This is a genomic window from Mesorhizobium sp. LNJC391B00 (assembly GCF_000502535.1).
GTDB lineage: Bacteria > Pseudomonadota > Alphaproteobacteria > Rhizobiales > Rhizobiaceae > Mesorhizobium.
Genome location: NZ_AYWI01000010.1, coordinates 165,157 through 215,199, shown reverse-complemented (window position 1 = coordinate 215,199; position 50,043 = coordinate 165,157). Strand labels below are relative to the sequence as shown.

General features: G+C 63.1%; 52 protein-coding genes and 2 pseudogenes (1 of these 54 only partly in view). 24 read left to right on the top strand and 30 right to left on the bottom strand.

The genetic code is table 11. From position 1 onward, the window contains the following. The coding region (locus X750_RS141685; protein ID WP_031243313.1) for a helix-turn-helix domain-containing protein at positions 1-398 on the bottom strand (398 nt) is incomplete at its 3' end. Positions 399-758: 360 nt separating this feature from the next. Here X750_RS141685 and X750_RS141690 point away from each other — a divergent pair. The 10 genes from X750_RS141690 to X750_RS141735 all read left to right on the top strand — a co-directional run bounded on the left by X750_RS141690 (position 759) and on the right by X750_RS141735 (position 10,503). Next, positions 759-1,025: an acylphosphatase gene (locus X750_RS141690; RefSeq protein ID WP_023671216.1), complete on the top strand. Its 267-nt coding sequence runs from the start codon at positions 759-761 to the stop codon at positions 1,023-1,025. Positions 1,026-1,181: 156 nt separating this feature from the next. Beyond that, a complete protein-coding gene (locus X750_RS141695) occupies positions 1,182-1,835 on the top strand; it encodes a Rieske 2Fe-2S domain-containing protein (RefSeq protein WP_023748293.1) in 654 nt (217 codons plus the stop codon). Beyond that, positions 1,832-2,677, top strand: coding sequence for an aromatic ring-hydroxylating dioxygenase subunit alpha (locus X750_RS141700; protein ID WP_023739725.1), 846 nt, complete (start codon positions 1,832-1,834; stop codon positions 2,675-2,677). Before X750_RS141695 ends, X750_RS141700 begins: the two co-directional genes overlap by 4 nt. After that, positions 2,674-3,339, top strand: a complete 666-nt coding sequence (locus X750_RS141705; protein WP_023748292.1) for a glutathione S-transferase family protein — start codon at positions 2,674-2,676, stop codon at positions 3,337-3,339. Before X750_RS141700 ends, X750_RS141705 begins: the two co-directional genes overlap by 4 nt. Next, entirely contained in the window at positions 3,336-4,715 is a 1,380-nt protein-coding gene (locus tag X750_RS141710; protein ID WP_023748291.1) for an amidohydrolase, read from the top strand. The genes X750_RS141705 and X750_RS141710 overlap by 4 nt, the downstream gene beginning before the upstream one ends. A 26-nt stretch (positions 4,716-4,741) precedes the next feature. After that, positions 4,742-5,839 (top strand): BMP family ABC transporter substrate-binding protein, encoded by a 1,098-nt coding sequence (locus X750_RS141715; RefSeq protein ID WP_196813867.1) that lies wholly within the window; start codon positions 4,742-4,744, stop codon positions 5,837-5,839. 3 nt (positions 5,840-5,842) lie between these two features. Further along, positions 5,843-7,366 (top strand): ABC transporter ATP-binding protein, encoded by a 1,524-nt coding sequence (locus X750_RS141720; protein ID WP_023699370.1) that lies wholly within the window; start codon positions 5,843-5,845, stop codon positions 7,364-7,366. Continuing rightward, on the top strand, positions 7,363-8,463 hold the full coding sequence (locus X750_RS141725; RefSeq protein WP_023748290.1) for an ABC transporter permease: 1,101 nt from the start codon (positions 7,363-7,365) through the stop codon (positions 8,461-8,463). Before X750_RS141720 ends, X750_RS141725 begins: the two co-directional genes overlap by 4 nt. After that, positions 8,460-9,371 (top strand): ABC transporter permease, encoded by a 912-nt coding sequence (locus X750_RS141730; RefSeq protein ID WP_023700481.1) that lies wholly within the window; start codon positions 8,460-8,462, stop codon positions 9,369-9,371. The genes X750_RS141725 and X750_RS141730 overlap by 4 nt, the downstream gene beginning before the upstream one ends. 658 nt (positions 9,372-10,029) lie before the next feature. Continuing rightward, complete coding sequence (locus X750_RS141735) at positions 10,030-10,503, top strand: hypothetical protein (RefSeq protein WP_245271902.1); 474 nt, start codon at positions 10,030-10,032, stop codon at positions 10,501-10,503. Between the two features lie 355 nt (positions 10,504-10,858). Here the strand turns inward: X750_RS141735 and X750_RS1000000166525 are convergent, their stop codons facing one another. Both X750_RS1000000166525 and X750_RS141745 read right to left on the bottom strand, forming a co-directional pair. Next, on the bottom strand, positions 10,859-11,041 hold the full coding sequence (locus X750_RS1000000166525; protein ID WP_198021004.1) for a hypothetical protein: 183 nt from the start codon (positions 11,039-11,041) through the stop codon (positions 10,859-10,861). 218 nt (positions 11,042-11,259) lie between these two features. Continuing rightward, positions 11,260-12,363 carry a LacI family DNA-binding transcriptional regulator gene (locus X750_RS141745; protein WP_023832680.1) on the bottom strand — a complete coding sequence of 368 codons (1,104 nt, stop codon included), beginning with the start codon at positions 12,361-12,363 and terminating at the stop codon, positions 11,260-11,262. A gap of 580 nt (positions 12,364-12,943) precedes the next feature. On the opposite strand from X750_RS141745, the gene X750_RS141750 reads away from it, so the two are divergent. The 3 genes from X750_RS141750 to X750_RS141760 all read left to right on the top strand — a co-directional run bounded on the left by X750_RS141750 (position 12,944) and on the right by X750_RS141760 (position 16,599). Continuing rightward, complete coding sequence (locus X750_RS141750) at positions 12,944-13,906, top strand: sugar-binding protein (protein WP_023672352.1); 963 nt, start codon at positions 12,944-12,946, stop codon at positions 13,904-13,906. A 122-nt stretch (positions 13,907-14,028) separates the two neighbouring features. Continuing rightward, entirely contained in the window at positions 14,029-15,567 is a 1,539-nt protein-coding gene (locus X750_RS141755; protein ID WP_023748287.1) for a sugar ABC transporter ATP-binding protein, read from the top strand. A 45-nt stretch (positions 15,568-15,612) separates the two neighbouring features. Beyond that, the gene (locus X750_RS141760) at positions 15,613-16,599 is read left to right on the top strand and encodes an ABC transporter permease (protein ID WP_023684050.1); all 987 of its coding nucleotides are present in this window, start codon (positions 15,613-15,615) and stop codon (positions 16,597-16,599) included. Positions 16,600-16,601: 2 nt separating this feature from the next. Here X750_RS141760 and phnN read toward each other — a convergent pair whose 3' ends face one another. From phnN to X750_RS141800, 10 genes and pseudogenes are all read right to left on the bottom strand, one after another. After that, on the bottom strand, positions 16,602-17,231 hold the full coding sequence (phnN, locus tag X750_RS141765) for a phosphonate metabolism protein/1,5-bisphosphokinase (PRPP-forming) PhnN (protein WP_023744939.1): 630 nt from the start codon (positions 17,229-17,231) through the stop codon (positions 16,602-16,604). Next, positions 17,228-18,382, bottom strand: a complete 1,155-nt coding sequence (locus tag X750_RS141770; RefSeq protein WP_023748286.1) for an alpha-D-ribose 1-methylphosphonate 5-triphosphate diphosphatase — start codon at positions 18,380-18,382, stop codon at positions 17,228-17,230. The genes phnN and X750_RS141770 overlap by 4 nt, the downstream gene beginning before the upstream one ends. Positions 18,383-18,417: 35 nt before the next feature. Then, positions 18,418-19,125, bottom strand: coding sequence for a DUF1045 domain-containing protein (locus X750_RS141775; protein ID WP_023739734.1), 708 nt, complete (start codon positions 19,123-19,125; stop codon positions 18,418-18,420). Between the two features lie 137 nt (positions 19,126-19,262). Then, on the bottom strand, positions 19,263-20,075 hold the full coding sequence (iolB, locus tag X750_RS141780; RefSeq protein ID WP_023694643.1) for a 5-deoxy-glucuronate isomerase: 813 nt from the start codon (positions 20,073-20,075) through the stop codon (positions 19,263-19,265). A 189-nt stretch (positions 20,076-20,264) separates the two neighbouring features. Further along, positions 20,265-20,513, bottom strand: a complete 249-nt coding sequence (locus tag X750_RS141785; RefSeq protein WP_023694642.1) for a hypothetical protein — start codon at positions 20,511-20,513, stop codon at positions 20,265-20,267. 9 nt (positions 20,514-20,522) lie between these two features. Continuing rightward, complete coding sequence (iolE, locus tag X750_RS141790; RefSeq protein WP_023748285.1) at positions 20,523-21,440, bottom strand: myo-inosose-2 dehydratase; 918 nt, start codon at positions 21,438-21,440, stop codon at positions 20,523-20,525. 145 nt (positions 21,441-21,585) lie between these two features. Next, positions 21,586-23,437 (bottom strand): annotated as a pseudogene (gene iolD, locus X750_RS01000000163275) (3D-(3,5/4)-trihydroxycyclohexane-1,2-dione acylhydrolase (decyclizing)). A gap of 33 nt (positions 23,438-23,470) precedes the next feature. Then, the gene (gene iolC, locus X750_RS141795; protein ID WP_023748284.1) at positions 23,471-25,405 is read right to left on the bottom strand and encodes a 5-dehydro-2-deoxygluconokinase; all 1,935 of its coding nucleotides are present in this window, start codon (positions 25,403-25,405) and stop codon (positions 23,471-23,473) included. A gap of 249 nt (positions 25,406-25,654) precedes the next feature. Beyond that, positions 25,655-25,990, bottom strand: coding sequence for a hypothetical protein (locus X750_RS01000000163270; protein WP_023744934.1), 336 nt, complete (start codon positions 25,988-25,990; stop codon positions 25,655-25,657). A 233-nt stretch (positions 25,991-26,223) separates the two neighbouring features. Further along, positions 26,224-27,069, bottom strand: coding sequence for a MurR/RpiR family transcriptional regulator (locus X750_RS141800; protein ID WP_023748283.1), 846 nt, complete (start codon positions 27,067-27,069; stop codon positions 26,224-26,226). Between the two features lie 213 nt (positions 27,070-27,282). On the opposite strand from X750_RS141800, the gene X750_RS141805 reads away from it, so the two are divergent. Then, positions 27,283-28,392: a Gfo/Idh/MocA family oxidoreductase gene (locus tag X750_RS141805; RefSeq protein WP_023748282.1), complete on the top strand. Its 1,110-nt coding sequence runs from the start codon at positions 27,283-27,285 to the stop codon at positions 28,390-28,392. Between the two features lie 8 nt (positions 28,393-28,400). Here the strand turns inward: X750_RS141805 and X750_RS141810 are convergent, their stop codons facing one another. After that, the gene (locus X750_RS141810) at positions 28,401-29,099 is read right to left on the bottom strand and encodes a YafY family protein (RefSeq protein WP_023672341.1); all 699 of its coding nucleotides are present in this window, start codon (positions 29,097-29,099) and stop codon (positions 28,401-28,403) included. Between the two features lie 126 nt (positions 29,100-29,225). On the opposite strand from X750_RS141810, the gene X750_RS141815 reads away from it, so the two are divergent. After that, positions 29,226-29,861, top strand: coding sequence for a LysE family translocator (locus X750_RS141815; protein ID WP_023748281.1), 636 nt, complete (start codon positions 29,226-29,228; stop codon positions 29,859-29,861). Between the two features lie 115 nt (positions 29,862-29,976). Here the strand turns inward: X750_RS141815 and X750_RS141820 are convergent, their stop codons facing one another. From X750_RS141820 to X750_RS141865, 11 genes and pseudogenes are all read right to left on the bottom strand, one after another. After that, the gene (locus X750_RS141820) at positions 29,977-30,492 is read right to left on the bottom strand and encodes an SRPBCC domain-containing protein (protein WP_023748280.1); all 516 of its coding nucleotides are present in this window, start codon (positions 30,490-30,492) and stop codon (positions 29,977-29,979) included. Beyond that, the gene (locus X750_RS141825; protein WP_023672338.1) at positions 30,470-30,829 is read right to left on the bottom strand and encodes a helix-turn-helix domain-containing protein; all 360 of its coding nucleotides are present in this window, start codon (positions 30,827-30,829) and stop codon (positions 30,470-30,472) included. The genes X750_RS141820 and X750_RS141825 overlap by 23 nt, the downstream gene beginning before the upstream one ends. A gap of 75 nt (positions 30,830-30,904) precedes the next feature. Continuing rightward, entirely contained in the window at positions 30,905-31,996 is a 1,092-nt protein-coding gene (locus X750_RS141830) for a 3-deoxy-7-phosphoheptulonate synthase (RefSeq protein WP_023695981.1), read from the bottom strand. Positions 31,997-32,470: 474 nt separating this feature from the next. Next, the gene (locus X750_RS141835) at positions 32,471-32,893 is read right to left on the bottom strand and encodes a type II toxin-antitoxin system VapC family toxin (RefSeq protein WP_023703750.1); all 423 of its coding nucleotides are present in this window, start codon (positions 32,891-32,893) and stop codon (positions 32,471-32,473) included. Then, a pseudogene (locus X750_RS01000000163265) lies at positions 32,890-33,129 on the bottom strand (type II toxin-antitoxin system Phd/YefM family antitoxin); the annotation flags it as partial. The gene X750_RS141835 and the pseudogene X750_RS01000000163265, both read right to left, overlap by 4 nt. A gap of 87 nt (positions 33,130-33,216) precedes the next feature. Further along, the gene (locus X750_RS141840; RefSeq protein ID WP_023703751.1) at positions 33,217-34,011 is read right to left on the bottom strand and encodes an SDR family oxidoreductase; all 795 of its coding nucleotides are present in this window, start codon (positions 34,009-34,011) and stop codon (positions 33,217-33,219) included. Between the two features lie 30 nt (positions 34,012-34,041). Further along, on the bottom strand, positions 34,042-35,037 hold the full coding sequence (gene iolG / locus X750_RS141845; RefSeq protein ID WP_023703752.1) for an inositol 2-dehydrogenase: 996 nt from the start codon (positions 35,035-35,037) through the stop codon (positions 34,042-34,044). A gap of 113 nt (positions 35,038-35,150) precedes the next feature. After that, positions 35,151-35,933, bottom strand: a complete 783-nt coding sequence (locus X750_RS141850; RefSeq protein ID WP_027049093.1) for an ATP-binding cassette domain-containing protein — start codon at positions 35,931-35,933, stop codon at positions 35,151-35,153. 2 nt (positions 35,934-35,935) lie between these two features. After that, positions 35,936-37,012, bottom strand: a complete 1,077-nt coding sequence (locus tag X750_RS141855; RefSeq protein WP_023703753.1) for an ABC transporter permease — start codon at positions 37,010-37,012, stop codon at positions 35,936-35,938. A 161-nt stretch (positions 37,013-37,173) separates the two neighbouring features. Continuing rightward, positions 37,174-38,115 carry a sugar ABC transporter substrate-binding protein gene (locus tag X750_RS141860; RefSeq protein ID WP_023684065.1) on the bottom strand — a complete coding sequence of 314 codons (942 nt, stop codon included), beginning with the start codon at positions 38,113-38,115 and terminating at the stop codon, positions 37,174-37,176. Positions 38,116-38,488: 373 nt separating this feature from the next. Next, positions 38,489-39,520 (bottom strand): LacI family DNA-binding transcriptional regulator, encoded by a 1,032-nt coding sequence (locus X750_RS141865; RefSeq protein ID WP_023695982.1) that lies wholly within the window; start codon positions 39,518-39,520, stop codon positions 38,489-38,491. 174 nt (positions 39,521-39,694) lie between these two features. On the opposite strand from X750_RS141865, the gene X750_RS141870 reads away from it, so the two are divergent. The 3 genes from X750_RS141870 (at position 39,695) to X750_RS141880 (ending at position 42,431) form a co-directional block, all read left to right on the top strand. Then, entirely contained in the window at positions 39,695-40,798 is a 1,104-nt protein-coding gene (locus X750_RS141870) for a fatty acid desaturase family protein (protein ID WP_023748279.1), read from the top strand. 84 nt (positions 40,799-40,882) lie between these two features. Then, positions 40,883-41,197 carry a MocE family 2Fe-2S type ferredoxin gene (locus tag X750_RS141875; protein ID WP_023672328.1) on the top strand — a complete coding sequence of 105 codons (315 nt, stop codon included), beginning with the start codon at positions 40,883-40,885 and terminating at the stop codon, positions 41,195-41,197. Between the two features lie 4 nt (positions 41,198-41,201). After that, positions 41,202-42,431, top strand: coding sequence for an FAD-dependent oxidoreductase (locus X750_RS141880; RefSeq protein ID WP_031201364.1), 1,230 nt, complete (start codon positions 41,202-41,204; stop codon positions 42,429-42,431). A gap of 132 nt (positions 42,432-42,563) precedes the next feature. Here the strand turns inward: X750_RS141880 and X750_RS141885 are convergent, their stop codons facing one another. From X750_RS141885 to hslV, 5 genes are all read right to left on the bottom strand, one after another. Further along, the gene (locus X750_RS141885) at positions 42,564-43,520 is read right to left on the bottom strand and encodes a DUF1402 family protein (protein ID WP_023732726.1); all 957 of its coding nucleotides are present in this window, start codon (positions 43,518-43,520) and stop codon (positions 42,564-42,566) included. Between the two features lie 323 nt (positions 43,521-43,843). Then, positions 43,844-45,157 (bottom strand): ATP-dependent protease ATPase subunit HslU, encoded by a 1,314-nt coding sequence (gene hslU, locus X750_RS141890; RefSeq protein WP_023703756.1) that lies wholly within the window; start codon positions 45,155-45,157, stop codon positions 43,844-43,846. Positions 45,158-45,161: 4 nt separating this feature from the next. Then, entirely contained in the window at positions 45,162-45,761 is a 600-nt protein-coding gene (locus tag X750_RS141895) for a DUF2585 domain-containing protein (protein ID WP_023695986.1), read from the bottom strand. 4 nt (positions 45,762-45,765) lie between these two features. Then, the gene (locus tag X750_RS141900) at positions 45,766-46,293 is read right to left on the bottom strand and encodes a GNAT family N-acetyltransferase (RefSeq protein WP_023703757.1); all 528 of its coding nucleotides are present in this window, start codon (positions 46,291-46,293) and stop codon (positions 45,766-45,768) included. Further along, positions 46,283-46,834 (bottom strand): ATP-dependent protease subunit HslV, encoded by a 552-nt coding sequence (hslV, locus tag X750_RS141905; RefSeq protein ID WP_023672322.1) that lies wholly within the window; start codon positions 46,832-46,834, stop codon positions 46,283-46,285. Before hslV ends, X750_RS141900 begins: the two co-directional genes overlap by 11 nt. 256 nt (positions 46,835-47,090) lie before the next feature. Here hslV and hisB point away from each other — a divergent pair, with 256 nt between their 5' ends. The 6 genes in view from hisB to X750_RS141935 are tightly spaced (at most 4 nt apart) and all read left to right on the top strand, a layout consistent with a single transcriptional unit that may run on beyond the window. After that, positions 47,091-47,690, top strand: a complete 600-nt coding sequence (gene hisB, locus X750_RS141910; protein WP_023724184.1) for an imidazoleglycerol-phosphate dehydratase HisB — start codon at positions 47,091-47,093, stop codon at positions 47,688-47,690. A 4-nt stretch (positions 47,691-47,694) separates the two neighbouring features. Beyond that, positions 47,695-48,171, top strand: coding sequence for a DUF2628 domain-containing protein (locus X750_RS141915; protein WP_023703758.1), 477 nt, complete (start codon positions 47,695-47,697; stop codon positions 48,169-48,171). A 1-nt stretch (position 48,172) separates the two neighbouring features. Further along, entirely contained in the window at positions 48,173-48,823 is a 651-nt protein-coding gene (hisH, locus tag X750_RS141920) for an imidazole glycerol phosphate synthase subunit HisH (protein ID WP_023703759.1), read from the top strand. Position 48,824: 1 nt separating this feature from the next. After that, positions 48,825-49,115 carry a DUF1330 domain-containing protein gene (locus X750_RS141925; RefSeq protein WP_023703760.1) on the top strand — a complete coding sequence of 97 codons (291 nt, stop codon included), beginning with the start codon at positions 48,825-48,827 and terminating at the stop codon, positions 49,113-49,115. Between the two features lie 3 nt (positions 49,116-49,118). Further along, a complete protein-coding gene (hisA, locus tag X750_RS141930; RefSeq protein WP_023703761.1) occupies positions 49,119-49,865 on the top strand; it encodes a 1-(5-phosphoribosyl)-5-[(5-phosphoribosylamino)methylideneamino]imidazole-4-carboxamide isomerase in 747 nt (248 codons plus the stop codon). Beyond that, positions 49,862-50,043, top strand: partial view of an arginase family protein gene (locus tag X750_RS141935; RefSeq protein ID WP_023681410.1) — the beginning only. 655 nt of this gene lie beyond the right edge of the window; 182 of the gene's 837 nt are visible here — the first part of the coding sequence; it begins with the start codon at positions 49,862-49,864; its stop codon lies off the right edge, out of view. Before hisA ends, X750_RS141935 begins: the two co-directional genes overlap by 4 nt.

Sequence of the window (50,043 nt, the reverse complement as noted above, 5' to 3'; positions counted from 1 at the left end):
GGCCGATAGCCGTTTGAAAGTGGTGTTCCCATCGCCCTGTTGCGCCTTCGCTTGCGGCGCTCGACCAGGCCATGGCGGTCGAGAACCGCATGCACCGTCGAGATCGCAGGCCGGTGAACGTCAGGATACAGCCGGGCCAACCGTTCGCGTATCTTTGGCGCACCCCAGGTCGGCTTGTCTTGCTTGAGGCGCACAATCAGCTTCTCGATTTGAAACGGAAGCTGATTGGCGTGGCGGTAGGGTCGGCGTGATCGATCCGTCAGCCCCTCAAGGCCNCTGTCATTGTAGCGTGTGAGGATCTTGTAGCCGGTCTTGCGCGAGATATCGAACTCACGGCAAAGCACCGCCATCTTCTCGCCGTCCAGCAGCCGGGCAATGAACTTCAGCCGCTCTTCCATGACGTTACACTCCTTCCAAGGCACCTTGCTCTCCTTGCAAAGGGCCGAAAGTGTAACCCATGTCTCCGGAATGAACTGTCACCCATCTCTCGGGAAGGGCAGATGTATTACAATAGCTCAGATAACCCTAAAGCCCGTCACGCTGAACGGATTCATGCGACGCGCTTGAAGTCTTTGTTTTAATGCATGTCGTTGTCCCAGGACCGCGGCTCACTTCTGGGCGACATGCATGAGTGCCCGGGTCTAGGCACGGGCGATCAGTCGATATTCGGTGTTATTGGCGCGTCGATTACCACTTCCGCCCGTTCAGTCAGACGCTATGCTGCTGACCGTGACACCAAGGCGCGCGTTCCGTTCGTGATGAAGCAAAGTCAACACCGCTTGCATGAGCGGATGACCATTCGCGGCCACCTCGAACCCGCGTCCTTCGTGCCCTGGATCATGCGCCATGCGGCCAAGCTCGGTCTCGCGCACCACATCGCTCATGCAAGCACCGATCGCATCGAACTCGATATTGCCGGTGCGGCGGAGCTGATCGACATGATGGAGATGGGATGTTCGCTTGGGCCCATTGAGGTCTGGGTCGAGACGATCGACCGCGCGCCTGTCGAGCAAAAAAACATATAGCTTTGCGTGTGGTTACCTCGGTTTGCACTTAATTTAACCAATATTGCAATTGCGAAATAATTATGCATACGTCAGCCGCATCGAGCGGTTCGCCAACTCCTTGCGCCGGCATCTCTCTGGTCGGGAAACAGTAGTATCAGTACGGAAAGTAAGGTCATGCTGTCCGACAAGACGGACACCTGGGTGCCGGTCGCCCTTACCCAGGATCTGCCAACAGGACAGGTAATGCCGGCGCGGACGCCCGCCGGTCCCATTGCCCTCTGGCGAAGCCAATCGGGGCGCTTGGCGGCATCGGCGGATCGCTGTCCGCATCGCGGTATGCGCCTCTCCCATGGCTTCGTGCGCGGCGAGGCGCTCTCCTGCATCTATCACGGCTGGACCTATTCGCAGGCCGGTCAGTGTCTGCGCATTCCAGCCCATCCCAGCCTCACGCCGCCGGAGACGATTCGCGTCACGACCCGGTTGGTCGAAGAGGCCGGCGGGATCATCTGGGTCGCTGATGGAGAGCCTGACGGCAAGCCACCCCTTTTTGAGGGTTACGTCCCGCTCCGTTCATTGACGGCCCGTGCCGGACATTCGGCGCTCTCGGTCGCTGCCGGTACGAAGGCCACCGTTGAAGGATACGTCTGGCAGGCGCCCGGCGCGCCGGCAATTCGCCTGCTGCCTATCCCGCAGGAAGCCGGCGAGACGCTGATCCACGTCCTTGTTCCAGCCGATTGCGATGCGTCCGAGCGCATCGCCGCCTCGCGAGCCGCCGAGAGCCTTCGGCGCGTGGCCGAAGGGATCGAGGCGAAAGGGACTGTGCCATGATCAACGATGCGATGCGCGACGAATGGTATCCGGTCGGGCTTTTCAGCCGGCTCGACCGCGAAGGACGCGAGACCACCCTGATGGGCGAGCCGATCAAGATTGCGCTCGACGCCAATGGCGCGGCGAAAGTGACAGGCGAAAACGGGCGCGTGCTGCCGGTTTCGGTGCGCTATGGCCATATCTGGTCGTCGCTCGGCGAACCGAAGAAACCGGTCTTCCCGATTCCCGAAGCAGACCAGCCCGGGCGCCGCTTCGTCGATGTCGGCGTGGTGCGGGTGCGCTGCTCGCCGCTCCGCGCCGTCGAGAACTTCCTCGACATCGCACACTTCCCCTTCGTCCATACCGACATCCTCGGCTCGGAGCCGCATACCGAGGTCGAAAACTACAAGGTCGAGATCCGCGAGGAGGAGGACGAGGTCTGGGCGACCCAGGTGAAGTTCTACCAGCCGCAGGCGGCGAAATCCGCGAGCGGAGGTATCACGACGGAATACATGTACCGCGTGCCGGCTCCGACCTGCTCAGTCCTCTACAAGACCTGCCCGCCGCGCCCGGGCGAATGGGATGTCATTACGCTATTCGTCCAGCCGCTTGCCGAGGATCTCTGCGACGTCTGGCCATGGATGGCGCTTTTCGATGACGAGACACCACTGACCGATCTCATCCATTTCCAGCAGACGATTTTCCTGCAGGACCGCTCGATCCTCGAAAACCAGATCCCGCGTCTTCTGCCGCTCGATCCCGGCATGGAAATCCCGACGCGCGCCGACCTGACCTCGGTCGCCTATCGCCGCTGGCTGAAGCGCCACGATTATACCTACGGCGCGCAATTGGTGGCACAATGAGGCTTTACGACTACGTCCTCTCCCCAAGTTGCTACAAGGTGCGCCTGATGGCGACGCTGTCAGGTGTGAAGCTCGAAATCCGCCCGGTCGACTTCCATCCCGGCGCCGAGCATCGTGGCCCCGAGCTTATGGCGCTTAATCCGGGAGGCTCCATCCCGATCCTTGAAGACGGCGACCTGATCCTGACCGAGTCTTCCGCCATGCTTGGCTATCTCGCCGCGAAGGCAGCACCGGCCTGGCTCGGCAGCGGCGCCCCCGATGAGACGGCGCGCATCCAGCAATGGCTTTCCTTCTCGCACAGGCTGACCGCCAACCTCGGCGGCGCGCGCCTGCATGAGATGCTGCTGCGCCCCGGTGACATCGGTGCGCTTCAGGCCAATGGCATAGCGGCACTACGTGAGCTGGAAGCCGGCCTCTTCGAACGCAAAATGCGTGGCGACCGGTTTCTCGCTTCCGACCGGCCGACGATTGCCGACATTGCTTGCTTTCCCTATGTCGCGCTCGCGCCCGACGGCGGCGTTTCCCTCGATCCGTATCCCACGATCCGGCTCTGGTCGCGAGCGCTCCGCAGCCTCGACAATTTCATCGAGATGCCCGGTATCCACCGGCTGCACGAGTTGAAGCCCGAAACCGCGACCCATGCTGGACGAGGCGTGAGGTGACCGGCTATCTCCTGAAGAATTGCGCAGCGGTCATCACCGACGAGGGCAGGGGTCCGAGCGTCCGGCGCAATGTCGATGTGCTGACGAATGGCCCGCAGATCGAGGCAATCGGGCAAGGGCTGCACAGAAGCGAGTTGCCGGCCGGTACTATCGTGCAGGACGCCGACGGCTGGTTCGTCTATCCCGGCCTCGTCAACACGCACCATCACTTCTTTCAGTGCTTTGTGCGCAACCGTGCCGAACTCGACTGGACGAAGCTGTCGGTCATCGAATGGCTCGACCGGATCTATCCGATCTTCTCCCGGCTCAACGAGGATTGTTTCTACCACGCCTCGATCACGGCGATGGCAGAGATGATAAAGCACGGTTGCACGACGACCTTCGACCACCAGTACAATTTTCCGCGCCATGCCGGAAAACGGCTCATCGACCGGCAGTTCGAAGCGGCCGATCTTCTCGGCATGCGTTTCCATGCCGGCCGCGGCGGCAACACGCTGCCAAAATCGGAAGGCTCGACCATTCCAGACGAGATGCTGGAGACCACGGACGAATTCATTGCCGACTGCGCACGCCTCATCGACACTTATCACGACACCAGTCCCTTCAGCATGCGTCAGGTCGTGGTCGCTCCCTGCCAGCCGGTCAACTGCTACCGCGAGACCTTCGTGGAATCGGTTTCGCTGGCGCGTGATCGCGGGGTGCGGATGCACACCCATGTCGGCGAGGGCGAAAGCCCGATCATCGAGGCCCGCCATGGCATGCGTACGGTGGACTATCTCGAGGACCTCGGATTTGCCGGCCGAGACACTTTCTATGCCCATTGCTGGGAGCTGACGCATGACGAACTGCGGCTGATGGCGGCGAGCGGCACCGGTGTCTCGCATTGCCCGGAGCCGGTCTATCTGGTGGGTGCGGAGGTGACTGATATTCCCGCCATGTCCGCCTTTGGCCTGCGCGTCGGTCTCGGCTGCGACGGTGCTGCCTCGAACGACAACTCCAACCTCATGCACTGCATCCATTCCGCCTACATGCTGCAATGCCTGGCGGCCTCGACGCGCGCTCATCCCGTGCCTGCGCCGGTCGATTTCCTCGGCTATGCGACAACGGGCGGGGCCGCGCTTCTGGGCCGCAATGACATCGGCCGACTGTCGCCCGGCATGGGCGCCGACCTCTTCGCGATCGACACGCGCCGCATGGATTATGTCGGCACGCGCCACGATCCATTGAGCCTGATCGCCAAGGTCGGTATCGGCATGCCCACCGACATGACCATGATCAACGGCCGCATCGTCTGGGAGAAGGGTGCGTTTACCGGGCTGAACGAGGCCCGGCTTGCTGCGGACGCGGAAGCCGCCTTTGCCGCGGTGGAATTCTAACAACTTAAGACAGGGGAACTGACATGCTGAACTATCTGACCCGCAGAACTCTGATGAAGGGCCTTGCCGCGACAGGGCTTGCCGGCGCGCTTGGCAGCCGTCCCGCCTTTGCGGCCGACGAGCCGCTCGGTATCACGCTCGTGCTCCCGTCGCCGGTCGGCGATGTCGGCTGGGGCCATGCGCTCGCCGCCGGCCTCGAGCCGGTCAAGGCCGCCTACGGCGACAAGGTGAAGATCACCGTCATCGAGAACATCGCCGAAGGGCCGGACGCCGACCGGATCATGAACAAGACCGTCGCCGACGGTAACAAGTTCCTGATCGCCGGCTCATTCGGCTACCAGAATGGTGCACTACAGATCGCCCGCCGCGATCCTGGGGTCACCGTGCTGCATGCCTCCGGCTTCCAGACCGCGCCGAATTTCTCGCCCTTCGCGGCGAAGTATTTCCAGGGCACTTACCTGCTCGGCATAGCCGCCGCAGCTCTTTCCAAGACCGGCAAGCTCGGCTCCGTCTCGGCCTTCGCCATTCCGGAGCTGATCACCTCGATCAACGCATTCACGCTCGGCGCACAGACTGTAAATCCCGATGTCGAGGTATCGGTCGTCTGGGTGAACTCCTGGTTCGACCCGGCCAAGGAACAGGAAGCCGCCAAGGCGCTGATGGCACAGAACTGCGACGTGATCTTCTCGAACGCGCAGGACACACCCTCCGTGATCTCGGCCTGCGAGGAGGCTGGCGTCTATGCGTTCAACCTCAATTCGTCGATGAAGAAATATGCACCGAAGAAATATCTCGGCTGCATCGCGACGGACTGGTCGCCCTTCTTCAAGGCTTCCGTGGATGCCCATCTCGCCGGAACTTTCAAGGGCGCCAACACCTTCCTCGGCGTCGCGGAAAAGGTGGTGGAGGTCGTGGACTGGAACTCAGATATCCCAGCCGACACGATGACGAAGATCAAGGAAGTGGCGGCGAGGATCGCCGACGGCAGCTTCTCGCCCTTCACAGGTCCAATCACCAAGGCCGACGGCAGCGAAGCCGCCGCCGCCGGTGCGACGATAGCGGATCCCGAGATCGTCGCGATGGACTGGCACGTCAAGGGTGTCACCACACCACTGCCGAAGTAAGTCATGACCCCGCCCCTTCTGTCGCTCCGCGGCATCTCGAAGAGCTACGGCCAGATCCGGGCTAACGAAGCCATCGATCTGGACGTGGCGCCCCAATCGATCCATGCGATCCTCGGGGAGAATGGGGCGGGCAAATCGACGCTGATGAAGCTCATCTATGGCGTTGAACAGCCGGACGAAGGCACCGTCGTCTGGAACGGAGAGCCTCTGCGCCTTGCCTCGCCGGCTGAGGCACGGCGCAGGGGCATCGGCATGGTCTTTCAGCATTTCTCGCTGTTCGAGACGCTGACTGTCGTCGAGAACATCCAGCTCGTCGTCCCCGGCGGCAAGGCGGAGCTGGCCGGGCGCATCCGCAGCCTCGGCCAGGATTTTGGCCTTGAAGTAGATCCTCTCGCCGATGTGCACGCGCTCTCGGTCGGCGAACGGCAGCGGGTGGAGATCATCCGCTGCCTGATGACGGACCCGAAGCTGCTCATTCTCGACGAGCCGACCTCGGTCTTGCCGCCGCAGGCGGTGAAGAAGCTGTTCGACACGCTCAGGCGCCTTCGCGACCGCGGCGTGTCCATCCTGTTCATCTCCCACAAACTGGAGGAAATTCGCACGATCTGTGACCAGGCGACGGTCTTGCGTGGAGGGCGCGTTATCGGCACCGTCGACCCGCGCGACTATGATGCGCACGACCTCGCCCGGATGATGATCGGCCGCGACATGCCCGAGGTGATGCCCGCGTTGGCCATGCCCGAGGGGGAGAAGCGGCTGGAAATAATCGACATGGACTACACGCCGGACGACCCCTTTGCCACGCCGCTCTCCGGCATCAGCCTCACGGTACGATCAGGCGAGATCCTTGGCATAGCCGGAATATCGGGCAATGGCCAAGGCGAGCTTGCCGCGCTCATCTCGGGCGAAGCGATGCTGCTGAAGGAACAACGCGACCGGATCTACATGATGGGCCGCGACGTAGGCACACTCGATGCGGCCGCGCGCAGGAGATTTGGCTTCGCCTTCGTGCCCGAAGACCGGCTGGGACGCGGCGCGGTCCCTGAAATGTCGCTCGTGCTCAACACCGTTCTTACCGCCCATCCTTTCGATCTCGTGAGGCGCGGCCTCATCAACAGCGCCGGAGCGACGGCTTTCACCAGCGAATGCATCCGTCGGTACGACGTCCGCGCCTCCGGCCCGGATGCCGAAGCGGGCTCGCTGTCCGGCGGCAACTTGCAGAAATTCATCGTCGGTCGCGAGATGATGCTGTCGCCAAAACTGCTTTTCGTGGCGCAGCCAACCTGGGGTGTAGACATTGGCGCTGCATCCGCCATCAGAAGGCGGCTCATCGCGTTGCGCAACCTGGGCGTGGCGATCCTCGTAATTTCCGAGGAACTCGAGGAACTTTTCGAACTCTGCGATTTCATCCAGGTGCTCCATCATGGAATGCTGAGTCCGCCTCTGGTCACGCGGGACACGCGCCCCGAAGACATCGGCAGATACATGATCGGAGCACATGCCTCGCCAGAGAAGGTTCCTGCATGAGCGTTTGGGCCGCGCCGTTCCTCCCCGCGCTCGTCCGCCGGGAGCATGCCTCGCTCGTCGCGGCCATGCTGGCCCCGGCTGTCGCGCTTGGCATGGCGATCATCCTCAATCTGGGCCTTTATGTGCTGATAGGCCGAGATCCGGCGGCCGTCCTGTACGCGATGCTTCTCGAGCCGTTCCTCTCCTGGGCATCGTTTGCGGAGGTGCTGCTGAAGGCGGGGCCCCTTCTCCTCATTGCTCAGGGGCTGGCGATCGGTTTCCGCGCAAAAGTGTTCAACATCGGCGCGGAGGGCCAGTTTATCCTGGGCGCTATTTTCGCCTCGGCGATCCCCGTCTGGTTTCCGCAGGCGACCGGGCAGTGGATCTGGCCGCTGATGCTGCTTCTCGGTGCCCTCGGCGGTGCACTTTGGGCATCTATCACCGCCTTCTGGCGCGTCAGGCTCAATGCGAACGAGATCCTGGTCTCCCTGATGCTGAGCCTCGTTGCGGCGCAAGTCCTCAACTACTTGCTGCTCGGCCCATGGAAGGACCCGGCCGGCTTCAATTTCCCACAATCCGTCATGTTTCAGAACGACGCGATGGTGCCGACCCTGATCACCGGTACCCGCGTCAACGTCTCGCTGCTCATCACACTTGCGCTCTCGCTGGTGGCCTGGGTTTTCATGCAGCGAAGCTTCGTGGGGTATAAGCTCAAGGTCGGCGGCCTTGCCCCGCGCGCGGCCGGTTACGCCGGCTTCAGCGAAGGGCGTGCGATTTGGCTGTCGCTTCTGATCGGTGGCATGGCGGCGGGACTGGCAGGCGCGGCGGAAGTCGCGGGTCCGCTCGGCCAGCTGCAGCGCTCGATCTCGACCGGCTACGGTTATGCGGCCATCATTGTCGCCTATCTCGGCGGCTTGCATCCAGTCGGCATCATCTTTTCCGCGCTCTTCATGGCTGTCCTCTATATCGGCGGCGACAATGCGATGGTGTCGGCAAACCTGCCGATCGCCGCCGTCCGCGTCTTCCAAGGCAGCTTGCTGCTCGCCTATCTCGGCGCTGTGGCCTTCGTGCGCTACCGCATCGAGTGGCGCCGCCCCCATCACCTGAGCCAGCCATGAACGCCGTCGAGTTCATTATTTCGGGCATGCTCGCAGCGGCAACCCCCTTTCTCCTTGCCGCACTCGGCGAGTTGGTGGTCGAGCGCGCCGGTGTTCTTAACCTCGGCGTAGAGGGCCTGATGGCCCTCGGCGCGGTGCTCGCGTTCATCGTCGTCTACCACGGCGGTGGACACCTGCTGGGGTTCGTTGCCGCCGGCCTCGGTAGCGCCGTACTGTCCCTCGTCTTTGCAGTGCTGGCACTCGGATTCCGGGCAAACCAGGTCGCGACAGGCCTTGCGATCGGCATTCTCGGCCAAGGCCTTTCGGCGCTGTTCGGCAAAAGCTACGAGAGCTTGACGGTGAAGGGGCTCCCGAAACTTGCCTTTCCCGGCCTCTCGGAAATCCCGGTAGTCGGCAGGCTGTTTGTCCAGGACATCGTCGTATGGCTTTCCCTTGCCGTGACGTTTGCGATCTGGGCGATGTTTGCCTATACGAGAGTCGGCCTTGTCGTGAGGGCAATCGGCGAGAATCCCAAGGCAGCCCATGCCATCGGCTATCCGGTCATCGCTATCCGTATCGCGGCCATAGCTTTTGGTGGCATGATGGCGGGTTTTGCCGGCGCCTATGCGGCGGCGGTGTACACGCCCCTTTGGGCGGACGGTATGATTGCCGGACGTGGCTGGATCGCGATCGCACTCGTTGTCTTTGGTACGTGGCTCGCTGGCCGCATCTTCCTGGGTGCCTGCCTCTTCGGTGCGGTTTCGCTGATGAGCCTCGCCGCCCAGGCGACCGGTCTGGACTTGCCATCGCAACTGCTTTCCAGCCTTCCCTATCTCGTTACGATCGTCGTGCTCGGTGTCATCTCGGCGGACCGCCGCTTGCTCAGGCTGAACGGTGTCGCCTCGCTTGGCGAACCCTTCGAACGTTAGCCGGGATTAAAGTGGATTTGCGAAACTCGGCGTAAGTTGAAGAGATTCGAAACGCCAGCGGACGATCGGCATCCGATCCAAAGGGCAGAAACGCCAAACGGGGCGAAGGTATGCCCGCAAGGGTAGCGCTGACGCCGTCGACTGCGAGCAGCGGAACGATGTGGCGCACAACGCGCCCGACATCGGTGGAGATCGTCGCGGGTTCTTGGATCGTCCCCTTTCCCCAGTACGAGCCCATTCTCGAGGGTCCATTCTCCACCGCAGCCTAGCGAAGCGGCGTCGCAAGATGGCCTGAGGCATGCGCCCGGTAAATTCCCGCATGCGAGCACTCGTCCTGCCTGTCTAAGGTTCCGAGTCTAACCGCAAATCCTCGATTTTTTCCGCCAATTCCAACATATATATTCCGGTCGCCGCAAGAAGCCATAACAACGATTTCCAATACTACCTATTCTTGCAGAAACTAAAAACGCTACACTCGCGTAATCATATTGGTAACGGATGCTGTTCAACCTGCGTCCAGGCAACCAGCACGGGGAGCGGCGTTATGGATTTCTTTAAAAGTTTAACAAAGGTCTTGGCCGGCGGCGCGGTTTCCGTAGCTTTGTGCTTTCCGGCTGGCGCGGGCGGGCTCAGTGTGGGCATCGGCGGCAGCGGTGGGGTGGGTGTTTCGGTCGGCGGCAGTGGCGGCGGGCTTGGCGTCGGTGTCTCGGTCGGCGGGAGCAAGGGCGTCAATGCCGGAGCGACGGTCGGAGGCACCAGCGGCACCACCGCCAGTGTCGGCGCCTCGGTTGGCAGCGGCGTTACCGCCGGCGCCGGCGTATCGGTCGGCACGGGCGTCGGGGTCGGGGTCGGCGCAACCGTCGGCAGCGGTGTCGGGGTCGGCGCCGGGGTCGGGGTGGGCAGTGGAGTGACGGCCGGGGTCGGCGTCGGCATTGGCACACAGACAACGACCACCAGCCCCAGGGATCCCAACACGCCGGCGGTGCCGGCGCGACCGGCGGTGGTTGCCATCAGCGCCATGTCGGCCGGCCAGATCGCCAAGATGAAAAAACGCTGCGCCAGCGTGCTCAGCGGCAAGGGCACCTACGACCGGGACCTGAAGGAGCTCTGCCGGATATTGGCGCGGCGCTGAGTACCGCAACATCGCATCTGCCGTGGGGCGTCAGTCTCTCAGCCAGCCACTGCCGCAAGGTGGCGGGCATTCTTAGGGGGTAGCTTTGCCAAGCGGTTCAGAGTTTCGCGGAAAGGCGGAACCGCTCAGGCTGTGCGCTTTCATCGGCGGCATTCCGCATGGCTTGGTCGCCGAGCCGAAGGAAGCGCGCCGCCCGGTAGCGGCCTTGCTCCGACCTCTGCCGTCCGTCCGGTCACCCGTTTGGGCCGGCTCGAAGATTCGCCTCTGGCCTTTTGTATCACCCGCTCTAGCTGCTTTGTGTTAGGCTCGTCATGTTAGCCTTGTCTTGCTGATGGAGGTTTTGATGGATCGGCGATCATTCTTGACAGCATTGTTTGGCGTTGCGGGGGCCGCGGCGCTTGCTACCGCGGTTCGGCCTCTCGAGGCCGTGGCCGGGGTTCCCAATGTCGGTAACGGCATTCTCGATGAACTCGACAAGCAGGATGCCAATTCGTTTGATGACGACGAAGGCGCTGGCGATGTCGAGCAGATATCGCATCGGCGATGGCACCATCGTCGCCACCACAGGCGGCATGTCTGGAGACGGCACTGCCGCACGTTCTGGCGGCATGGCCGGTTGCGCCGGCGCTGCTATCGCAGGCGCTCCTTCGTCGTCTTGCGGTTCTAACCGCGGCACGTTCCCGGATAGACCCTGCCCTGAGGCGCAAACACCAAACAGACCCATCCCGATTTGCATCGGGATGGGCTGGTTCAGCTTTATCCAGCCACAGCTGCCACCGAATCCCGCTGCACCAGCGGGCATTCCAGCTTGGTGATTGGATAGCGGCCGCGGCCGGGAGGCGGCGGCACTTCGAGCTGTTCGATCGCCCATTGGCCCATCGCCATGTGCGGCAGGATCGATGTTGTCAGCGGCGGGAACAGGTGGCGGGCGATCTCCTCGTCGTCATAGCCGACGACGGAGATGTCCTGCGGGATGTGCAGGCCCGCCTCCTTCAGCGCTTCGTAGCAGCCGATGGCTGTGCGGTCGTTCTGGCAGAAGATGGCGGTCGGGCGCTCCTTGAGCGCCAAAAGCTTAACGGTCGCGGCATAGCCGGCGCTCGCCGACCAGTCGCCCTCGACCACCAGTTCGGGATCGAACGGGATGTCGGCGGTGGCGAGCGCTCTGCGGTAGCCTTTCAGCCGGTCCTGCGCGGCCTGCATCCACGGCTCGCCGGTGATGGTGGCGATGCGGCGGTGGCCGTGGCCGATCAGATGCCGGGTCGAGTTCTGGCCGCCGGCGATCTCGGACGGCACCACGGCCGGGAAGGCATAATCGGCCGTGTAGCAGTTGAGCAGGATGACCGGGATGTCGAGGCCGTAGAGGAAGTCCGGTGCCGTGATCTCGCGGGTGAAGATGGTCATGTAGACCAGCGCCGAGATGCCGCGCCTGGTGAGCGCCGCAATGGCGCGCGGCTCCATGACGGAGTCGCCCATGGTCTGCGCCACGAGCAACACATTGCCGGCGTTCCACGACGCCTGGCGCGCGCCCTCGATGGCGACAACGGCTTCCGGGCTTGTCGCCAGCTGGTCGACGGCGAAACCGATGACACTGTCAAGTCCATCGAAGGCGGGAACAGGTTTGCGCAGCGCCGAGAAGGCGGGTGCTGCGTAGCCGAGCGCACGCGCGGCGTCGATCACCCGCTCGCGCGTCTGCTGCGACAGCCGGATGCCGGGCGAATCGTTGAGCACGAAAGAGACGGTCGCCTGCGAGCACCCGGCTGCCCTGGCGATGTCGGTCATGGTGACGCGGCCGCCCTTGGCGGCTCTCGCCGGCGCCTTGCGCCGCTTCGCCGTGTCGTCCGGATCCCTCGTCTCGCTCATGGCATTGCGTCCCAATCCCCAGCCTGTCTAGTCGCAAGCCTGCCACACCGACAAGATGGTGTCGCGCCGTCGACCGATGGAAATAGTCGAAGGCGTTTATCTTTATTAGCAGCTTTGAAGTTCCCCGCCATGCCGCTGCGGGCTGCGTGAAATTCGAGGATTGCAAGGCATCTGCTTGCGCGAAGCGGTGCTGCACCTGTTCGGGAAAACTAGACCTAGGGCCACCGCCGAGTGTCCGCGCGGGACCTCTGCTAATAGTGTTTACTAATACAAAACGACGCTGTAACGTCAATCCGCCGTGTCCGGTCAGGTGGGACCCGTGCGGCGAGAAGTGCACGTGAATGGCCCGATGGCGAGCGGGGTTTGCCTCCGCAAGCCTGGTCTCGGACATGTGATATGTCAGACAAATCAGACTATTTACGAGCACGGGATGAGTCTCTAAAGTCCGTGATCGCGACCGACGACGCCATTCTTCAGCGCCGGGAACCCCTGAGGAGGAGGGCGTCCAAATCGCGAGCGGCAAGTCAGTGAATGCAAGATCGGTTCAGTCCGACGACTGAGCCAAAACGGGAGGTTGAACATGAAATCCTTGATACGACATGCATCCGTGGCCACCGCAGCCCTGCTGCTTGGCCTGACCGCGACAGCCATTGCGCGCGCCGACGACAAGCCGACGCTGGCCTTCGTCGTCAACGGCGCTTCCGATTTCTGGAAGGCCGCCGAAGCCGGCGTCAAGAAGGCGCAGGCCGAATTGCCCGACTACAATCTCGAACTCAAATATCCCGAGCAGTCCTCGGTCGCCATCCAGCAGCGGCTGATGGACGATCTGGTGACCGCCGGCGTCAAGGGCATCATGGTCTCGGCCGTCGACCCCAAGACCTCGACCGACGGTCTGAACAAGATCGCGTCGGAAACGGCGCTGTTCACCACCGACTCCGATGCCCCGCAGACCAAGCGCGTTGCCTATATCGGTTCGTCCAATGTCGACGCCGGCAAGCAGGCCGCCGAGATCGCCAAGAAAGCGATGCCGGACGGCGGCAAGTGCCTCGGCTTCGTCGGCCTGCTCGGCGCCGACAATGCCAAGGAACGCATCCAGGGCATGAAGGACGGCCTCGCCGGCAGCAAGATCGAACTGGTGGACGTGCGCGGCGACGACATCGACCAGGCGCGCGCCAAGAAGAATGTCGAGGACGCGCTGGTCGCCAGCCCCGACATCACCTGCATGGTCGGCTTCTATTCCTACAACACGCCGCGCATCTATGAAGCGCTGCGCGACGCCGGCAAGCTCGGCTCGATCACCGTCGTCGGCTTCGATGACGATCCGATCACGCTGGGCGGCGTCAAGGAAGGCACCGTGGCGGCGACCGTCGTGCAGCAGCCCTTCGAGTGGGCCTACCAGGGCATGAAGCTGATGGCCGCCTATCTCAAGGGCGACAAATCAGGCATTCCGGAAGGCGGCCTGATCATTATCCCGACCAAGATCATCGGTAAGGACGATGTCGACACCTATGCCGCCAATCTGAAGGCGATGTCCGGAAACTGATACCAGGAGTAGTTGCGCCGGCTCAGGGTTCGCCTTGAGCCGGCGATCGTGTTGACGGGCCGGCCAAGGCCCGTCAGTCTGTAGCCCACCGGCTGCTGGCAAGCCTGATCAAATATGGCGTGATGAATTATTCCGACCCATCCATCGTCGCAACCACCCCGTTCCTCGGCCTCGAGAACGTGCGCAAGACCTATCCGGGCGTGGTGGCGCTGGACGGCTTTTCCATGGAAGTCAGGCCGGGCGAGGTGATCGGCCTGGTCGGCGAAAACGGCGCCGGCAAATCGACCTTGATGAAGATCCTCGGCGGCGTCACCAGGCCGGACAGCGGCGCCATCACCGTCGACGGCCTTGCGCATGACGGGCTCACCGTCGAAGGCAGCCTGGGTTCGGGCATCGCCTTCGTGCACCAGGAACTCAACCTTTTCGAAAACCTCGATGTTGCCGCCAATATCTTCTTCGGCCGCGAGCCGTTGCGCGGCGGGCCGCTGAGATTGGTCGACCGCGCCAAGCTGCGCGAAATGGTGGCGCCGCTGCTGAAGCGTGTCGGCGCCAACTTTTCCGCCGATACGCCGGTTGCCTCGCTGTCGCTTGCCCAGCAGCAGATGGTCGAGATCGCCAAGGCGCTGTCGATCAAGGCACGGCTGGTCATCCTCGACGAGCCGACATCGAGCCTGCCGCTTGCCGAAACCGACAAGCTGCTCGACGTCATCAAGGCGCTGAAGGCCGATGGCATCAGCGTCATCTTCATTTCGCACAGGCTGCATGAGGTCGAGCGCGTCGCCGACCGCGTCGTGGTGCTGCGCGACGGCATGCTGGCCGGCACCTTGCCGAAGAGCGCCATCAACCACGACCAGATGGTCAAGCTGATGATCGGCCGCATGCTGAAGGAGCGCGAGAAGGCCTCCGAGGCGGCGCGGGCGCCGGGCGCCACTGCGCTCTCGGCCAAAGCCATCCGCACCCCCGCCTACCCTGCCCGGCCGGTCGACCTCGACATCAGGCGCGGTGAAATCCTCGGCCTCGCCGGCCTTGTCGGCTCCGGCCGCACCGAACTGGCGCGGGTGTTCTTCGGCATCGACAGCACGCTTGGCGGTGGGCTCGAACTCGACGGCAAGCCGCTCGTGTTGGGTTCGGCGGCCGATGCGGTCGCGCATGGCATTTTTCTCGTGCCGGAAGACCGCAAGCTGACCGGCATCCTGCTTGACCTGTCGATCGCGCAGAACATCTCGCTGCCCAACCTGCCGGCGCATGCGAAGCGTCGACTGGTGTCGGCAAGCGCCGAGGCCGCCACCGCCGAGAAGCAGAAGAGCAATCTCGGCATCAAAGCGCCGTCGGTGCAGACGCGAACCGGCACGCTGTCGGGCGGCAACCAGCAGAAGGTGGTGCTGGGCAAATGGCTGGCGATGAACCCGAAGGTGATGATCCTCGATGAGCCGACGCGCGGCATCGATATCGGCGCCAAGGCCGAGATTTACGGGCTGATGCGAGCCTTGGCCGATGCCGGCGTCGCCGTGCTGATGATCTCCAGCGACATGGAAGAGGTGATCGGCGTGTCCGACCGCATCGCCGTCATGCATGAGGGCCAGATCTCGGGCATTCTCGACAAGGAACAATTCAGCCAGGAAAACGTGCTGTTGCTGGCGGTCGGCAAGCCGGCAAACTAGCGGGCTTGAGGCGATTGCCGGTCCGGCGCATTGGGGGAGAAGACGATGAGCAAAAAAGATCTCGGCCTGCTGATCCTGATCCTGGTGGTCGGCGCCGTGGTGACCGCCATCAACCCGCGCTTCCTTTTGCCGATCAACCTCGCCAACACCTCGAACCTGATCGGCCTGTTCGGGATTCTCGCGATCGGCCAGGCCTTCGTCATCATCACCGGCGGCATCGAATTGTCGGTGGGGTCGCTGGTGGCGCTGCTCGGCACGCTGTTCATCGATTTCATCGCTGTGCGCGACATGCCATGGCCGGTGGCGCTGCCGCTGATCCTGGTGCTGGGCGGCATCATCGGGCTGGCGCATGGCTGGCTGATCACAAGGCTGAAATTGCAGCCCTTCGTGGTGACGCTGTGCGGCCTTTTGATCTATCGCGGGGTCGCCCGTTTCTATACCGCCGACGGCACCGCCGGCTTCGCCTTCGGCCAGAATTTTCCCGAGCTCGAATTCCTCACCGCGGGCCGCAGCTATGGCGTGCCCAACAGCTTCATCGCACTGATCGTCATTTCGATCGTCATGTGGGTGGTGCTGCACCGCTCGGTGTTCGGACGCTACCTCTATGCCATCGGCAAGAACGAAGAGGCGGCGAAATATTCAGGAATTCGCACCGGCCGTGTCGTCATGGCCGCCTATGTGATCTGCGGCGTGCTGACGGCGCTGTCGGCGATCTATTTCGCCATGTACACGCGCTCGATCTCGCCGGCCAGCCACGGCCAGTTCTACGAGCTCTACGCCATTGCCGCCGCCGTTCTCGGCGGCTTCTCGCTGCGCGGCGGCGAAGGCTCGCTGGTCGGCGTCATCCTGGGCACGGTGCTGCTGCAGGAGTTGCAGAACCTGGTCAATCTGCTCGGCATCCCGTCCTCGCTCAACTTCGCGGTGATGGGCGGCGTGATCCTGATCGGCGTGCTGGTCGACCAGCAATGGGGCGTGTTCCGCGCAAGGCGGCTGATGCTCGATGCCAGCCGCAAGACTGTCGCGGCCGAGTAGCGCTACATCACGCCGGAGATATCCGAGAAGGCCATCGCCTTGCGCAGCACCTCGGCGAAGCGTTCTCCGGCGGCTTCGCGCTGGCCGCCGTTGTCGATGGAGGTGACACCGGGTCCGGACAAAGCGACATTGGCGCTGCGGGCGAGCCGAGCCAGCACTTCGCCGCGCGATTCGCGGCCGCGCTGGGCGAGACGCTCGGCGAGGATTTCCGGCGAAGCGGTGATCTCGACGACAGCCAGATTGGCATAGCGCTCCCGCAGCACCGGGATGACTGCGCGCGAGACATTGGCCACGGCGACATGGCCATTGGCTATCGACCAGTCGACATCGGCCGGGATGCCATAGCGCAGGCCGTGCGCCTCCCAGGAAATGGCGAAAGCGCCGTCGGCCTGGGCCTCGGCAAAGGCGGCGTCGGCCAGCGTGTCGTGATCCTCGCTTGCGGCGTCGCTCGGCCTGGTGATGACCCGGCGGACGAACTCCAGCCTCGTCTCGTCGGCAAACAAGGTGCGGGCATAGCCGATTACCGTATCCTTGCCGGCGCCGCTCGGGCCGACGACGGCGACAAACACGCCGTTGCGGAGCGGAAAGGCCTCGCTGCTGAGTTCGCGCTCGATCGACGCCGAGACCATCAGGCGACCCGGCGCCCTTGGCGCCAGACGGTGCGCACGACCGGCACATGGTCGTCGACGCGCACACGCACCAGATCGGCGCGGCGGCCCTGTTCGATGACGCCGCGGTCGTTGAGGCCGATCGCCTCGGCCGGATTCTTCGACACCATCGCAACCGCCTGCGGCAGGGAAATGCCCTCGACGACGTCGCCGAGGAAGAAGGCCGACTGGATCAGGCTGAAGGGAATGTAGTCGGACGACAATATGTCGAGCAGGCCGTCGCCGGCCAGCGTGCGGGCCGAGACGTTGCCCGAATGCGAGGAGCCGCGCATGACGTTGGGCGCGCCCATCAGCACGCCGAGCCCGGCATCCTTCGAGGCCTTGGCGGCTTCCAGCGTGGTCGGGAATTCCGCGACGCGCACGCCCTGCTCGATCGCTTCGTCGACATGGCCCGATGTGGCGTCGTCATGGCTCGCCAGCACAATGCCCCGTTCGTTGCAGGCGGCTGATATCGCCACCCGGTTCGGTCCCGAATTCTTCGCTGATTCCGACATCCGCTTTTCGCAGAACAATTGGAAGTCGCGATCGGTCAGCTTCAGCTTGCGCTGGTAGTAATAGGCGTAGGTCTCGAGATTGACGAACTGGCGCTGTCCCGGCGCATGGTCCATCAGCGAGGCCAGTTTGACCCGCTCGTCGCCATCGAAATTGGCGAAAGCCCGCAAGCAATCCGGCGCCGAGACCTCGCAGCGCATGTGCAAGAAATGGTCGGCCCGCAACCGGTCTTTCGCGACGCTGTCCTCGATCGCGCCGGCGAGCTTGCGGATGTCGTCGGAGGTAATATCCGCGTCCTCGTCCATGCCGACACGCAAAGCGTCGAGCACGGTGGTGATGCCGGCGGTGGCCACCTGCGCGTCATGGGCAAGGACGGCGGCGATCGGGTTCCAGCGCACTTTCGGGCGCGGCGCATAGTGGCCTTCGAGATGGTCAGTGTGCAGCTCGACCAGGCCGGGAATGATGTAGTCGCCGCCCATGTCCTCGCCGCCCATGCCCCCGCCGGTGTGGCCGGTGCCGGCGTCGACGCCGGAGATAAAACCGTCGCGCAGCACGAGCGACCCTTCGACGATCTCGTCGGCAAGCACGATGCGGGCGTTGTGGAGAACAGTTTCGGCGGTCATTTCAGGCGGTACCTGGTTACTCGGACGAATTGCGGTCAGGCGGTTTTTCGGGCAGCGCGGCGGCCGAGCGCATGATGCGAAAGCACCATGAACGGAGCGCCCGGTTCGGTTTCGACGAACAGCGTCAGCGCATCCACCAGCACCGGCTGCTGCAGCACATCGGCGAACAGGCTGTCGATTGCCGCGCGCAGACGTTGGCTTTCCTGCGGCCCGGCCCGGCCGGACAGCGTCATGTGGAAGCGAAAGGTCTCGAACACGTAGGGGTAGCCCCACTGACAGAGATTGCGGAACTCGGCCGGTTTCAGCGAATCCGGGCTGCGCCGTTCGATTTCCGCTTCGGTGAGCGGCGCGCGAAAACGGTCGAAGCTAAGCACGACATCATCGGCGAAACGGTTGAGCGGCGGCAGCGGACCTTCCGGCACCAAAGCGAAGAAACCATCGATCTGGCTGACGACCAGGCGCGGGATGGTGACCGTCGGCGTTGCTTTGGCAAAGGCGTCCAGCGCCGCGCGCAACGAGCTTTCGGTTTCGTTGGCGGCCAACCGGAAGGGCGCTTTCAGCGTCGCATGAAAACCGTAGCGCCGCGCCGATGCGGTGTGAAAGGCGACTTCGGCCGCCGACAGCTCGCCCACCGCCTCGACCGGCCTGGTGGCGGCGCCAAAGGGGTCGCGACCCAGCCAGTTGGCGGCGATCCGCGCCAACGGCTCGTCCTGCCTCGGGGTGAAATAGATGGCGTAGCGCATCGAAAAAAATCCTCGTCAGCCCGCTGCCATAGGTGATTTCCATGACGGATTGACGAAGCTTATGCGAGTTTTCGAAGGCAAATCGACCCCATGGATCGTTAGCCGACGATTTTTCTTCCGGCGCAAGCGAAGGCCGATCAGGCCTTCATGAGCCATTCGTGCTCGGGCGCGTTGTGGAACTTCCACGTCCGCTTCGGCCCGGCCATGACGTTGAGGTAATAGAGGTCGTAGCCGTGGCAGGCGGCGCAGGGGTGATAGCCCTTGGGCACCAGCACAACATCGCCGTCCTCGATCGCCATGGCTTCGTCCAGCTCGCGGGCGCCGGTCTTGTCGGCGTCGGTGTAGACGCGCTGGAAGGCAAAACCCTGTGGCGGGTTGAGGCGGTGGTAGTAGGTTTCCTCAAGATAGGATTCGGCGGGCAGATTGTCCTGGTCGTGCTTGTGCGGCGGGTAGCTCGATGTGTGGCCGCCGGGCGTGATGACCTCGACCACCAGCAGCGAGTCGGCCGGCTTACCCTCGGGCAATATGTTGGTGACGTAGCGCGTGTTGGTGCCTTTGCCCCGAGTCTCCTGGCCGAGGTCGTGGGGTGCGATGACGCGAACGGGCAAGCCGCCGCCCAGGCCCGGCGCCGAGCAGACCGCGAGCTCGAGATCGGTGTCGGCGGTGACCGACCAATCCGACCCCTCAGGAATATAGACCGACCACGGCTTGCCCTCGAAGGGCGACATGCGCTCGCCGAGCAGGCCAAGTTCCCGGCCGCCGGCCTTGGCCGTGCCCTTGCCGGTGACGAACACCAGGCAGACTTCGCGACCGCCCGTCTTACCCGAGGCGTTTTCGCCGGGCTTCAAACGGTGCAGGTCGAAGCCGACATAGGTCCAGCCGGCGCTGTTGGGCGTGACATGCGCGACGCGGCCATGGCCCTTGTCGGCTTTGACGAGCAGTTTCGACATGTTTTGTCTCCTATCGCAAGTCTTCGAGGTCGGCCTCTCAACTTCGTCATCCTAGGGCGAAGCAGGAGCGAAGCTCCGTCGCGAAGACCCTAGGATGACGAAGCGAGGGACATTCCGGCCAATCACCGACGTAGGCGATACGCCAGGTGTCGAGTGTCCGACCCGCAAGCCCTTCCGAGCCACGGCCGTTCATTCCTTCGGTTCGGCGTCCGCCTTCGCTTCGCCGGTCTTCGGTCGATCAGGCGTAGCCTTGCTCTCCTCCACCGGCTTGTAAAGATAGAAGAACTGCCAGACGGCGTAGGCGGCAAAGCCGAGCGCAATGATGCCCCAGAACGGGGTGCCGGAGGCGAATTCTATTCCGGCCCAGATCACGCAGACGGCGACGACGGCAACGCGCCGCCACAGCGGCCGGAAGAACGGGTGCTCGTAATCCTTCATCGGACCGGCTTACGCATTGGGAAAGCCTTGCGTTTCCACCGTGTAGCCGGCCGCCGTCATCACCCGCATCAGCTCCTTGTAACCCACTTGGGCCATCTTCAGCGGCGGGTTCTTCTTCGGGTCCTGCTCGGCCTCGACGACGAACCAGCCTTCATAGCCATGGTCGGCGAAGCGCTGCACGATGGCGCCGAAATCGAGCGAACCGTCGCCAGGCACCGTGAAGGCACCGAGCGCCACGGCGTCGAGAAAGGACTGCTTCGTGCGGTCGAGCCCGTCGATCACGCCCATGCGCACATCCTTCACATGGACATGGCTGATGCGCTTGTGGTGGTTGTCGATGGCGCGCAGCACGTCGCCACCGGCAAAGGCGAGATGCCCTGCATCGAGCAGCAACGGAATGCCTTCGCCGGAATGGCGCATGAAGGCATCGAGCTCCGGCTCGGTCTCGACCACCGCCGCCATGTGATGGTGATAGGACAGCGGCATGCCTTGCTCGGCGCACCATTCGCCGAATTCGGTGAGGCGCCTGGCATAGGCCCTCATCTCGTCGTTGGACATTTTCGGCTTCGTGGCGAGAGGCCTGGAGCGATCACCCTGGATCGAGCGGCCGACCTCGCCATAGACGATGCAAGGCGCATTCACCGCCTTGAACAGGTCGATCATCGGCTGGATGCGATCCTTGTTCTTGCCCATGTCCTCATCGACCAGCGTGCCGGAGAACCAGCCGCCGCACAGCGTCACGTCGGCCTTTTTCAGGATAGGCAGCATGATTTCGGGGTCATTGGGAAAGCGGCGGCCCATTTCCATGCCGGTGAAGCCGGCCGAGCGCGACTGGCGCAGGCACTCTTCCAGCGAGACGTCGTCGCTGAGTTCGGCAAGATCATCGTTCCACCACGCAATGGGGGACATGCCCAGTTTGGCTTTCAAGTTTTAGCTCCGGTTTCTTGTTCACCCTCCCCCTTGTGGGGAGGGTCGCTGCGAAGCAGCGAGGTGGGGTGCGGCGCCAGACCCCCACCCGGACCTTCGGTCCGACCTCCCCACAAGGGGGAGGTAGGGGCCGGGTGCATGTACATCAATCGCCGATTGTCTGCATCTGCCGCTTTTCGTCGTAGGCCTTGCGGGCTGCGTTGACCTGCGGCCGTGCGGAGACTTCCGGCACCGCGACATCCCACCAATGGCCGCCGGCATCGGTGGAAATCAGCGGGTCGGTGTCGATGACCAGCACGGTGGTGCGGTCGTTGGTTTTCGACTTTTGCAGCGCAGTCTCCAGGCCAGTGATCGACGGCACTTTCTCGGCAATAGCGCCCATGCTGGCCGCATGCGCGGCGAAGTCGATGTCGGGCAGGATCTCGTGGCGCGCGTCCTTCAGGAGGTTGTTGAAGTTGGCGCCGCCGGTGGCCATCTGCAGCCGGTTGATGCAGCCATACCCCCTGTTGTCGAGCACCACGATGGTCAGCTTCAAGCCGAGCATCACCGAGGTGGCGATCTCCGAATTCATCATCAGGTAGGATCCGTCGCCGATCATGACGACGACCTCCTGGTCGGGCTTGGCCATCTTGGCGCCGAGCCCGCCGGCAATCTCGTAACCCATGGTCGAGAAGCCATATTCGCCATGGTACGAGCCGGGCGCGCCTGCCTGCCAGAGTTTATGCAGTTCGCCCGGCAGGCCGCCCGACGCGTTCAGCAAGGTCACGCCGGATCCCAGCGCGCGCTGCACGGCGCCGATCACCTGCGCGTCCGACGGGAAGGCGGCGTTGGTCGACGCCGTCACCTTGGAGGCTTCGGCCTGCCAAGCCTTCTTGCCTTGGGTCGCATTGTCGGTCCATGTCGCCGGTGCTTTCCAGTTCCCCAGCGCAGCACCGAGTTCGGCGAGCCCTTCGGCCGCATCGGCGACCAGCGGCAGCGCGCGGTGCTTGCCGGCGTCGAAAGGCTGCACGTTGAGGCCGATGATGGTCTTGCCGGAGTTCTTGAACAGCGCCCACGAGCCGGTGGTGAAATCCTGCAGGCGGGTGCCGATGGCGAGCACGACATCGGCTTCCTCGGCCAGCCGGTTGGCCGCGGACGTGCCGGTGACGCCGACCGCCGCCATGTTGAGCGGATGTGTGTCGGGCAGCGAGGACTTGCCGCCTTGCGTCTCGCAGACCGGAATGCCGGCGCTCTCGGCGAATTTCGCCAGTTCGTCCGAAGCCTGCGCATACAGCACGCCGCCGCCGGCGATGATCAGCGGTTTTTTCGCACCCTTCAGCGCGGTGACCGCCGCCGCCAATTCATGCCGGTCCGGACGCGGCCGGCGCTGGTGCCAGACGCGCTCGGCGAAAAAGCTCTCGGGATAGTCATAGGCCTCGGCCTGCACGTCCTGGCAGAGCGACAGCGTCACCGGGCCGCATTCCGCCGGATCGGTCAGCACCTGCATGGTCCGCGCCAATGCCGGGATGATCTGCTCGGGACGGGTGATGCGGTCGAAATAGCGCGACACCGGACGGAAGCAGTCATTGACCGTCGCGGTGCCGTCGGAAAAGTCCTCGGCCTGCTGCAGCACCGGATCGGGGATGCGGTTGGCGAAGACATCGCCCGGCAAAAACAGGACGGGCAACCTGTTTACGTGGGCGAGCGCCGCCGCCGTCACCATGTTGAGCGCACCGGGGCCGATCGAAGAGGTCGCGGCCATGAAGCGGCGGCGGAAATTGGCCTTGCCATAAGCGATCGCCGCATGCGCCATCGCCTGCTCATTGTGGGCGCGGAAGGTCGGCAATTCGTCGCGCAGCTGGTACAGCGCCTCGCCGATGCCGGCGACATTGCCGTGACCGAAGATCGCCCAGACACCGCCGAAGATGGGCACTCGTCTGCCGTCGATCTCGGNTCATCTGCTTGCTCAGAAAGCGGGTCAGCGCCTGCGCCATCGTCAGGCGGATTGTCTTGCTCATGGTGTTTTCCTCCGCAGTCCTCTTGCCGCGCCTTTATGCTGCTTTACGGCCACGCGCGGCAAGCCACGCTTCGGTCAACTGTTCGAAGCGCGCGGCCATGTCGGCGATAGCCTCGTCATCCGTCATCTTGCCTGCCAGCCATCGTTCGGCGGCGTGGACGAAGATGGTGCGGCCGACGGCAAAGCCCTTGACGATCGGCGCCTCGGCGGTGGCGGCAAAGGCCGCTTCCAGTTCGTCCTGCGGCGCTTCGAGACCCAGCAGCACGACGCCACGACACCAGGGATCGTGCTTCAGGATCACCGCTTCGATCTTTGCCCAGGCGCCGGCCGACGCCTGCGGTTCGAGCTTCCACCAGTCCGGCTTGATGCCAAGCGCATAGAGTTCTTCCAGGGCGCGCGGGATCGTCGTGTCATCGAGCTTGCCGTGCTTGCCGGCGATGATCTCGACCAGAAGCTCCCGGCCGACCTTCCGCGCGGCTTCGAACAGCGAGCGCAGCTTCTGCTGCTGCTCTTCCTTGAGCGCTGCCGGATCGTCGGGGTGATAGAAGCACAGGCATTTGATGCAGTGGTCGACCGGCCATTCCACCAGTTGCGAGCCGATGTCCTGCGAGAACTCGAAGCGCAGCGGCCGCGAGCCCGGCAGTTCGACGGGACGGCCGAGCCAGGCAAAGGGGTGGCGGGCGAATTCGAACATCGCTTCGCGGCCATGCTTCTCGTCGATCAGCATGCCATAGCCGTCGCGGCCGGCGGCGACTTTCGCCGCAGCCTTGACCGCCAGCACCTTGAAATCGCGGATGCGCGCCGGATCGGCGCCGGTCTTTGCCGCGACGTCCTCAAGCTGCACACGGTGGTCGCAGGCGAGCGCCATCATCGAGGGGATATCGCGGCGGCGGGTCGTCGCCCAATGGATGTGGTTGATCGCCTCGTCCTTGCGCAGAGCGAGGTGCTTGCTGCCGTTCCTGAGGAAGAACTGCAATTCCTCGAAGGTCGGATATTCCGGCGCGCAGAGCAGCCGCGACACGGCGAAAGCGCCGCAGGCATTGGCCCAGGTCGCCGCTGTCGCATGATCTTCGCCACCCAGCCAGCCGCGCAGGAAACCGGACATGAAGGCATCGCCCGCGCCCAGCACATTATAGATCTCGATCGGAAAGCCCTTGCCGACGATACCGTCTTCCAGATCGTCGCTGACCGGCCCGTCATAGACGATGCAGCCCATGGCGCCGCGCTTCAGTACGATGGTTGCCTTGGACAGCGCGCGGATCGTCTTCAGCGCGCTCAGGCAATCGTCGGCGCCCGAGGCGATCATGATCTCTTCCTCGGTGCCGACGATGAGGTCGCAATCGGGCAGCACCGTCTTCAGCTGGGCTGAGACGCGGTCGGATTTGACATAGCGCTCAAAACCTTCGGCATGGCCGGCGAGCCCCCAGAGGTTGGGGCGGTAGTCGATGTCGAACACCACCTTGCCGCCCTTGGCCTTGATGATGCGGATCGCCTTGCGCTGGGCGGCGTCGCTGTTGGGCCGGGAAAAATGCGTGCCGGTGACGACGATCGAGCGGGCCGAGGCGATGAAGGCTTCATCGATGTCTTCTTCGGCGAGCGCCATGTCGGCGCAGTCGCTGCGATAAAAGATCATCGGCGAGACGCCTTCGCTCTCGACCGAAAGCAGCACCAGGGCCGTCAGCCGTTCCTGGTCGGTCTTGAGCCCATCGACATTGACGCCTTCGCGCCGCAGCTGCTCGCGGATGAAGCGGCCCATCTGCTCGTCGCCGACGCGGGTGAGCAGCGCCGAGCGCAGGCCTAGTCTCGCCGTGCCAACCGAGATGTTGGCCGGGCAGCCGCCGACCGATTTGGCAAAGGAGGTGATGTCCTCCAGCCGCGAGCCGATCTGCTGGCCGTAAAGGTCGACGGAAGCGCGACCGATGGTGATGACATCGAGCGTCGCCTGTTTGGCGTCCACGGCTTCGCTCATTGGAACCTCCCGTCGGTCTTGTTGTCTTGAGCAACGTAGTTGGGGGACACGCGCGAGCGGCAGCGTGGCGCCGGGAATATGAAATAATAATTCCAATCCATAGTCAATATGGAATGAGCATTCCTTCCTTTAAAAGTGCCGAAGAGCGATGGCTGCTGGAGACTTAGGATGGAGACCCGTTACCGCGCAACCAGATGTGGATCGAGACGAGTTTGAGGGGGAAAGCCGCCAGCCGACAAAACGATTCGGTTATGAAAAAGCACGCCAGACCACACTCCCAAGGTCGGGAGAGTAGCGGGCGATGATAGCCTCCTGATCATTTTCCTGCGTCAGAGTTACCTGCTTCCCAGTAGCGTCACCTAGCAATCGCACAAAGCGGTCAAGGTGCTCAATCTCAGTTTCTCCGCTGACTTGCCTAGGATCGAAGTCGAACTCGATTTCGACAACGGTGAAGAAGTGACATGCAAGCTGGATTGGCCCGACGTAAAAAGAAAGTAGGCTGTCTGTTTCGCTTTCCAGGGCGGCTTCGACCCCCAATGGCATCGATTCGATCTTGCCGGAGACACTGAAATTGGCGGGGTCCATTCGAGGAGGATGTCCCAGACGGCCTGCCAATCTGCCTCAGACGTGTTCAGAACGTAGATATCTCGCCATGAGCCGTCCCAAGCGAAATCCGATGCGATCTGTTCCCAATTCATGCATGAACCATTCTCGATGAACTTCGGTTCTAGCATGGCATACGGGATGATCCCTTTCCACAGATCCCAAGTCCGCATTTTCCGGACGGAAAACCGCTTCACGCCTTTTTCTGGGATTGCCTAGACCTTGCGCTTCTTTCCGGTGCTGCGCCGCTTCTCGCCGACGCCGACGGTGAGCGCCATGGCCAGCGCCATGGTGGCCGACAGCGAGCGGAAGCCGGCGAAATCGGCCTCGGCGACTTCGAACCAGACCTTGGCGAACTGCGCTAGTGGCGAAAACGAACTGTCGGTGATGGCGACGATCGGCACGCCCTGTTCGGAAATGGTGCGGGCTTCCTCGATGGTGGCCGGTGCGTAGGGCGAGAAGCTGATGGCGATGACGGCGTCGGCCGGGGTGGCGAAGGCGACCATTTCGGCATTGAGGCCGGCGGCGGATTCGATCAGCTGGTTGCGGATCCTCAGTTTGCCCAAGGCATAGGCGATATAGCTTGCCACCGGGTAGGAGCGCCGCTTGGCCAGGACATAGATGGTCTCGGCCTTGGCCAGCAGCGAGATCGCGTCTTCCAGATGCGCCTCGTCGAGCGTTCGCGAAATATCGTTGAGCGAAGTGCTGGCGGCGGCGACGAAGCCGTCGAAGATGGCTCGGTGTCCAGCACCCGCATCGGCCTTGGCGCGCAGCGCCTGAAGGCGTTCGTCATAAGAGGAATTGCGCTCGCGCAGCCGCTCGCGAAACACCTGCTGCAAGCTGGTGAAGCCGTCAAAGCCTAGTTGCTGGGCAAAGCGGATCAGGGTGGACGGCTGCACACCCGCCGAAGCAGCGATGCTGGCGGCGGTGCCGAAGGCGATGTCATCAGGGTTGTCGAGCGCGTAGGCGGCGATCTGGGCGATGCGCTTGGGCAAGGTTTCACGGCGATCGAGGATCGTGGCGCGCAGCGTCTCGAAGTCGCGAGGTACCCGTTCGTCCATCGTCGCCCCGTCCAAGCTCATCTAGAGCATGATGCCGAAAAGTGTGCAGCGGTTTTCGGACGACATCATGCTCTCTTTAACTCAAGTGACGTCCTCTCTGCCCCATCATAGCGAGCCTGCGCAAGAAGGCCATAAAAAATGAGGCAGACATTCCATTCGGAGAAGAAATGGACTAATTCATCCATCGATCGCTTCAGGTATTGGGAGAAAGAAATGGTCGGCGTTGGTCTTATCGGCACGGGTTTCATGGGCAAATGCCACGCCATTGCGTGGAGCGCCGTCGGTGCCGTCTTTCCCGATGTCGCCAAGCCGAAGCTGGTCCATCTCGGCGAGGTCAACGAGGAGCTGGCCAAGCGCAAGGCCGGTGAGTTCGGCTTCGCCAAGGCGTCGGGCGACTGGCGTGCCGTCGTCAACGACCCCGAGGTCGATATCGTCTCGCTGACCACGCCCAATCAGTTCCATCCGGAGATGGCCATCGCTATTCTCGAAGCCGGCAAGCATCTGTGGTGCGAGAAGCCGATGGCGCCGAGCTTTGCCGAAGCAGCGGCGATGGCGGCCGCGGCGAAGAAGTCCGGCAAGGTCGCAGCGCTTGGCTACAACTACATACAGAGCCCGGCCATCCGCCACATCGGCGCGCTGCTCGAGGAAAAGATCATCGGCGAGGTCAACCATCTGCGCATCGAGATGGACGAGGACTTCATGGCCGATCCGGAAGCGCTGTTCTTCTGGAAGCATGAGGCCGCATCCGGCTATGGCGCGCTCGACGATTTCGCCGTGCATCCGCTGTCGCTGGTGTCGACGCTGTTCGGCCGCGTCGCAAAGGTCATCTGCGACATGGCCAAACCCTATGTCGACCGCAAGCTGGCCAGCGGCGGCCGCCGTGCGGTGGAGACCTACGACATCGCCAGCGTTTTGATGCATCTGGAAAACGGCATTGCCGGCACGCTGCTGGTCAACCGCTCGGCCTGGGGCCGCAAGGGCCGCATCGCCATACAGATTTTCGGCTCCAAGGGATCGATCCTGTTCGACCAGGAGCGGATGAACGAAATCCAGCTCTACGTCACCGCCGATCGCCCGACCGAACAGGGCTACCGCACCATATTGGTGGCGCCGCACCACAAGCCTTACGACGCCTTCCTCCCGGCGCCGGGCCATGGGCTAGGTTTCAACGACCTCAAGATCATCGAGTGCCACGAATTGCTGACGCGGCTTGCCGGCAAGCCGGCACGGGTCATCGAATTTGCCGAAGGGCTGGAGATCGAGCGCACCGTGCACGCGATGGCGAGGTCGTTCGAGGAAAAGCGCTGGGTGGATGTGCGGTAAGATCCGCTTCAGCCGCCAGCGACAGCGTTCGCCTCCCAGCCACTGACCCAGACCTGCCGCAGGCGATCGCCTTCGCCCTTGAAGCGCAGCCCGGTCGCCCGGCAATCCGCGATGCGGTCGCTGCGGAAATTGCGGATGGCCTGGCGCAATTCGCACCAGGCGACGATGTTGGCGGTTTCTGAATAGTAGATCAGCGCGATCGGACGGATCAGCCGCTCGGAGGCGCGGCCGATTTCGTCGCGATAGGACAGGTCGAGCTTTTCCTCGTCGCGGATGGCGCGGCGCACAAGCGCCAGATCGATGGTGCCGATTGCCGGTGCTGCGAACCCCCAGACATGCAGCGCGTTGGCGTCGAACGCCTGGCGCAACGGCGGCGGCACGGCGCTGGCGATCTTGGCGCTGACGCGCTTGGCCGCCTGCTTGAGTTCGCTGTCTCCCGTGCGCTCCAGCAGGGCGAGCGACAGGACGATCGCTTCCATCTCCTCGATCGAAAACATCAGCGGCGGCAGGTCGAAGCCGGGCCGCAATATGTAGCCGATACCGCGCCCGCCTTCGATCGGCACGCGCATTGCCTGCAGTGCGGCGATGTCGCGATAGATCGAACGCATCGTGACTTCCAGCTGCCCGGCGATCATGGCTGCCGTCACCGGCTGCCGCGCCAGCCGCAGGATCTGGATAATCTCGAACAGCCGCGACGCCTTGCGCATTTCCTCTCCCTGATGAACGCTACTGACACATCCCCGTCAGTTGGGGTGATTTATTGGACTGCCTATCGGGTTGAAAATCAACGAATTCCTCAACGGCACCCCAGCAGGAAGCGACAGGCAACTGACATGAGCTACGCGGAAAATCTCTGGCTGTTCTTTATCCTGCTGTCCGGCATCATCATCGTACCCGGGATGGACATGCTGTTCGTGCTAGCCAACGCGCTCACCGGCGGCCGCGACCGGGGCCTCGCCGCCACCGGCGGCATCATGGTCGGCGGCATCGTGCACACGCTGAACGGCGCCATCGGCGTCGGCCTGCTGATGCATTTCGTGCCGATCCTGTACAAGCCGCTGCTGATAGCCGGCGCCGCCTACATGGCCTTCATCGGCATCTCGCTGGTGCGCAGTTCCATCACCGTCGGCCACGACGGGCCCGCCGGCAGCCGTACGGCCTGGATGGCCTTTCGCCAGGGACTGGTGACCTGCCTGATCAACCCGAAGGCCTATCTCTTCATATTTGCCGTCTATCCGCAGTTCCTGAAGCCGGATTACGGCCCGATCTGGATGCAGGCGACGGTCATGGGCTCGCTGACGATGCTGACGCAGGCCGCCATCTATGGCGGGCTCGCCATCACCGCCGGCCGCAGCCGCAATCTGCTGGTGGCCAATCCGCGGGCGACCGCTTTTGCGGGCCGGGCGGCCGGACTGCTGCTGTTTGCGGTCTCGGTGTTTACGGCATGGGAAGGGTTGAGGGCAGCGTGATCCCGATCAAGCGATGACGCCGCGTATCTTCGTCTCGGCGCTGCGCTTGCGGATCACTGTCCCGGTCTTTTCGTCGTCGAGGGCGGCAGCAACCCCGTCCGCGAGACCGATGACGTCATGACCGCCTCACGCTCTCGCCCAAGACGACGAGAAGCTCGTCCAATTGCTCGAACGTCTCGCCCATCGCATCCGCCGCCCCGGTACCGGCCGCGTCGAGAGCCTCCTTCGAGGGATAGAGTTCGTGCATGACCAGCAGCGTCTTGCCACCCTTTTCCTCGAAGGTCAGCGTGGTGACGGGTCCACCGTCACCACCTTCGTCATTGGTCCAGACGAGGCGTGAGTGGGGTGTCACTTCGATATACCTGCCGAAGAATTCGTGAAGGTCCGAGGCGTCGTGGCCGAACACCAGGCGGTACGTGCCTCCGGTACGAGCATCCATCTCACATGAACGCAGGAACATGCCCATCGACTTCGGCACCCACCACTGCTTGAACAGCTCGGGCTTCGTCCACGCCTCGAACACGATGCGCGCCGGACCGTTGACTGTTCGCGTGACGACCAGCTCGCGCTCGGACTTCCGTTCGACCGTCGTGCGGTTGTTCGTGGGCTCACTCTCGGTTCTTTGGCGCATCGGCTTTCTCCTTCCGTTTCAATTCCTCGACAACCTTGTCCAACTCGTTGAAGCGTGCGTCCCAGAGCAGGCGGTGCCGCTCGATCCAGGCCGCCTCTTCCTCCAGTCCGCGCAGGCCGAGCTTGCAGGTCCGCACGCGGCCAACCTTCTGCGTGGTGACGAGCCCCGCCTGCTCCAGGACGCCGACGTGCTTCTTCATGCCCGTGAGGGTCATGTGGAATTTTCCGGCAAGCTCGGTGATCGAAGCGTCTGCGCGTCCGAGCTGCTCCAGAACGCCACGCCGGGTGGCGTCCGAGAGCGCGGCGAACGAGGAATCCAAGTCGGTATACTGAACCATACGGTTCAGTATTTAGCAGACCGGTTGCCGGGGTGCAAGGGGAGCCGCAGCGTCCTTCCCGCGCATCGCCTCGTATCAGGCGGCGCCCGGCCGGTTCTCCATCATGGCGCGGCGGGCTGAGCGGCGCCATTCTACGGCGCCGGCGAGGCCGTGCAGCACAGTCTCTGTGGTCGCCCAGTCGATGCAGCCATCTGTGATGCTCTGGCCATAGACGAGCGGCTTGCCTGATACCACGTCCTGCCGGCCGGCGACGAGATTGCTCTCGATCATGACGCCGATGATACGCTCGTCCCCTGCTGCCACCTGGCCGGCGACATCGGCCGCCACCTTCGGCTGGTTCTCCGGCTTCTTGCTCGAGTTGGCGTGGCTGACATCGATCATCAGACGGGGGGCGACGCCGATGCGGGCAAGTTCGACCGAGGCCGCCTCGACGCTCGCCGCATCGTAATTCGGCTGAACGCCGCCGCGCAGGATGACGTGGCAGTCCTCATTGCCGGTAGTAGTCGCAATGCCGCTGCGTCCGCCCTTGGTCACCGCCATGAAATGATGCGGCTGGGCGGCGGATTTCACCGCCTCGGCGGCGATCCTGAGATTGCCGTCGGTGCCGTTCTTAAAGCCGACCGGGCAGGACAGGCCGGAAGCCAGTTCGCGGTGGATCTGGCTCTCGGTGGTGCGCGCGCCGATGGCGCCCCAGGCGACGAGGTCGGCAATGTATTGCGGCGTCGTCATGTCGAGAAATTCGGTGGCCGAGGGCAGGCCGAGATTGTTGACCGCCGACAGCACGTTGCGCGCCATCCGCAGCCCCTTGTCGATGTTGAAGCTGCCGTCGAGATCGGGATCGTTGATAAGGCCCTTCCAGCCGACAGTCGTGCGCGGCTTTTCGAAATAGACCCGCATGACGATCTCCAACCGGTCGGACAGGGTCTCGCGCAGCGCCACTAGCCGGCTGGCATAGTCAACGGCCGCGACCGGGTCGTGGATCGAACACGGGCCAACGATGACAAGCAGCCGGTCGTCGGTGCCGTTCAAGATGGCATGGGTGGCGTTGCGTGATGCGCTCACGGTGCGCGTTGCCGTCAGCGTGCGCGGGATCTCCCGCATCACCTCGTCCGGCGTACTCAATTCTCGGATTTCCTTGACCCGAAGATCGTCTGTGGTGGTCAACACGGCTTTCTGCTCCTGTTTTTAGGAGACCTGCCGGCTGATACAAAAAAGCCGCCAGGTCTGGCGGCTGTTCGGACTTGTTGCTGCAATCTTCAGATCGAGCGCAATCCTCCCGCCGCCAGCGAGCTGCTAAAGTACCAATAGGTGGCGGTCAGGTTGATCATCAGGCGTCATATAGTCGATGCCGAGGCGCTTGTCACGTGGGGTATGCGGAGACAATTCGGGATGGGCCGAATCCTCGCGATTTCGTCATCCCTGGGCGGAGCAGGAGCGAAGCTCCGTCGCGGAGACCCTGGGATCCATTCCGTGACCTGGGCCGTGGAGTGCGGCGGAGCAGAATTCTGGACCGTAGCAGCGCTCTGAAGTCGCGGCATGGATCCTCGGGTCTGCGCTGCGTCGCTACGCTCCTTGCTCCGCCCGTGGATGACGAAGTGCCGGCGGTTTCGCCAATCGCCAACACGTATAACGCGGAGCGGCTCATGCCGTCCAGGGATCGAAGAGTTCAAGCCCAAAGCCTTCGAAATCTTTCGTATTGCACGTTGCCAAGGTGAGCTCGTGCGCAATCGCAGTGGCTGCGATCAGGCCGTCCATCGACGACAGACCACGACCGCGGCGCTTCGCAAGACCCATCAGGTCGCCCCAGGCCAAGGCAACCGCATCGTTCACCGGCAAAACCCGCTGTTCGAAGCGCTGGGGCAGGTCCCGGGCGAGCCATTCGGCCAGCGCCTCGCGTTTGCGGCCCTCATCCATCAGAGAGACGCCGCGCCGGATCTCGGCGATCGACACTACGCTGATGAAGGAGCGGTCCTCATCAAGCTCGTCCAGCCAGCCCAGGACACGTGCGTCAGGCGCTAGCCTCGTCACCTCGGACAGGACATTCGTGTCGAGCAGCAGTCTCACGGCGGCAGGTCACGCGGTTCGTCGCGCTGACGTTCAAGCTCGAGATCGGCGCCGCGCAGCGGCGAGTCCAGCAGGAACTCGGCAAGCGTACCCTTGCGTGCGATCTTGCGCTGCCATTCCTCGGCCGAGACGACAACCACGCTTGGTTTGCCGTTCTTGGTGATCGTCTGCGGCGAGGACTGTGCGCGCTCGATGACCTCGGAGAGCCGGGCTTTTGCCCCGGCAACCGTCCAGTTGGGATGACGTTAGCATCGCATGCTCGTGACTAGCCTGACTATCATGACTATGTGGGAATGGCGATGTTGCTGCAACAGGGTTTGAGGCTACTCCGGCGAGGTCCCCGCGACGTTCTGGTCGTAGTCAACCAGCGAGCCGGTCATGACACCGGATTGCGGGCTGGCCATGTAGCTGATCAGCCGCGCCAGTTGGTCGGGCTTCACCAGTTGGCCCATGGGCTGGCCGGCCTCTGCCTTTGCCAGCCAGTCGTCGGAGGCACCGTGCCATTTCTTCTGCACGATGTCCTCGCCCTCGGTGTCCATCCAGCCCGGCAGCACGGCGTTGCAGCGGATGCGGTTGAAACGATAGGCGTTGGCGACGTTCTTGGTCAGCGTCGCCAGCGCACCCTTGCTCGAGGAATATGGCGCCAGGAAGGACTGGCCGCAATGCGCCGACATAGAGAGCACGTTGACGATCGAGCCCGGCGCCTTCTTGTCCAGCAGATGCGCCACCACGCCCTGCATCAGGAAGAAGGGACCACGCACATTGGTGTGGAAAATCTGGTCGAACACCTCTTCCGAAGTTTCGACAAGTGAACCACGCGCGGACGTGGCGGCGGCGTTGACCAGCGCGTTGATGGTGTCGAAATGCGAGATCGCGGTTGCCACCGCGCGCTTGCAGTCCGCCACTTTCGAGACGTCGGCGCTGATGAAGATCGCATCGACGCCGGCCTTCTTGAAGTGGGCGACCGCCTTGTCGCCCTTCTCCTGCGAGCGGCCGATGAGCGCCAGCGCTTTGCAGCCCTCGTCGGCCAGCGCTTCGGCGACGGCAAAGCCGATGCCTTGCGCGCCGCCGGTGACGATGGCGCGCGTCTTCGAATTGCGATCGGCGGATGTGCTCATCGCTCTGCTCCTGTGCCTTGGTTCCGGTTCTTACTTGTCGAGACGGACGGTCTTGCCTGATGTCGCCGACTTCAGCGCGGCATCGGCCAGCTTCAGCGCCACGAGGCCGTCGGCGCCGCTTGGCGATGCCTTCTTGCCCGAGGTTGCAGCAGTGATGAAAGCGGCAATCTCGATGGCGTAGGCGTCGAGATAGCGGGTCATGAAGAAGTCGTGCAGCGGCGGGCGCGTATAGCCCTTCTCATTGGCGACCTCGATCGACACCGGCCGCTGGTTCTCGGCGGCGACCATGCCCTTGGAGCCATGCACCTCGATGCGCTGGTCGTAGCCATAGGTGGCGCGGCGCGAATTGGAGATGACGGCCTGCTTGCCGGACGCGGTTTCGAGGATGACGCTGACAGAGTCGAAATCGCCCGCTTCGCCGATCTTCTCGTCGACCAGAACCGAGGCATGGGCGCTGACCGCGACCACCTCTTCGCCGAGCAGGAAGCGCGCCATGTCGAAATCGTGGATTGTCATGTCCCGAAAGATGCCGCCCGAGCGCTTGATGTAGTCGACGGGCGGCGCACCTGGATCGCGCGAGGTGATGGTGACCATCTCGACCTTGCCGATCGCGCCGTCGTCGATCGCCTTGCGCACGGCGGCGAAATGCGGATCGAAGCGGCGGTTGAAACCGACCATCAGCGTCGCCTTGGCCTTGTCGACCACCGCCAGGCATTTCTCGACGCGCTTGACGTCGAGGTCGATCGGCTTCTCGCAGAAGATCGCCTTGCCGGCCTTGGCGAAACGCTCGATCAGATCGGCATGGGTGTCGGTCGGCGTGCAGATGACCACGGCGTCGACGTCCTTGGCCTTCTCGATCGCGTCGATGGTGCGCACTTCGGCGCCATAGGCGGTTGCCAACTCGGTCGCGGCCTTTTCAAAAGCGTCGGCAACGGCCACCAGTCTGGCCTGCGGGTTGGAGCCGACGGCGCGGGCATGGACCTTGCCGATGCGGCCGGCACCGAGGAGGGCGAAACGAACAGTCATGGGGTATTTCCTCTAGGGGGATGGGTTCGAGAGAGTTGTGTCTCCACCTTCCTTTTGAGAAAGGTGGCAAGATAATTTTTCGAGCACGCCAGAAAACAGGATGACCATCCTGTTCAGGCCGCGAGTTCCGCCTCCCCGGTCTTGGCGCCGGTGATGTAGGAGACGATGTCGTTGCCGTCGGTGTTTTCCTTGCGCAGGTTGGCGACGATGCGGCCGCGCCGGAAGACGACGATGCGATCGCACAGATCGAACACCTGGCGCATGTTGTGGCTGATCAGGATCAGCGGCTCGCCATTGTCCTTCAGCGTGCGGATGATGTTCTCGACCTGCGCCGTCTCCTGCACGCCAAGGGCTGCCGTCGGCTCGTCCATGATGATCAGCTTGGAGGCGAAGGTCGCGGTCCGGGCGATCGCAACGCACTGGCGCTGGCCGCCCGACATGTGGCGAATGGTGTTCGACAAATTGGGGATTTTCACTGCCGTGCGGATCAGCGCCGCCTCGGTCGCCTTGCGCATGTATTTGCGGTCGAGGATCGAGAACGGCCCGAGATTGAAAAGCACCTTTTCGCGGCCGAGGAACAGGTTCGACGGCACGTCGAGATCGTCGGCCAGCGCTAGGTTCTGGAACACGGTCTCGATGCCCGCCGTGCGCGCTTCGATCGGCCCGGCAAAATTCACTTCCCTGCCGTCGAACCAGATCTGGCCGCTGGTGCGTTGCTCGACGGCGGTGATCTGGCGCACGAAGGTCGATTTGCCGGCGCCATTGTCGCCCATGATGGCGACATGCTCGCCCTTGCGCAGCTCGAAATTCGCGCCTTCCAGCGCGTGCACGCCGCCATAACGCTTGGTCAGGTTTTCGGTCTTCAGGACGATGTCTGTCGTGGAGATATCTGGCATGGTCAAGCCCTCAATGCCCGCATGCGCTGGCGCCATTGGTCGAGAACGACCGCGCCGACGATGATCACGCCCTTGACCATCTCCTGATAGTAGGCGTCGAGGCGCAGGAAGGTGAAGCCGGAAATGATGACGCCGAAGATCAGCGAGCCGATCACGGTGCCGACGATCGAGCCGCGGCCGCCCGACAAAGAGACGCCGCCGATGACCGCCATTGCGATGGCGTCGAGCTCGTACATGACTCCCATGCCGGACTGTGCCGTCAGGTTCTTGGAGGAGAGCACGATGGCGGCCAGCGCGGCGAGGATGCCGGCAATGACGTAGACGAGGATCTTGTGGTTGGCGATCTTGATGCCGGACATGCGCGCGGCATCCTCGTTGGAGCCGATGGCATAGCAATGCTTGCCGTAGCGTGTGTAGGTCATGATCAGCTGGAACAGCACCGCCAGCGACAGGAAGATGATGACCGGCATCAGCCCCTTGCCGATACCAGCGAAACTTTCGGTCGGAAACGAGATCGGCTGACCCTTGGACCACCATTTGGCAATGCCGCGCGCGGTCACCATCATGCCGAGCGTGGCAATGAACGGCGGAATGCGCGTGTATGCAATCAAGGAGCCGTTGACGAGACCGGCGAGCAGACCGCAGCCGATGGCGACTAGTACCGGCACGATGACCGGCAGGTCGGTCCAGCCTTGCGCCAGGAACATCGCCTTGGGGTTGGGGTTACCGTTGACCGTCGCCACCTGGGCAAAACTCATGGCGATCATGGCGGTGGCGCCGACGATCGAGCCCGAGGACAAGTCGATGCCGCCGCAAATGATCACCTGCGTGACGCCGATGGCGATGATGCCGACGATCGACACCTGCAGGATGATGATCTGCAGGCGGGCCTCATTGAAGATCCCGGCGACGTTGTCGCGCGTGTTGAACAGGAAGCTGTCGCCAAGAAAGATGCGGCCGATCATTTCGAAGATGACGACCAGAATGACCAGCGCCAGGAAGACGTTGAATTCGGCCGGCCATGTCCGCCTCTTCGCGTCATAGCTGACCCCGCCGACGCCATGAGATGTCTGTGACATGCCTTGTCCTCCGTGAGGCCGCATTTGCCCTTCCGCCCCTCAGGGCGGTGGGGGAAACGGGAGCGGCGCGGTTGCGCCGCTCTCTTGTTTGTTTGTCGCAATTCCGGACGGAAAACCGCTTCACACTTTTTCCTGGAATTGCTTACGCGTGAGTTGCCGGCTCAGTTCTTCTTCAGGAACTTGTCGATGTTGGCCGGCGTAACCAGCTGGAAGGGCACGTAGACCTTGTGCTCGACCTTCTCGCCCTTGGCGAGCTTCAGTGCCGCGTCGAGCGCGCCGGCGCCCTGGCCGGCCGCGTCCTGGAACACGGTCGCATCGAGGTCGCCTGCTTGCATGGCGGCAAGCGCGTCCTGCGTGGCGTCGACCCCACCGACGACAACCGTCTTCATGTCGATGTTGGCGGCCTTCATCGCCTGGATGGCGCCGATGGCGCTTTCGTCATTGTTGGCGATGACGCCGTCGAACGGCTTGCCGGTCGACAGCCAGTTGGTCATCAGGTTCTGCGCTTCGTCGCGGTTCCAGTTCGAAGTCTGCTTGTCGATGATCTTGATGAAGCTGCACTCCGGCGTGGCGATCACCTCTTCGATGTCCTTGGTGCGCTGCACGGCGGCCTGGTTGGAAAGCTCGCCCATGATGACATAGACATTGGCCTCCTTCTTGCCGGCCTCGGTGAACAGGCGGCAGACTTCCTTGGTCTCGAGCGTGCCGGAATCGGCCTCGTTCGACGCGACGAAGGCCTGGTTGTCCGGCAGCGTGTCGACATTGACCGGCTGGCGGTTGACATAGACCAACGGGATCTTGGCGGCTGCGGCGGCGTCCGACATCGCCTGCGTGGCCGAGGTATCGACCGGGTTGACGATGATGGCGTCGACGCCCGAGGCGGCGAAGTTCTTGATCTGGTCGAGCTGCTTGGCGACGTCGTTCTGCGCGTCCTCGACCTGCAGTTCCACGCCGCTCATGCCCTTGGCCTGCTCGATCATGCCGTTGCGCAGCACGGTGAGGAAGTTGTCGTCGAACTTGGCCATCGACACGCCGACCTTGGCGGCAAAAGCGGACGAACTCATCAGCGCCGCAAAGGCGACGCCCAAAATCAGTTTCTTCATTGTGTTTCTCCTCCACATTGGTGTCCGGCTGCACCGATCTACCCGGAATCCCCGATAGCCCGAGGAATCTCTCCCTGATGCCTTCCTGTTCCGTATGGCGTTTTGTCCAAGGGATGGAACGCCAGGCTCCCAGTTTGAAACAGATGTTCCGGAACGAAAGAACCAAAATACCAATCTGATGAAATATTTATTCCATTTTTTCGCGAGACGTCAAGAGCGATTCCTAAGTCGGAAAGCGGATTTTCGGTCGCCGCGCCGCAATTTCACGTCGAATCAAGGCCGACAGCGGCCCAGGCCGAGTCTGAAGGCAGACTCTGATAGATTCTATCATCGCCGGGAGAGCCCACGCCGAACGGGTCGGCGCGGCAACGCGTTAGATATTTTCCGGCAGATAGATGTCGAAGGGCAGAAAGGTCTGGCCCGGCGCGTTGGCGGCGCCGGCCTCGATGGAATGCGCCATCAGGTCGACAAGCTCGCGGCACAAGGCGGCGAGCGGCGTCGAGATCACCATTGTCAGGATGTTGTCGGCGAGTGCCGCGCGCGATTCGGCGTTGATCTCGTTGCAGACGACCACCGGCATGTTTGCGGGCTTCGCTGCGCGCAGCGCCGAGACCGCGCCTTCCATGCCGCCGCCGGCGACATAGCAGCCGGCAATATCCGGATACCGCACCAGGAGATCGATCATCGCATCGTGGGTGACCTGGTTGGCTTCCAGATTGACCAGCGTTTCCATCACCGTGAAGTCCGGCGCATGTTCGCGGAAGAAGGAGCGAAATCCGATCTCGCGCAGTTCATGGCCGTGGAAGCGATGACTGCCGACGAAAAGGGCGACCTTGCCGGGGTTCTTTGCCGCCCTGGCGATCATCCAGGCCGCGGTGCGACCGACCTTCCGATTGTCGAGGCCGACATATCCCTCACGGATGCCAGCGGCAAAGTCGGACAGCAGCGAGAAGACAGGTTGCCCCCTCGCTTTCAGCGACTCCACGACCGCCGTCAGCGTCGGATGGTCCGGACCGACAACGGCGATTGCTCTGGATTTCGCTGCCAGCTTGCGCATCTGGGCGGCGATCTCGTCGGCGGCTAGCGAGCTGGCGAAATCGATGGTGGCGACGCCGCGGAAGCGCTGCGATTGCGAGACCGCCATTTCTAGCTCCCTCGCGAAATCGCCGTAAAAAACATCATTGCCCCGCAGCAGCAGAAAGCCGAGGCGGTATTCCGGCAATTCCTGGCGCATGCGCCGCTTGATCAGCCCGGCGGCGTGGTAGCCGATGCCGGTCGCCGCCTCATAGACGCGGCGCGCGGTTTCCTCGCGCACCGGCAGCCGGTTGTTCAGCACCCTGTCGACAGTGGCGACGCTAACGCCGGAGATGCGCGCCAGATCGGTGATGGTTGGCCGTTTTGCCATGACTGTCCCGCATGAGTGCCTGCAACTGCTTACATCGTTCTGATGGAAAATGATAGAAACTATCTTTGTGATATTGAGACTATCACCGCATGGCGCTATTTTGCGCTCGGACACAGGCGCCTGTAATGGACATATCCGTCCTGACGGATGCTGTGGCCGACGGAGGCAGCCCCTATGGAAGCGACACTATCCACACCACCGTCCCGGCGCGACTACAGCCTGATCGGCCGCGACGCCAAGCTCGCCGTCGAGACCGGCCTGTCGGCGGCCGAGTGGTATCACACCGATATTCCGCGCAAGCAGATGAAGGAGCTGATGCAGCGCTCCGATGGGCCGGCGATCCGCGACACCACGATCTGGCTCGCCGCGCTGATCCTGAGTGCCGCCGGCGGCGCCTGGTTCTGGGGCAGCTGGTGGTGCGTGCCGTTCTTCTTCGTCTATGGCGTCCTCTACGGCTCGTCCACCGATTCACGCTGGCACGAATGCGGCCATGGCACTGCCTTCCGCACGCAGTGGATGAACGACGCGGTCTACCAGATCGCCTGCTTCATGATCATGCGCAATCCGGTGACCTGGCGCTGGAGCCACACCCGCCACCACACCGACACCATCATCGTCGGCCGCGACCCGGAAATCTCCGTTATGCGGCCGCCGGATCTGTTCCGGGTCGCGCTTGGCTTTATCGGCGTGCTGGATGCCTGGCATGCGATGTCGGACATGCTGCGCAATGCCGCCGGAAATATCAGCGCGGCGGAAAAGACTTTTATCCCCGAACAGGAGCAGCCTAAAGCCATTCGCATCGCCCGCATCTGGACGGCGATCTATGCCGTGACGATCGCGCTGGCGCTTTATTTCGGTTCATGGCTGCCGCTGATGCTGGTCGGGCTGCCCCGGCTCTACGGCGCCTGGCATCATGTCATGGTCGGCCTGCTGCAGCATGGCGGGCTCGCGGAAAATGTCATCGACCACCGGCTGAACAGCCGCACCGTCTACATGAACCCGGTCAGCCGCTTCATCTACTGGAACATGAACTATCACGTCGAACACCACATGTTCCCGATGGTGCCCTATCATGCGCTGCCTAAACTGCATGCGCTGATCAAGCACGATCTGCCGGTGCCGACGCCGTCGATCCTGGCCGGCTACCGCGAGATGATCCCGGCCTTTTTGCGCCAGCTGCGCAACGAGGACTATTTCCTCAAGCGCGAACTGCCGCCGACGGCGCGGCCCTATCGCGAGGAACTCCACAACGACGCCGTCACCGCCGCGGCGGAATGATCGCGCGATTAAGCTTTTGTTTTGACGCAACTCCGAACGGAAAACCGCAACGCACTTTCCTGGAATTGCTTTTGGGAGGAACACATGAGCGACTGGATCGAAGCCTGTGCTGCCGGCGACATCGACGAAGAAGATGTGATGCGCTTCGACCATGGCGGCCGCACCTTCGCCATCTATCGCAGCCCCGATGACGACTACTTCGCCACCGATGGCCTGTGCACGCACGAAAAGGTGCATCTGGCCGACGGGCTGGTGATGGATGACATCATCGAGTGCCCCAAGCACAATGGCCGCTTCAATTACAAGACGGGGGCGGCACGCGGCGCGCCGGTTTGCGTCAATCTCGCCACCTATCCGGTAAAGGTCGAGGCCGGCAAAGTGCTGATCCAGATCGGATAGGACCATGCAGGCGGGAATGGTCATCATTGGCGCCGGCGAGTGCGGCGGGCGGGCAGCGCTGACACTGCGCGAGCTGGGTTATGACGGGCCGGTGACGCTGGTGGGTGACGAACCCCATCTGCCCTATGAGCGGCCGCCCCTGTCCAAGGACGCAATGACGAGCGACGCGGCCGAGATCAAGACGATCGCCAGCGACGAAATTCTGGCCGAGAAATCGATCCGGCATATCCATTCCGTTCAAGCGGTGGCGATCGACCGCCCGGCGCATATGGTGCGGCTGTCGGACGGTTCGGCCCTGCCCTACGACAAGCTGCTGCTGGCGACCGGCTCGACACCGCGCAAGCTGCCGATGCCGGGATTGGGGTCGCGCTGCGTCTACCTCCGCACCTTTGCCGACGCGCTGGCCATTCGCGCCCACCTCAGCCCGGCAAACCGCATCGCCATCATTGGTGGTGGCTTTATCGGCCTGGAGCTCGCCGCTTCGGCGCGCAAGGCAGGGGCTGCCGTCTCCGTCATTGAGGCGCAGCCGCGCATCCTCCTGCGCGGGGTGCCGGCGGAGATCGCTGAAATCATCCATCAGGCGCATGAGGCCGAAGGCGTGACCGTGCTCACCGGTCAGGGCATCGCTGATATCGCCGACGACGGCGCTGAGGTGCACATCATGCTCGCCGATGGGCAGGACATCGTCGCCGATCTCGCCGTCATCGGCATCGGCGCCGTGCCGGTGACCGGGCTTGCCGCGGAAGCGGGCCTGACCGTCGATAACGGCATCGCCGTCAATGGCGAACTCCAAACAATCGATCCCGACATCTTCGCCGCCGGCGATTGCTGCTCGTTTCCGCTCGCTGTCTATGCTGGCCGGCGGGTGCGGCTGGAAGCCTGGCGCAATGCGCAGGAACAGGGTGCGCTGGCCGCGAAGAACATGCTGGGCGCCCGCGAAGCGCATGCCGCGGTGCCATGGTTCTGGTCGGATCAGTATGGTTTGTCGCTGCAGGTCGCCGGCCTTTCGGACGAGGGCAAAAGCACGGTCCGCCGCGATCTCGGCGACGGTGCTTTTATTCTGTTTCATCTGGCCGAGGATGGCAGGCTGGTGGCGGCGAGCGGCCTCGGTACGGGCAATGCCGTGGCGCGCGACATCAGGCTGGCCGAGATGCTGATCGCCAAGCGGGCTAGGCCGGCGCCGGAGGCGTTGGGGTCGCCGGATGTGAAGCTGAAGTCGTTGCTGGCAGCGTGAAGGACTGACTTACCCTCCCCTTGTGGGGAGGGTCGCTGCGAAGCAGCGGGGCGGGGTGCGGCACCGGCCCCCACCCGGACCTGCGGTCCGACCTCCCCACAAAGGGGGAGGTAGACGGCTGAGCTAAGCCCGCTAAAACAGCGCCTTCAGCTCGTCCAGCTTGTCGTTGACCAGCCAGCCGTAATAATTCTCCTCGGGCAGTTTGACCGCCTCACCCGCCGCGCGGCGCTTGTCGTTCTCGGCCTTCAGCGCATAGGCGCGCTGCTCGGGATTGCCGACATTGTAGAGCGTGGCGGTCAGCCCCGGATTGCCTGAGATGTCGAAGCCGGCAATGTTTTTGTAGGCGTCGATCGACTTCCTGATCGTCGCTGCGACGTAGGGCAATGTCAGGTCCGGATCCATGATGGTCTTGTAGACCCCATTGGGATCGCCGACATCGAGCTCGGGCAGCCCCGACACCTTGTGCACGAGATCGCTCATCTGCAGCGCGGTCAGCGGGTTGAGCTGGCCGAGGCCAAAGGTCTGGCCGGCATAGTAGGGCTGGAAGAAGGTTGCGCCGAAGCGGTCGTTGGGAAAGCTTGTGCCGCCGACGGTCTTGCCGCGGAAGGAGCGGTTCCACACCTGCTCGCGGCATTCCCACAGGTCGTAGCTGTCCGACATCGTGCACTTCTTGAATTCCGGCCGCTGCACGAAATCGGTGATGTCCTCTCCGTCATAGGCGAAGGACAGCTTGCTGGAGAGGTAGGAAATCGCCTTGACGTAGTAGGTCTGCAGCCGGTCGTAGGCGTCGACATTGTAGGTGTGCTCGCCGACGATGGCGCCGACGATGTGCAAAGGATTGATGCCGTAGGCAGCGGCGGCCTTCCTGATCTTGGCGCGCAGTTCGACGTCGTTCTGAAGCAAGGCGTAGACCTTGCGGTATTTGGCCTGGAAGGTGGTGTTGGTCGCCTGGGTGCGGCGGCTGGAGGCGCCCGGTATGTCGGGCTGCACGACATTGCGGTTGCCCGCCGGCACCAATGTCGCCGCGTCAGCCGCGAACAGCGTCGCCGCCAGCGTCAAGCCGAGAATGACAAGGATCAGTTTTTTCATGCGCCGCCGCCCAAGCAATTCCAGGAAAGTGTGAAACGGCTTTCCGTCCGGAATTGCGTCTAGAGAATTGCCGCGCAAACTAGGGAGTGCTCCCGGTTGAGTCGAGAGCGCCCTTGCACCCGGCAAGACGAAAGGTGGCCCGATGATACCATCCGGCCACACATCAAGCTGTTAGCCGGATTGTTGCCTAAGCATCGGCCCAAAGATCGAAACCGATTTTTGGAAAGTCCGATGCATCGATTCAATACTGCTAGAGCGACCTTTGCGTGTCCAAAGGACGCGCGGCGCTCTAATACCGGCGCCGGATGAACCGGCGCCCTCGTTTAAAGGATGAATCGCGACAAATCTGTGTTTCGCGAGAGGTCGCCGACATGCTTTTCCACATAGGCGGCATCGATGGCGACGCTGGTGCCGTTGCGGTCCGGCGCGTCGTAGGAGATCTCGTCCAGCACACGCTCCATCACCGTCTGCAGGCGTCTCGCGCCGATGTTCTCGACACTGGCGTTGAGGTCGACGGCAATGCCGGCCAGCGAATCGATGGCGTCGTCGGTGAAGGTGAGATCGACGCCTTCGGTCTTCATCAGTGCGATATACTGCTTGATCAGGCTCGCCTCGGTCTCGGTGAGGATGCGAATGAAATCGTCCTTCTCCAGCGCCCGCAACTCGACACGGATCGGCAGGCGGCCCTGCAATTCCGGCAACAGGTCGGAGGGCTTCGAGACATGGAATGCGCCCGAGGCGATGAACAGTATGTGGTCGGTCTTCAACGGCCCATATTTGGTCGCCACCGTCGTGCCTTCGATCAGCGGCAGCAGGTCGCGCTGCACGCCTTCGCGCGAGACGCCGGCGCCCATGCCACCTTCGCGCGAGGCGATCTTGTCGATCTCGTCGAGGAAGACGATGCCGTCATTTTCGGTCGCGTCGAGCGCCCGGCGCACCACCTCGTCCTGGTCGAGCAGCTTGTCGGACTCGTCGTTGACCAACAGCGCGTAGGACTCCTTGACCGTCGTCTTGCGCGCCTTGGTCTTCTTGCCACCCATCGCCTTCGACAGCATGTCGTTGATGTTGAGCACGCCGATATTAGCGCCCGGCATGCCGGGGATCTCGAAGCCGGGCATGCCGCCGGTGCCGGTGTCGGCAACCTCGATCTCGATCTCCTTTTCGTCGAGCTCGCCGTCGCGCAGCTTCTTGCGGAAGGAATCGCGGGTCGCCGGGCTCGCCGTCTTGCCGACCAGGGCTTCCAGCACGCGCTCCTCGGCATTGAGGTGCGCGCGCGCCTTCACGTCCTCGCGCATCTTCTCGCGCACCAGGCCGATGGCGATCTCGACCAGGTCGCGGATGATCTGCTCGACATCGCGGCCGACATAGCCGACTTCGGTGAACTTGGTGGCCTCGACCTTGACGAAGGGCGCACCGGCGAGTCGCGCCAGGCGGCGCGAGATCTCGGTCTTGCCGACGCCGGTCGGGCCGATCATCAGGATGTTCTTCGGCATCACCTCTTCGCGCATCTGGCCTTCCAGCTGCTGGCGGCGCCAGCGGTTGCGCAAGGCAATGGCCACGGCGCGCTTGGCGTCCTTCTGGCCGATGATGAAGCGGTCGAGTTCCGAAACGATTTCACGGGGAGAGAAGGTGGTCATATCACTAGATTCCACTTTGCCACTGCTTGATGGACTCGAACGGATGCAGCAGCATGATCACGTTGAGCGTCAGATTGTCCCGGATGAGGTAGCCGACACCCAGTTCGAAGATGAGGGCGAGGCCGACGATGCTCCATATAGGTAGCTTTCGCGCCATCACAAATCCCAGCACCATGGCCAGCGTGTCGGACACCGAATTGATGATCGAGTCGCCATAGTAATCCAGCGAGATGGTGCCGGCGCGGTAGCGCTCGATGATGAACGGGCTGTTTTCCAGGAGTTCCCAGCCGCCCTCGATGACGACGGCGAATGCCAGGCGCAGACCGATTGGCGAGCGCGGGAACAGGAACCAGGCCAAGGCGTAGAACAGGAAGCCGTGGATGATGTGCGAGAACGTGTACCAGTCGGAAATATGCTGGGAATTCTCCGAACTGTTCACCACACCGTGCCAGAGTTTGACGTAACCGCAGGTGCAGATCGGCGTGCGGCCCATGCCGTAAAGCGCGCCGGCCTGGAAGATGAGCAGAGCGAGCACGAGCAGAAGCCCCATCCGCCAGCTGTCTTCATAGGCCGAGTAATTTTTGGCAGTGCCCGGTGTCGCCATCAACTCATTCCCCTTCTTCCGCGTCGCTCTCTTCGGCATCGACGGCCATCAGCACGACGTCCCCATATCTAGAGTGTCTGCGATCGATAGCCCTGAAGCCCGCCTTTTCATAGGCGCGGATGGCGCGGCCATTGTCGGGATGCGGATCGATGATGACGCGCGGCGCGCCTTCCTCGAACAGTTGCTCGACGAATTGCCTGACGATAGCCGAGCCATGACCTTTGCCAACCAGGTCCGGCACGCCGATCGACAGGTCGATGCCGAGCGTGCCGAACGGCTGGTCGGCATAGGGATGGCCGTCCTCCAGATGCGGATCGTAGCTCTGCAGATAGGCGATCGGCCTGCCCTCGAGCTCGACGATCAGCGGCTCGACCGAAATCGAGTCGATGTTCTCCCTGATACCGGCAATTTCCGTCTCGGGGTCGTCCCACCATTCGGCGACATGCGGCTCGGCCAGCCAGCCGGCGATCATCGGCAGGTCTTTTTCGGTAACCGGTCGAAAATCATAGAGCACCGGCGGGTTAGCCGGCATCGAGCGTTTCGACAACAAAGTTGTTGTTGGTGTAGACGCAAATGTCGGAGGCGATCTGCATCGCCTTGCGGGCGATCTCCTCGGCATCCTTGTCGCTATCCATCAGCGCGCGGGCAGCGGCCAGCGCATAGTTGCCGCCGGAACCGATGGCCATGACGCCGAATTCGGGCTCCAGCACGTCGCCGGTGCCGGTGAGCGCCAGCGAAACCGACTTGTCGGCCACCAGCATCATCGCTTCCAGCCGGCGCAGATAACGGTCGGTGCGCCAGTCCTTGGCGAGCTCGACGCAGGCGCGCGTCAACTGGTCCGGATATTGTTCGAGCTTGGCTTCGAGCCGCTCCAGAAGGGTGAAAGCGTCCGCCGTGGCGCCCGCGAAACCGGCAATGACATTGCCGCCTTTGCCGATGCGGCGCACCTTTTTGGCGTTGCCTTTCATGATGGTCTGGCCAAGGCTGACCTGGCCGTCGCCGGCGATCACCACCTTGTTGCCCTTGCGCACCGTCACAATGGTCGTGGCGTGCATACTCAGTTCATTGGACATCTGCTGCTCCGATTCGCGCGATCCCGATGAGGCGATTGGCGCGGGATTTCGATCGGCCATATGTATGCATGGGGCTAACGATTGCAAACCGCCTCCGCCACGGCCGATAGCGATCCGCATCGCAACTGGCTATCGCCGGATCATGCTGCTAGAAGGCTTTCGTTTTCAAGCAAATGAGCGCCTGGAGGCATTGTCTTTTCGTTTCGCCCCGGTCAGTTGCCAAAAGTGTCGTATGCCCAAAGACAAGGACAAGGTCATGGCGTCCCGTTCCGCCGAAGTCAGCCGCAAGACCAAGGAAACCGAGATCAGCGTCTCGGTCGATGTCGACGGCACCGGAAAATCCGACATGTCGAGCGGCGTCGGCTTCTTCGACCACATGCTGAACCAGCTGTCGCGCCACTCGCTGATCGACATGACGGTAAAGGCCAAGGGCGACCTGCACATTGACGACCACCACACGGTCGAGGACACCGGCATTGCGATCGGCCAGGCGCTGGCCAAGGCGCTGGGCGAGCGGCGCGGCATCATGCGCTATGCCTCTGTCGACCTTGCCATGGACGAGACGCTGACGCGGGCCGCGATCGACGTGTCGGGCCGTCCGTTCCTGGTCTGGAATGTCGCCTTCTCGTCGCCCAAGATCGGCACGTTCGACACCGAACTGGTGCGTGAATTCTTCCAGGCGCTGGCGCAGAATGCCGGTATCACGCTGCATGTCACCAATCATTATGGCGCCAACAATCACCATATTGCCGAGACCTGCTTCAAGGCGGTGGCGCGCGCGCTGCGTTTCGCACTGGAGCGCGACCCGCGCCAGCCGGAAGCGGTTCCCTCCACCAAGGGATCTCTGAAAGGGTAGGCTGATGGCCATCTATGTCGTGATGGAACCGCCAGGCCGCACCGAGGCGGCCGACGCAACGATTTTGGTCCGCGACGGTTTTTCCTGGCTGGCTTTCCTGGTGGCGCCGCTGTGGCTCGCCTGGCACCGGCTTTGGATCGAGGCGGGGCTCGCTTTCGTCGCCATGGGCCTGCTTTCGCTGCTTGGCGAAAGACTGGGGCTGGATTGGGCTGGCTCGGCGCTGTCGCTGCTGGTGTCGCTCTATATCGGGCTGGAAGGCCAAGGGTTGCGGCTCGCAGCGCTGCGCCGCGGCGGCTGGCATGAATGGGGCGTCGTCGAAGCCGACAATCCTGACGATGCCGACATCCGCCAGTCACTGGACGCCGAGGCCCTTGCCGATGAGCCGGCGCCGCTGCCGCGCATCGTGCCGGACGCCAGCCTGGCCCGGCCGGCGCAGACCGGGCTGACGCTGGGCCTGAGCCATACGCCGGGAAAAGCCTGAGATGCGGGTCGCGATCATCGATTACGGGTCGGGCAATCTGCGCTCGGCCACCAAGGCCTTCGAGCGCGCCGCGCATGAAGCCGGCATTGCGGCTGCCATCGAGCTGACCGCCGATGCCGAGCGTGTGCGCAGCGCCGACCGCATCGTTTTGCCCGGCGTCGGCGCCTATGCCGATTGCGCGGCGGGCCTGCGCGGCGTCGCCGGCATGTGGGAAGCGGTGGAAGAGGTAGCGATCGCCAAGGCGCGGCCGTTCCTCGGCATCTGCGTCGGCATGCAGCTGATGTCGCAGCGCGGCCTGGAAAAGACCGTGACCAAGGGCTTCGGCTGGATTGCCGGCGACGTCAAGGAGATCACGCCCGCCGATCCGGCGCTGAAGATCCCGCAGATCGGCTGGAACACGATCGACCTCGACCGCAAGCACCCGCTGTTTTCCGGTATTGCGACCGGGCCCAAGGGTCTGCACGCCTATTTCGTTCATTCCTACCATCTCGACGCGACAAGGCCGGACGAAGTGCTGGCCGTTGCCGATTATGGCGGCCCGGTAACGGCGGCGGTCGAGCGCGGCAACCTTGCCGGCACGCAATTCCATCCGGAAAAGAGCCAGGCGCTCGGCCTGGCACTGATCACCAACTTCCTGCGCTGGAGGCCTTGAGATGAGCAAGAAGGGCTACTGGATGGCGATGGTCGATGTGACCGATCCGGAAAACTATCCGAAATACATCGCCGCCAACAAAGCGGCGTTCGACAAATACGGCGCGAAATTCCTGACGCGAGGCGGTCAGTCGTCAAGCCCGGAAGGGCCATCCGGCAATCGCCATGTGATCGTCGAGTTCGAAAGCTACGAGGTCGCGCTGGCTTGCTTCCATTCCCCCGAATACCAGGCAGCGCTGAAATTCCGGCGCGCTTGTTCGACCTCGCATTTCGCCATTGTGGAAGGGGTCTGAACGGTGATCCTGTTTCCGGCCATCGACCTCAAGGACGGCAAGTGCGTGCGGCTGAAGCACGGCGATATGGCGACCGCGACCATCTACAATGACGACCCTGCGGCCCAGGCCAAGGCCTTCGAAGAGCAAGGGTTTGAATGGCTGCATGTCGTCGACCTCAACGGCGCCTTCAAGGGCCAGAGCGTCAACAGCGCGGCGGTCGGCGCCATCCTCAAGGCGACGAAAAACCCGGTGCAGCTCGGCGGCGGCATCCGCACGCTGGCGCAGATCGAGGACTGGCTCGACCGCGGGCTGGCCCGCGTCATCCTCGGCACGGTGGCGGTGCGCGATCCCGACCTGGTCCGGGAAGCCTGCAAGGAATTTCCTGGAAAGATCGCCGTGGGCATCGACGCCAAGGGCGGCAAGGTGGCGGTCGAAGGCTGGGCCGAGGCCTCCAGCCTCGGCGTCATCGAACTGGCGCGGAAATTCGAAGGCGCCGGCGTTGCCGCCATCATCTACACCGATATCGACCGCGACGGCGTTCTGACCGGCATCAACTGGGATGCCACGATAGATCTCGCCGACGCGGTCTCGATCCCGGTCATCGCCTCGGGCGGGCTGGCTTCGATCGCCGACATCGTGCGCATGACCATGCCCGACGCGAAGAAACTGGAAGGCGCCATCTCCGGTCGCGCGCTCTATGACGGGCGCATCGATCCGGCCGAGGCGCTGGCGGTGCTGCAGCGCAAGGCGATGGAGACCCGGCCGTGAAAATCTCCATCATCCTGGCCTCCTATGACAGCGGCCACTATCACGGCGGCATGGGCCGAGGCCCGGATGCACTCATCGCCGGCGGGCTTGTCGACGCGCTGACGCTCTCCGGGCATGACGTCGTCGTCACCGATATCGGCAGGGTTGGCGACGAACAGCAGCGCGAGATCGCCACCGG

Excerpts from the sequence above, each read along its gene's own strand:
- X750_RS141690 (WP_023671216.1), top strand. The coding sequence starts at position 759 with ATGAAGCAAAGTCAACACCGCTTGCATGAGCGGATGACCATTCGCGGC.
- X750_RS141695 (WP_023748293.1), top strand. The coding sequence starts at position 1,182 with ATGCTGTCCGACAAGACGGACACCTGGGTGCCGGTCGCCCTTACCCAG.
- X750_RS141700 (WP_023739725.1), top strand. The coding sequence starts at position 1,832 with ATGATCAACGATGCGATGCGCGACGAATGGTATCCGGTCGGGCTTTTC.
- X750_RS141705 (WP_023748292.1), top strand. The coding sequence starts at position 2,674 with ATGAGGCTTTACGACTACGTCCTCTCCCCAAGTTGCTACAAGGTGCGC.
- X750_RS141720 (WP_023699370.1), top strand. The coding sequence starts at position 5,843 with ATGACCCCGCCCCTTCTGTCGCTCCGCGGCATCTCGAAGAGCTACGGC.
- X750_RS141725 (WP_023748290.1), top strand. The coding sequence starts at position 7,363 with ATGAGCGTTTGGGCCGCGCCGTTCCTCCCCGCGCTCGTCCGCCGGGAG.
- X750_RS141730 (WP_023700481.1), top strand. The coding sequence starts at position 8,460 with ATGAACGCCGTCGAGTTCATTATTTCGGGCATGCTCGCAGCGGCAACC.
- X750_RS1000000166525 (WP_198021004.1), bottom strand. The coding sequence starts at position 11,041 with ATGCGATATCTGCTCGACATCGCCAGCGCCTTCGTCGTCATCAAACGA.
- X750_RS141745 (WP_023832680.1), bottom strand. The coding sequence starts at position 12,363 with ATGAGCGAGACGAGGGATCCGGACGACACGGCGAAGCGGCGCAAGGCG.
- X750_RS141750 (WP_023672352.1), top strand. The coding sequence starts at position 12,944 with ATGAAATCCTTGATACGACATGCATCCGTGGCCACCGCAGCCCTGCTG.
- X750_RS141755 (WP_023748287.1), top strand. The coding sequence starts at position 14,029 with ATGAATTATTCCGACCCATCCATCGTCGCAACCACCCCGTTCCTCGGC.
- X750_RS141760 (WP_023684050.1), top strand. The coding sequence starts at position 15,613 with ATGAGCAAAAAAGATCTCGGCCTGCTGATCCTGATCCTGGTGGTCGGC.
- X750_RS141770 (WP_023748286.1), bottom strand. The coding sequence starts at position 18,382 with ATGACCGCCGAAACTGTTCTCCACAACGCCCGCATCGTGCTTGCCGAC.
- X750_RS141775 (WP_023739734.1), bottom strand. The coding sequence starts at position 19,125 with ATGCGCTACGCCATCTATTTCACCCCGAGGCAGGACGAGCCGTTGGCG.
- iolB (WP_023694643.1), bottom strand. The coding sequence starts at position 20,075 with ATGTCGAAACTGCTCGTCAAAGCCGACAAGGGCCATGGCCGCGTCGCG.
- X750_RS141785 (WP_023694642.1), bottom strand. The coding sequence starts at position 20,513 with ATGAAGGATTACGAGCACCCGTTCTTCCGGCCGCTGTGGCGGCGCGTT.
- iolC (WP_023748284.1), bottom strand. The coding sequence starts at position 25,405 with ATGAGCGAAGCCGTGGACGCCAAACAGGCGACGCTCGATGTCATCACC.
- X750_RS01000000163270 (WP_023744934.1), bottom strand. The coding sequence starts at position 25,990 with ATGGACCCCGCCAATTTCAGTGTCTCCGGCAAGATCGAATCGATGCCA.
- X750_RS141800 (WP_023748283.1), bottom strand. The coding sequence starts at position 27,069 with ATGGACGAACGGGTACCTCGCGACTTCGAGACGCTGCGCGCCACGATC.
- X750_RS141805 (WP_023748282.1), top strand. The coding sequence starts at position 27,283 with ATGGTCGGCGTTGGTCTTATCGGCACGGGTTTCATGGGCAAATGCCAC.
- X750_RS141810 (WP_023672341.1), bottom strand. The coding sequence starts at position 29,099 with ATGCGCAAGGCGTCGCGGCTGTTCGAGATTATCCAGATCCTGCGGCTG.
- X750_RS141815 (WP_023748281.1), top strand. The coding sequence starts at position 29,226 with ATGAGCTACGCGGAAAATCTCTGGCTGTTCTTTATCCTGCTGTCCGGC.
- X750_RS141820 (WP_023748280.1), bottom strand. The coding sequence starts at position 30,492 with ATGCGCCAAAGAACCGAGAGTGAGCCCACGAACAACCGCACGACGGTC.
- X750_RS141825 (WP_023672338.1), bottom strand. The coding sequence starts at position 30,829 with ATGGTTCAGTATACCGACTTGGATTCCTCGTTCGCCGCGCTCTCGGAC.
- X750_RS141840 (WP_023703751.1), bottom strand. The coding sequence starts at position 34,011 with ATGAGCACATCCGCCGATCGCAATTCGAAGACGCGCGCCATCGTCACC.
- iolG (WP_023703752.1), bottom strand. The coding sequence starts at position 35,037 with ATGACTGTTCGTTTCGCCCTCCTCGGTGCCGGCCGCATCGGCAAGGTC.
- X750_RS141850 (WP_027049093.1), bottom strand. The coding sequence starts at position 35,933 with ATGCCAGATATCTCCACGACAGACATCGTCCTGAAGACCGAAAACCTG.
- X750_RS141855 (WP_023703753.1), bottom strand. The coding sequence starts at position 37,012 with ATGTCACAGACATCTCATGGCGTCGGCGGGGTCAGCTATGACGCGAAG.
- X750_RS141860 (WP_023684065.1), bottom strand. The coding sequence starts at position 38,115 with ATGAAGAAACTGATTTTGGGCGTCGCCTTTGCGGCGCTGATGAGTTCG.
- X750_RS141865 (WP_023695982.1), bottom strand. The coding sequence starts at position 39,520 with ATGGCAAAACGGCCAACCATCACCGATCTGGCGCGCATCTCCGGCGTT.
- X750_RS141870 (WP_023748279.1), top strand. The coding sequence starts at position 39,695 with ATGGAAGCGACACTATCCACACCACCGTCCCGGCGCGACTACAGCCTG.
- X750_RS141875 (WP_023672328.1), top strand. The coding sequence starts at position 40,883 with ATGAGCGACTGGATCGAAGCCTGTGCTGCCGGCGACATCGACGAAGAA.
- X750_RS141880 (WP_031201364.1), top strand. The coding sequence starts at position 41,202 with ATGCAGGCGGGAATGGTCATCATTGGCGCCGGCGAGTGCGGCGGGCGG.
- X750_RS141885 (WP_023732726.1), bottom strand. The coding sequence starts at position 43,520 with ATGAAAAAACTGATCCTTGTCATTCTCGGCTTGACGCTGGCGGCGACG.
- hslU (WP_023703756.1), bottom strand. The coding sequence starts at position 45,157 with ATGACCACCTTCTCTCCCCGTGAAATCGTTTCGGAACTCGACCGCTTC.
- X750_RS141895 (WP_023695986.1), bottom strand. The coding sequence starts at position 45,761 with ATGGCGACACCGGGCACTGCCAAAAATTACTCGGCCTATGAAGACAGC.
- X750_RS141900 (WP_023703757.1), bottom strand. The coding sequence starts at position 46,293 with ATGCCGGCTAACCCGCCGGTGCTCTATGATTTTCGACCGGTTACCGAA.
- hslV (WP_023672322.1), bottom strand. The coding sequence starts at position 46,834 with ATGTCCAATGAACTGAGTATGCACGCCACGACCATTGTGACGGTGCGC.
- hisB (WP_023724184.1), top strand. The coding sequence starts at position 47,091 with ATGGCGTCCCGTTCCGCCGAAGTCAGCCGCAAGACCAAGGAAACCGAG.
- X750_RS141915 (WP_023703758.1), top strand. The coding sequence starts at position 47,695 with ATGGCCATCTATGTCGTGATGGAACCGCCAGGCCGCACCGAGGCGGCC.
- hisH (WP_023703759.1), top strand. The coding sequence starts at position 48,173 with ATGCGGGTCGCGATCATCGATTACGGGTCGGGCAATCTGCGCTCGGCC.
- X750_RS141925 (WP_023703760.1), top strand. The coding sequence starts at position 48,825 with ATGAGCAAGAAGGGCTACTGGATGGCGATGGTCGATGTGACCGATCCG.